General features: G+C 36.1%; 50 protein-coding genes, 2 tRNA genes and 3 pseudogenes (2 of these 55 running past the window's edge). 45 read left to right on the forward strand and 10 right to left on the reverse strand.

Going from position 1 to position 57671, the window contains the following annotated elements; translation table 11 throughout:
• From ACRYLU_RS02030 to glmM, 19 genes and pseudogenes are all read left to right on the forward strand, one after another.
• Positions 1-589 carry the 3' portion of a superoxide dismutase gene (locus ACRYLU_RS02030; RefSeq protein WP_003131560.1) on the forward strand. It extends 32 nt beyond the left edge of the window, so the window shows 589 of its 621 coding nt (coding positions 33-621); its start codon lies beyond the left edge, outside the window; the stop codon is at positions 587-589.
• Between the two features lie 248 nt (positions 590-837).
• Positions 838-3192: pseudogene (locus ACRYLU_RS02035) on the forward strand (carbon starvation CstA family protein).
• Positions 3193-3493: 301 nt separating this feature from the next.
• Positions 3494-4834 carry a DEAD/DEAH box helicase gene (locus ACRYLU_RS02040; protein WP_098393177.1) on the forward strand — a complete coding sequence of 447 codons (1341 nt, stop codon included), beginning with the start codon at positions 3494-3496 and terminating at the stop codon, positions 4832-4834.
• A 3-nt stretch (positions 4835-4837) separates the two neighbouring features.
• Positions 4838-5422 carry a YdcF family protein gene (locus tag ACRYLU_RS02045; RefSeq protein WP_445081127.1) on the forward strand — a complete coding sequence of 195 codons (585 nt, stop codon included), beginning with the start codon at positions 4838-4840 and terminating at the stop codon, positions 5420-5422.
• Between the two features lie 156 nt (positions 5423-5578).
• Entirely contained in the window at positions 5579-6325 is a 747-nt protein-coding gene (locus tag ACRYLU_RS02050) for a MurR/RpiR family transcriptional regulator (RefSeq protein WP_010905323.1), read from the forward strand.
• A 240-nt stretch (positions 6326-6565) separates the two neighbouring features.
• Entirely contained in the window at positions 6566-6892 is a 327-nt protein-coding gene (locus ACRYLU_RS02055; RefSeq protein ID WP_003131553.1) for a PTS sugar transporter subunit IIB, read from the forward strand.
• 84 nt (positions 6893-6976) lie between these two features.
• Positions 6977-7327, forward strand: coding sequence for a PTS lactose/cellobiose transporter subunit IIA (locus ACRYLU_RS02060; RefSeq protein WP_003131552.1), 351 nt, complete (start codon positions 6977-6979; stop codon positions 7325-7327).
• A gap of 90 nt (positions 7328-7417) precedes the next feature.
• Entirely contained in the window at positions 7418-8149 is a 732-nt protein-coding gene (locus ACRYLU_RS02065; protein ID WP_012897241.1) for a MurR/RpiR family transcriptional regulator, read from the forward strand.
• Positions 8150-8440: 291 nt separating this feature from the next.
• Positions 8441-9778 carry a PTS sugar transporter subunit IIC gene (locus ACRYLU_RS02070; RefSeq protein ID WP_038599234.1) on the forward strand — a complete coding sequence of 446 codons (1338 nt, stop codon included), beginning with the start codon at positions 8441-8443 and terminating at the stop codon, positions 9776-9778.
• 81 nt (positions 9779-9859) lie between these two features.
• Positions 9860-11296 carry a 6-phospho-beta-glucosidase gene (locus ACRYLU_RS02075; RefSeq protein WP_038599237.1) on the forward strand — a complete coding sequence of 479 codons (1437 nt, stop codon included), beginning with the start codon at positions 9860-9862 and terminating at the stop codon, positions 11294-11296.
• A 284-nt stretch (positions 11297-11580) separates the two neighbouring features.
• On the forward strand, positions 11581-11862 hold the full coding sequence (locus tag ACRYLU_RS02080) for a hypothetical protein (protein WP_038599240.1): 282 nt from the start codon (positions 11581-11583) through the stop codon (positions 11860-11862).
• Between the two features lie 158 nt (positions 11863-12020).
• A tRNA-Cys gene (locus ACRYLU_RS02085) sits at positions 12021-12091 on the forward strand.
• Positions 12092-12223: 132 nt separating this feature from the next.
• Complete coding sequence (gene ligA / locus ACRYLU_RS02090) at positions 12224-14188, forward strand: NAD-dependent DNA ligase LigA (protein WP_098393180.1); 1965 nt, start codon at positions 12224-12226, stop codon at positions 14186-14188.
• 152 nt (positions 14189-14340) lie between these two features.
• The gene (locus ACRYLU_RS02095) at positions 14341-15369 is read left to right on the forward strand and encodes a diacylglycerol kinase family lipid kinase (RefSeq protein ID WP_098393181.1); all 1029 of its coding nucleotides are present in this window, start codon (positions 14341-14343) and stop codon (positions 15367-15369) included.
• Between the two features lie 217 nt (positions 15370-15586).
• Positions 15587-16723, forward strand: a complete 1137-nt coding sequence (locus ACRYLU_RS02100; protein ID WP_021468525.1) for an ABC transporter ATP-binding protein — start codon at positions 15587-15589, stop codon at positions 16721-16723.
• Positions 16724-17030: 307 nt separating this feature from the next.
• A complete protein-coding gene (nifJ, locus tag ACRYLU_RS02105; RefSeq protein ID WP_445081128.1) occupies positions 17031-20702 on the forward strand; it encodes a pyruvate:ferredoxin (flavodoxin) oxidoreductase in 3672 nt (1223 codons plus the stop codon).
• 207 nt (positions 20703-20909) lie between these two features.
• A complete protein-coding gene (gene cdaA / locus ACRYLU_RS02110) occupies positions 20910-21788 on the forward strand; it encodes a diadenylate cyclase CdaA (protein WP_003131542.1) in 879 nt (292 codons plus the stop codon).
• Positions 21778-22737 carry a CdaR family protein gene (locus ACRYLU_RS02115; protein WP_038599257.1) on the forward strand — a complete coding sequence of 320 codons (960 nt, stop codon included), beginning with the start codon at positions 21778-21780 and terminating at the stop codon, positions 22735-22737. Before cdaA ends, ACRYLU_RS02115 begins: the two co-directional genes overlap by 11 nt.
• 45 nt (positions 22738-22782) lie before the next feature.
• The gene (gene glmM / locus ACRYLU_RS02120) at positions 22783-24141 is read left to right on the forward strand and encodes a phosphoglucosamine mutase (RefSeq protein ID WP_445081129.1); all 1359 of its coding nucleotides are present in this window, start codon (positions 22783-22785) and stop codon (positions 24139-24141) included.
• Positions 24142-24214: 73 nt separating this feature from the next.
• Here glmM and treR read toward each other — a convergent pair whose 3' ends face one another.
• Positions 24215-24931 carry a trehalose operon repressor gene (gene treR / locus ACRYLU_RS02125; RefSeq protein ID WP_058206012.1) on the reverse strand — a complete coding sequence of 239 codons (717 nt, stop codon included), beginning with the start codon at positions 24929-24931 and terminating at the stop codon, positions 24215-24217.
• Positions 24932-25041: 110 nt separating this feature from the next.
• On the opposite strand from treR, the gene ACRYLU_RS02130 reads away from it, so the two are divergent.
• The 4 genes from ACRYLU_RS02130 to pgmB all read left to right on the forward strand — a co-directional run bounded on the left by ACRYLU_RS02130 (position 25042) and on the right by pgmB (position 30417).
• The gene (locus ACRYLU_RS02130; RefSeq protein ID WP_015425865.1) at positions 25042-25527 is read left to right on the forward strand and encodes a PTS sugar transporter subunit IIA; all 486 of its coding nucleotides are present in this window, start codon (positions 25042-25044) and stop codon (positions 25525-25527) included.
• A gap of 136 nt (positions 25528-25663) precedes the next feature.
• On the forward strand, positions 25664-27229 hold the full coding sequence (locus ACRYLU_RS02135) for a PTS transporter subunit EIIC (protein WP_445081130.1): 1566 nt from the start codon (positions 25664-25666) through the stop codon (positions 27227-27229).
• 67 nt (positions 27230-27296) lie between these two features.
• Positions 27297-29606, forward strand: coding sequence for a glycoside hydrolase family 65 protein (locus ACRYLU_RS02140; protein WP_445081131.1), 2310 nt, complete (start codon positions 27297-27299; stop codon positions 29604-29606).
• 145 nt (positions 29607-29751) lie between these two features.
• Complete coding sequence (gene pgmB / locus ACRYLU_RS02145; protein WP_021469610.1) at positions 29752-30417, forward strand: beta-phosphoglucomutase; 666 nt, start codon at positions 29752-29754, stop codon at positions 30415-30417.
• A gap of 58 nt (positions 30418-30475) precedes the next feature.
• Here the strand turns inward: pgmB and ACRYLU_RS02150 are convergent, their stop codons facing one another.
• Positions 30476-31243: an alpha/beta hydrolase gene (locus ACRYLU_RS02150; protein ID WP_445081132.1), complete on the reverse strand. Its 768-nt coding sequence runs from the start codon at positions 31241-31243 to the stop codon at positions 30476-30478.
• A gap of 111 nt (positions 31244-31354) precedes the next feature.
• Here ACRYLU_RS02150 and ACRYLU_RS02155 point away from each other — a divergent pair, with 111 nt between their 5' ends.
• From ACRYLU_RS02155 to ACRYLU_RS02210, 12 genes are all read left to right on the forward strand, one after another.
• Positions 31355-32050, forward strand: a complete 696-nt coding sequence (locus ACRYLU_RS02155; protein ID WP_445081133.1) for an ATPase — start codon at positions 31355-31357, stop codon at positions 32048-32050.
• A gap of 207 nt (positions 32051-32257) precedes the next feature.
• A complete protein-coding gene (tsaE, locus tag ACRYLU_RS02160) occupies positions 32258-32704 on the forward strand; it encodes a tRNA (adenosine(37)-N6)-threonylcarbamoyltransferase complex ATPase subunit type 1 TsaE (RefSeq protein WP_017864146.1) in 447 nt (148 codons plus the stop codon).
• Entirely contained in the window at positions 32701-33219 is a 519-nt protein-coding gene (locus ACRYLU_RS02165) for a GNAT family N-acetyltransferase (protein ID WP_445081134.1), read from the forward strand. The genes tsaE and ACRYLU_RS02165 overlap by 4 nt, the downstream gene beginning before the upstream one ends.
• Positions 33220-33323: 104 nt before the next feature.
• Complete coding sequence (locus tag ACRYLU_RS02170; RefSeq protein WP_445081135.1) at positions 33324-34709, forward strand: LCP family protein; 1386 nt, start codon at positions 33324-33326, stop codon at positions 34707-34709.
• A gap of 78 nt (positions 34710-34787) precedes the next feature.
• A tRNA-Arg gene (locus tag ACRYLU_RS02175) sits at positions 34788-34861 on the forward strand.
• 149 nt (positions 34862-35010) lie between these two features.
• Entirely contained in the window at positions 35011-35772 is a 762-nt protein-coding gene (gene truA / locus ACRYLU_RS02180; protein WP_445081136.1) for a tRNA pseudouridine(38-40) synthase TruA, read from the forward strand.
• Between the two features lie 32 nt (positions 35773-35804).
• Positions 35805-36593, forward strand: a complete 789-nt coding sequence (locus ACRYLU_RS02185; protein WP_038599288.1) for a bifunctional hydroxymethylpyrimidine kinase/phosphomethylpyrimidine kinase — start codon at positions 35805-35807, stop codon at positions 36591-36593.
• Between the two features lie 39 nt (positions 36594-36632).
• On the forward strand, positions 36633-37133 hold the full coding sequence (locus tag ACRYLU_RS02190) for an ECF transporter S component (RefSeq protein WP_052053828.1): 501 nt from the start codon (positions 36633-36635) through the stop codon (positions 37131-37133).
• Positions 37114-37656, forward strand: a complete 543-nt coding sequence (locus ACRYLU_RS02195) for a TIGR01440 family protein (protein WP_445081137.1) — start codon at positions 37114-37116, stop codon at positions 37654-37656. Before ACRYLU_RS02190 ends, ACRYLU_RS02195 begins: the two co-directional genes overlap by 20 nt.
• Positions 37657-38793, forward strand: a complete 1137-nt coding sequence (locus tag ACRYLU_RS02200; RefSeq protein ID WP_445081138.1) for a pyridoxal-phosphate-dependent aminotransferase family protein — start codon at positions 37657-37659, stop codon at positions 38791-38793.
• Between the two features lie 235 nt (positions 38794-39028).
• A complete protein-coding gene (locus ACRYLU_RS02205) occupies positions 39029-40636 on the forward strand; it encodes a CTP synthase (protein WP_445081139.1) in 1608 nt (535 codons plus the stop codon).
• Between the two features lie 139 nt (positions 40637-40775).
• Positions 40776-41690 carry a lactate/malate family dehydrogenase gene (locus ACRYLU_RS02210; RefSeq protein WP_104143110.1) on the forward strand — a complete coding sequence of 305 codons (915 nt, stop codon included), beginning with the start codon at positions 40776-40778 and terminating at the stop codon, positions 41688-41690.
• A 31-nt stretch (positions 41691-41721) separates the two neighbouring features.
• Here the strand turns inward: ACRYLU_RS02210 and ACRYLU_RS02215 are convergent, their stop codons facing one another.
• The 5 genes from ACRYLU_RS02215 to ACRYLU_RS02235 form a co-directional block, all read right to left on the reverse strand.
• Positions 41722-42594: a DUF1003 domain-containing protein gene (locus ACRYLU_RS02215; RefSeq protein WP_058206022.1), complete on the reverse strand. Its 873-nt coding sequence runs from the start codon at positions 42592-42594 to the stop codon at positions 41722-41724.
• A gap of 347 nt (positions 42595-42941) precedes the next feature.
• The gene (locus tag ACRYLU_RS02220; protein ID WP_012897261.1) at positions 42942-43142 is read right to left on the reverse strand and encodes a YjzD family protein; all 201 of its coding nucleotides are present in this window, start codon (positions 43140-43142) and stop codon (positions 42942-42944) included.
• 97 nt (positions 43143-43239) lie between these two features.
• Positions 43240-43719 carry a nucleoside 2-deoxyribosyltransferase gene (locus ACRYLU_RS02225; RefSeq protein WP_038599308.1) on the reverse strand — a complete coding sequence of 160 codons (480 nt, stop codon included), beginning with the start codon at positions 43717-43719 and terminating at the stop codon, positions 43240-43242.
• Positions 43703-44257, reverse strand: coding sequence for an LOG family protein (locus tag ACRYLU_RS02230; RefSeq protein WP_098393194.1), 555 nt, complete (start codon positions 44255-44257; stop codon positions 43703-43705). The genes ACRYLU_RS02225 and ACRYLU_RS02230 overlap by 17 nt, the downstream gene beginning before the upstream one ends.
• Entirely contained in the window at positions 44257-44910 is a 654-nt protein-coding gene (locus ACRYLU_RS02235) for a deoxynucleoside kinase (protein WP_038599314.1), read from the reverse strand. The genes ACRYLU_RS02230 and ACRYLU_RS02235 overlap by 1 nt, the downstream gene beginning before the upstream one ends.
• 479 nt (positions 44911-45389) lie before the next feature.
• Between ACRYLU_RS02235 and ACRYLU_RS02240 the strand changes: the two genes are divergently transcribed.
• Complete coding sequence (locus ACRYLU_RS02240) at positions 45390-48572, forward strand: DNA polymerase III subunit alpha (RefSeq protein WP_445081140.1); 3183 nt, start codon at positions 45390-45392, stop codon at positions 48570-48572.
• Positions 48573-48601: 29 nt separating this feature from the next.
• Here the strand turns inward: ACRYLU_RS02240 and trhA are convergent, their stop codons facing one another.
• Entirely contained in the window at positions 48602-49255 is a 654-nt protein-coding gene (trhA, locus tag ACRYLU_RS02245) for a PAQR family membrane homeostasis protein TrhA (protein ID WP_021464201.1), read from the reverse strand.
• 201 nt (positions 49256-49456) lie between these two features.
• Between trhA and ACRYLU_RS02250 the strand changes: the two genes are divergently transcribed.
• From ACRYLU_RS02250 to ACRYLU_RS02270, 5 genes are all read left to right on the forward strand, one after another.
• Positions 49457-50293, forward strand: a complete 837-nt coding sequence (locus ACRYLU_RS02250) for a DegV family protein (RefSeq protein ID WP_445081365.1) — start codon at positions 49457-49459, stop codon at positions 50291-50293.
• A complete protein-coding gene (locus tag ACRYLU_RS02255; protein WP_080739827.1) occupies positions 50286-51146 on the forward strand; it encodes an SGNH/GDSL hydrolase family protein in 861 nt (286 codons plus the stop codon). Before ACRYLU_RS02250 ends, ACRYLU_RS02255 begins: the two co-directional genes overlap by 8 nt.
• Positions 51143-52354, forward strand: a complete 1212-nt coding sequence (locus ACRYLU_RS02260; RefSeq protein ID WP_445081141.1) for a glycoside hydrolase family 3 N-terminal domain-containing protein — start codon at positions 51143-51145, stop codon at positions 52352-52354. The genes ACRYLU_RS02255 and ACRYLU_RS02260 overlap by 4 nt, the downstream gene beginning before the upstream one ends.
• A gap of 9 nt (positions 52355-52363) precedes the next feature.
• Positions 52364-53020, forward strand: a complete 657-nt coding sequence (locus ACRYLU_RS02265; protein WP_146978404.1) for a YpmS family protein — start codon at positions 52364-52366, stop codon at positions 53018-53020.
• Between the two features lie 104 nt (positions 53021-53124).
• Positions 53125-53400, forward strand: coding sequence for an HU family DNA-binding protein (locus ACRYLU_RS02270; protein ID WP_010905402.1), 276 nt, complete (start codon positions 53125-53127; stop codon positions 53398-53400).
• Between the two features lie 109 nt (positions 53401-53509).
• On the opposite strand, the pseudogene ACRYLU_RS02275 reads toward ACRYLU_RS02270, so the two are convergent.
• Both ACRYLU_RS02275 and ACRYLU_RS02280 read right to left on the reverse strand, forming a co-directional pair.
• Positions 53510-53884: pseudogene (locus ACRYLU_RS02275) on the reverse strand (tyrosine-type recombinase/integrase); the annotation flags it as partial.
• Between the two features lie 22 nt (positions 53885-53906).
• Positions 53907-55064 (reverse strand): annotated as a pseudogene (locus ACRYLU_RS02280) (IS3 family transposase).
• A gap of 280 nt (positions 55065-55344) precedes the next feature.
• On the opposite strand from ACRYLU_RS02280, the gene ACRYLU_RS02285 reads away from it, so the two are divergent.
• From ACRYLU_RS02285 to ACRYLU_RS02300, 4 genes are all read left to right on the forward strand, one after another.
• Entirely contained in the window at positions 55345-55692 is a 348-nt protein-coding gene (locus tag ACRYLU_RS02285) for a VOC family protein (RefSeq protein ID WP_143459256.1), read from the forward strand.
• Between the two features lie 634 nt (positions 55693-56326).
• Positions 56327-56476, forward strand: a complete 150-nt coding sequence (locus ACRYLU_RS02290) for a hypothetical protein (protein WP_161935067.1) — start codon at positions 56327-56329, stop codon at positions 56474-56476.
• A 116-nt stretch (positions 56477-56592) separates the two neighbouring features.
• Positions 56593-57120, forward strand: coding sequence for a Panacea domain-containing protein (locus ACRYLU_RS02295; protein WP_445081142.1), 528 nt, complete (start codon positions 56593-56595; stop codon positions 57118-57120).
• Between the two features lie 3 nt (positions 57121-57123).
• Positions 57124-57671: the 5' portion of a hypothetical protein gene (locus ACRYLU_RS02300; protein ID WP_445081143.1), read on the forward strand. Its footprint extends 175 nt past the window's final position; 548 of the gene's 723 nt are visible here — the first part of the coding sequence; the start codon lies at positions 57124-57126; its stop codon lies off the right edge, out of view.

Below are 57671 nucleotides of genomic sequence, written 5' to 3' on the forward strand. Positions count from 1 at the left end.
GCCAAATGCGCTTGAACCTTTCTTTGATGAAGCAACAATGCGTTTGCATCATGGAAAACATCATCAAACTTATGTGAATAATCTTAATGCAGCAATTGAAAAACATAATGAACTTGATGACCTTAGCCTTGAAGAATTATTGACAGATTTGTCAGCAATTCCAGAAGACATTCGTACAGCTGTTCGTAACAATGGTGGTGGTCATTTGAACCATAGTCAATTCTGGCTTTGGCTTCGTCCAAACACTGACGGTTCTGAAAACCATGCTGACGGCGAAATTGGGGATGCAATTGCGAAAGAATTTGGTAGTTTTGAAACTTTCAAAACAGAATTTAAAGCTGCAGCCACAGGTCGTTTTGGTTCAGGATGGGCTTGGTTAGTTGTTGATGAAGCTGGAAAATTGAAAGTTGTATCAACTGCAAATCAAGATAATCCAATTTCTGAAGGGTTGACACCAGTTTTAGGACTTGATGTTTGGGAACATGCTTACTATCTTAAATATCACAATGTACGTCCTGATTACATTGAAGCATTCTTTAATCTTGTAAACTGGGATAAAGTTAACGAACTTTATGCTAAAGCAAAATAAAATGATGAATGAGGCGCTCCTTTAAGGAGAGCCTTTTTTTATTTTACAGAAACCTTTTTTAATGTTAGACTATTCTTTTGAAAATTTATCTTATTTTTACAAAAAGATGTTTTAAGGAGATTTTTTTAAACATAAATGTTTATATTTTTGATTAAATAGTGCTAAAATGTTATTGTAATCGGTTACATTTTTGTTTTAAAAAATATGGAAGGTCAAATGCATTGATATGTGCATAGGAATAGAGGATTATGAAAGATATTGGAAACTCTTCAAACTTTACCGAAGAAGAAGAGCTATTTTTGTTGCGGAATAAACAAGGAAAAATTGTCGGAATTAAAGATTTAAAGCAGGCAAATTTTCAAGAAACAATGAAAGACTGGAAAAAACATTTACCAAAACCCAGTATTCTATCAATTATCATTTGGGTGGCGGTCGCTTTACTAGGCGGTCTTGCTTGGTCGTTGATTGCTCTGGCTCAAGGAGAGACGATTAATGCGATTTGGTTTGTTATTGCAGCAGTATGTTCTTATTTGATTGGCTATCGTTTTTATGCTTTATATATTCAACGTAAGATTATGCGTCCAAATGATTTACGGGCAACCCCTTCGGAAAGCCATAATGACGGAAAAGAATTCGACCCAACCAATCGAGTTGTTTTATTCGGTCACCATTTTGCTTCAATTGCTGGAGCTGGGCCTTTGGTTGGACCAGTTTTAGCGGCACAAATGGGTTACTTACCAGGGACAATTTGGATTATTTTCGGAGTTATTTTTGCCGGAGGGGTACAAGATATGCTTGTTCTCTGATATTCTCATCGTCGTCGAGCAAAATCTATTGGGGCAATGGCTCATGATGAAGTTGGCAGATTTGCTGGTGGCTTGACTTCATTTATTGTCTTTATCATGACAATGATTGTGCTTGCTGTTTTGGCTTTGATTTGTGTGACGGCGATGGCAAATTCTGCTTGGGCAGTCTTTTCAATTGGGATGACCATTCCAATTGCCTTATTAATGGGAATTTATTTGAAATATATTCGCCCAGGGCACGTGAATGAAATTTCAGCGATTGGTTTTATTCTCCTTCTAGTTGCTATTTTTGGTGGCCGTTGGGTTTCAGAATCTTCATTTGCGCATATTTTCATGCTTTCGCCAACCGCTTTAGTTTGGTGGGTCATGGGCTATACTTTTATTGCAGCCATTATCCCCGCTTGGATTTTACTTACACCACGTGATTACTTATCCATGTTCATGAAAATTGGTACAATTGCTGTTTTAGCAATAGCTGTAGTTGGTGTGCGTCCAGATGTTACGATTCCAGCTCTGACTAATTTTGCACATAATACAGATGGCCCTGCTTTTGCCGGTTCCCTCTTTCCCTTCTTATTTGTTACGATTGCCTGTGGAGCCTTGTCTGGTTTCCATGTAATGATGTCTTCCGGAACAACGCCTCATTTGATTGCTAAAGAGTCACAAACGCGAATGATTGGTTATGGTGGGATGCTCTTTGAATCATTTGTTGCTATTATGGCTTTAGTCGCTGCGATTTCTCTTAATCCTGGAATTTATTATTCTATGAATACCCCTCAAGCTAGTATTCAAAAACTCGCAGCTTCAAGTTATCAAGCAGATAAAAGTGCTGAATATAATGCTGCTAAAGCAATTCCAAATGTAGCCATGATGCCTGACGGTTCAAAACTCAGTATTGACTGGGAAGGAACGACTGGTGAAAAAGCACTTGAGCAAGTGGCAAAAGATGTAGGTGAGCAATCAATCGTTTCACGGACTGGTGGTGCACCAACTTTAGCCGTTTCAATGTCAAATATTTTGCATAAGGTGCCACTTATTGGTGGGACAAATATGATGGGATTCTGGTATCATTTTGCGATTATGTTTGAGGCGCTCTTTATCCTGTCAGCTGTTTCAGCGGCGACAAAATCGACTCGTTATTTACTTAATGATGCTCTGCGTGGCTTCAAAAAATTAGGTCGCTTAGGTGATGATGATTGGTTACCTAGTAAAATTATAACGACAGCAGTGATTGTTGGAGTTTGGGGTGCTTTGCTTTTGATGGGCGTTTCTGATCCGAATGGTGGAATAAAAATCATGTATCCGCTCTTTGGGATTTCTAATCAATTAATTGCGGCGGTTGCTCTGGCTATTGTTTGTGTCATGGTTATCCGTAAAGGTTATCTTAAATGGGTTTGGATTCCAGCACTTCCTTTAGTTTGGGATGTTTGTGTAACTTTTGCCGCCAGTTGGCAAAAAATCTTTTCAAATGATGTCAATATTGGTTACTTTGCTTCTTATTCAGCGGCAAAAGCCCAAGTGGCTTCTGGTAAATTATCTGGTTTAGCATTAACGAATGCGCAAGCAACCATGCGTAATACAATGATTCAAGGAAGTCTGTCAGTCATTTTCTTACTTTGTGTGGCTATATTATTAGTCATTTCTGCCTTTAAAGTTGCTAAAATTTTAAGAACAAATGAAGTTGGTGATAAATTTAGCTCAGAAGAAGTTTTTGAAGAATCAAATCTTTTTGAAACTTCAAGTTTCTGGCCTAGTAAGCTTGAACATAAGGTTTTAAAAAGTAAAGTTAATGAATAATGGAAAATAAAAGTTACTGACAGGATTTCTGTCAGTAACTTTTTATTTATAATATAATCACTGACTTCAACGTTGAACAGCTGTCAGCAATTTTTTCTAATCTTAGCGCCATCAGTAAATTTTAAAAATAAAAATGCTGACAGATTTTAAAAATGAGTTTAAATAGTGGCAAGAACTGGTTTCTTAAATGTTTTTTTTCTGATATAATAGAAAAAAGTCCCTTCCATGGATAAATCAGCAAAAACAGAGATTCGTCATTTTTTAAATGAAACGAATAATCCTCAACAAATGAAAGAAAAAAATGAAATTTACAGACTTTAATTTTAAAGATTATATTAACCAAACGTTAGAGAATATCAAATTTGAAAAACCAACTGAAGTACAAGAAAAATTGATTCCAATTGTTCTCTCAGGCCGTGACCTGGTAGGGGAATCAAAAACTGGTTCAGGAAAAACACACACTTTTTTACTCCCAATTTTCCAAAAAATTGATACTGAGCTTGATGAAGTGCAAGCAGTCATTACGGCTCCTTCACGTGAATTAGCTACTCAAATTTACAAAGCAGCTCAAGAATTTACAAAAGTTAATGACAAGCTTCGTGTTTCAAACTTTGTTGGTGGGACTGATAAGGCCCGTCAAATCAAAAAATTGGAATCATCACAACCACATGTCGTAATTGGAACACCAGGTCGAATCCATGATTTAATCAAATCTAATGCTTTAATTGTGCATACTGCTAATACTTTTGTTGTCGATGAAGCGGATATGACGCTTGACATGGGATTTTTGGCAGATGTTGACCAAATTGCTTCAAGCTTTGGTAAACGCGTGCAAATGCTCGTTTTCTCAGCAACTATTCCTCAAAAACTTCAACCATTTTTGAAAAAATATTTGCATAATCCTGTCATGCAAAAAATTGCCAATAAGACAGTAATTTCAGATACAATTGAAAATTGGCTTGTTTCTACCAAAGGAAGTTCACATAACCAACTTTTGCTCCAATTGACAAAAGCAACAAATCCTTACATGGCAATGATTTTTGCCAATACCAAAGGGCGCGTTGATGACATTCATCATTTCTTGACAAGTAACGGACTTAAAGTTGCAAAAATTCATGGTGATGTCCCGCCACGTGAACGTAAACGGATCATGAATTCAATTAAAAATTTGGATTATCAATATGTTGTGGCAACCGATATTGCTGCGCGTGGAATTGATATTGAAGGTGTATCACACATTATCAATGATGAAATTCCAAAAGATTTAACTTTCTTTGTTCACCGAGTGGGTCGTTCTGGCCGTAATGGATTACAAGGAACAGCCATTACACTCTATAGTCCTTCTGATGATTCAAGTATTCGTGAGATTGAAAAAATGGGTGTTACATTCCAACCAAAAGCTATTAAAGATGGTGAAATTGTTGATTCTTATGACCGTGACCGTCGTGAAAAACGGACGAAAAAACAAGATGAAATTTCAACAAAAACCATTGGTGCCCTTAAAAAAGGTAAAAAACACGTTAAACCAGGTTACAAACGTGCAATTAAATGGCAAATTGAAGAAGATAACAAGAAAAAACGCCGTGCTGAACGTAATAAAAATGCCCGTAAAACACGTGATTCTCGTAAACAAAGTTTCTAATTAATGAAAAAAATTTTTAAGATTATAGGCGCTTTTGTCGGTCTAATTCTTTTGATTTCAGTAATTTGTCTTGCTTTGATTTTTAGTAAATCTACTGACAGAACTGCTGAAAATTCCACAGACATTAAAACAATTTTAGTCCTTGGCTCACGAATAAATCAAAATAAAAAACCAGCCAAGATTACTCAAGAGCGGCTAGATGCAGCACTCTTGCTTGCTAAGAATAATCCGCAAGCCAAAATTATTGTGTCTGGAGCAAAAGGAGCTGACGAGCCTGTTAGTGAAGCTTTTAGTATGAAAAATTATCTGATAAGTCATCATATTAGGGATGACAGAATTATTAGTGAAGATAAGGCGGGGGATACCGCGGAAAATATTTCTTATTCTAAAAAATATTTTGACGGAAAAACCGTGATTGTCACTAGCGATTTTCATCTTTACCGAGCCTTGTATCTAGCAAAACATGAAGGTGTAAAAGTAGAAGGTTTTGCTGCAAAGACAAAAGTCAATAATCTTCTTTATTATCCTAATTATTATGGTCATGAAATTCTTGGCTTAATCTATGCTTTCGTTTTTGGAAAAAGCTAAGAAAATTTCAATTATTATAAGGATAAAAGCTGTCAGTAATTTTTACTGACAGTTTTGCTAAAATTTGGCAAATCCTTTCAAGCAATGATTCTGTCAGTAAATTTTTTAAAGAATTTGTGGCGGAGCTAAATATTTCCAAATACGGAGAGTAAATAAATGATGTTTCTACCCGAACAAATCAGTAAACTTAACGAGCTTGAAACGCTAGTTTTTGATTTTATCATTAAATCACCTGAAGAAGTCCAACAAATGACGATTCGTGATTTAGCAAGTCAAGCCCATGTTTCAACTTCGACAATTGTCCGACTATGTACAAAACTTGGTTTTGAAGGTTGGTCTGATTTAAAATTTTACCTCAAAAATCAACTCAAAGAAAAAACACCAGAAGAGCAACATTATGATAATATGCTCGAATTCAACATGTTTTTACGTCGAATGAATACAGATAATTATCAGGCAAAACTCAATAATGCTGCACAAATGATTGCTAAAGCTGATTATACTGTGTTTTTAGGCTTAGGAACATCTGGTTCATTAAGTGAGTATGCTACTAAATATTTTGTAAACACTGGATTACGAAGCTTCGTTATCTCTGACCCGTTTCAAGCTGTTCAAGTTCAGGGGATGGGAAATGTTGTGGCAGTAATCATGTCTGTGTCAGGGGAAACAGAACAAGTTGTTAATAAAGAATTGGAGTTTAAAGCGGGCGGAGCAAAAATTATTTCGATTACAAATAATGAAGATTGCACCGTTGCTAAACTTGCTGATTACCAACTCTCGTACAATCTTGTTAACGAATGGTCCAAACAGTATCCTTTAGGAAATCTGACCACGCAACTCCCAGTACTAGCTATTTTAGAAATTTTAGCTCATAAATCAATTGATTATCATCTCAAAAAATAATAAATTTGTTCCAAAAAGAGAAACAAATATTTCAAAAAGCTACTATTTGATAGTAGCTTTTTTATTTTATGACAAAAAAGTCGGTTAAAGCTTGCTATAAAGCGAAAATAAACTAACTAACAAATTTTATAAAGCACTTTCAAAAAATAGATAACGCTTGCATTATGAAAATGAAAACGTTATAATTATTTTTATAAAGAACGTTAAATTATAAAACGTTAAGAATAAGGAGAAATAATTATGGCAGATAAAGTTATTGCACTTGCATGTGCAGCCGGTATGTCAACATCACTTTTGGTATCAAAAATGCAAAAAGCAGCAGCAGATAACGGGAAAGATTACGAAATTTTCGCAAAATCAACAGCGGACATTGATAACATGCTTGCCGGAACAGGCTCGCCAAAACCTGACGTTCTTCTTTTAGGCCCACAAGTTGCCTTCATGAAAGGTGAAGTTGCTAAAAAAGCTGAAATCGCTGGTGTTCCAATGGACGTTATCAAAATGCAAGATTATGGAATGATGCGCGGAGATAAAGTTCTTGCAGCAGCTGAAAACTTGATGAATTAAGGTTTGAAAATTTCAAACTTGTGAAAGAGCGAAAGCTCTTTTACTATGTAAAAATCTAAGCAAAAAGAAATGGGAAGATAAGAAATGACTGATAAATACGAGAATCCAACAAGTGATGACTACATGGGTGTTGTAATGGGCATTATCATGAGTGGAGGAAATGCCAAAGGTTTAGCCTTCCAAGCCATTCAACAAGCCAAAGCTGGTGAATTTGCCGAAGCTGAAAGTTCATTAAACGAAGCGAGCGAACAACTTCGTGAAGCACATGACGTTCAGACTGACCTTTTGACACGGTTAGCTCAAGGCGAAAAAATTGGTTGGAATCTCTACATGGTTCATGCTCAAGACCACTTAATGAATGCGATTACCTTTAAAGACCTTGCTGTAGAAGTTGTCGGTCAAGAACAACGCCTGCAAGCACTTGAAAACAAATAATATAGCTCCTAGCTTATTAGAAATGCAAGATTAAAAGTTGCGGAGACGCAACTTTTTTCTAACCAAAAAGTTTAAAGAAGAAAGGAGAGAATGATGAGTTTTTTTGGAAATGTTGACTTTCAAAAATTAACCTACACAGAAAGAACTTGTTATAGTTATTTACGAGATAATGTTGATAAAATTCCTTATATGCGAGTCCGTGACATTGCTCTGGAAGCACACGTTGGAACTTCTAGCGTTATGCGCCTCATTCATAAAATGGGTTATGATTCATATACAGATTTTAAAGAGTACATTATTGATAAAAAAGAATTGGAAAAAGGAAGCTCAAATACGGCAATTCCCTTTTCACTAGATATTTTCTCTAACGATATTGAACAACGTTTGGATAATCTGGCACATCGAGTCATTGAAAGTGACAATATCATTTTTACAGGAGTAGGTTCCAGCGGTTTAATTTGCGATTATGCAGCCAGAAGATTAGCGGGAGTTGGAATTAATACCTTCTCATTTAGTGATGTGACTTATCCAATTGCTTCAAAATTACAAAATACCACCAACACTTTAGTAATTGCTTTATCCATCTCTGGGGAAACAAATGAAATCATTGAAGTACTGACGAGTCTGCGCTCTAATAAAGATGTCTATATTTCATGTATCACACCAAAATTGAATTCAAGTATTGCTGAACTGAGCGATTTTGTCCTCACCTATCGAATTAATGAACACCGAATCAATACGCATTATGATTTGACGAGTCAATTACCAACAGTTTATTTGACTGAGCGTTTAACAGATTTGGTTTATCAATTATCAAATTAAAAAGCCAAATTGGCTTTTTTATCTGCTCAGCCGTTCCCAATCGTTTGATGGATAAAACAAAAAAAGTTAAATTGAGATAACAAATATAATTTGCAAGGCTAATTTTCGCAACCTTAAAGGAAACTTATATGACAATTTTGGCACATTAGTCTTCACGAGTGGTACAGAACCAAAGTTTTGGAAAAACAAGAAACCGCTTTCTTTCTTTTGCTCTTTAGTGTTATAATGAAAATGTAGAAAAGATGAACGTGAAACCAGTTCATCAAAAAAAGTAAAGGAGACTGTTCAACCATGAACAATTTTATTCAAAACAAAATCATGCCTCCAATGATGAAATTTTTGAATACCCGTGCAGTCACGGCAATCAAAAATGGTATGATTTATCCTATTCCATTTATCATTATTGGTTCAGTATTCTTGATTCTTGGTCAATTGCCATTCCAAGCAGGCCAAGACTTCATGAACAAAATCAAATTGGGCCCACTCTTTTTACAAATTAATAATGCTTCATTTGGTATTATGGCCTTGCTTGCCGTATTCGGTATTGCTTACGCGTGGGTTCGAGATGCAGGTTATGAAGGAGTTCCTGCTGGTTTAACTGGTATTATCGTTCACATCTTGTTGCAACCAGACACAATTCATCAAGTAACATCTGTTACTGACCCAACTAAAGTTTCAACTGCTTATCAAGTAGGAGGAGTGATTGACCGAGCTTGGTTAGGTGGGAAAGGGATGGTTCTTTCAATCATCGTCGGACTCTTAGTCGGTTGGATTTACACTGGCTTTATGCGTCGTAACATCACAATTAAAATGCCAGAACAAGTTCCAGAAAATGTTGCGGCATCATTCACTTCACTTGTTCCTGCAGGAGCAATCATTACCTTAGCTGGTGTTGTTCACGGAATTACAACAATCGGATTCAACACAACTTTCATTGAACTAGTTTATAAATGGATTCAAACTCCATTACAACACGTAACTGATGGTCCTGTCGGCGTCTTCGTTATTGCCTTTATGCCAGTATTTATCTGGTGGTTCGGTGTTCACGGAGCGACAATCATCGGTGGGATTATGGGACCATTGCTTCAAGCCAACTCTGCTGACAATGCTGCCCTCTATAAAGCAGGACATCTCAGTCTTTCAAACGGAGCCCACATCGTTACCCAATCATTCATGGACCAATACTTGACAGTTACTGGTTCTGGTTTGACCATTGGGTTGGTTATCTTCCTCTTAGTGAGTGCAAAATCAGTTCAAGGTAAAACTTTAGGACGTATGGAAATTGGACCTGCAGTGTTTAATATTAATGAACCAATTCTCTTTGGTCTTCCTATTGTCTTAAATCCTATTCTTGCAATTCCATTTATCTTAGCACCATTGATTTCAGGAATCTTGACTTACTTAGTGATTTATCTAGGAATCATTCCACCATTTAACGGCGCTTATGTTCCATGGACAACACCTGCAGTCCTTTCAGGATACCTTGTAGGTGGCTGGCAAGGTATGGTTTGGCAAGTTATTATCCTTGCATTGACATCACTTCTCTACTGGCCATTTGCCAAAGCTTATGACAATATTCTTCTTAAAGAAGAAGCTGAAACAGAAGCTGAAATTAATGCTGCTGAATAATAGCAAATTTTAGATGAGCTCAAGAATTCTTGAGCTTATCTTATTAAAAATGATAATTCTAAAAATTTAAAAGGAGAAATTATGACTTTAAAAAAAGACTTCCTCTGGGGAGGAGCGGTTGCTGCACATCAACTTGAAGGAGGATGGAATGCCGGCGGAAAGGGAGTTTCTGTTGCTGATGTCATGACAGCAGGGAGCAATGGAGTAGAGAGAAAAATCACAGATGGGGTAATTGAGGGAGAAAATTATCCGAATCATGAAGCTATTGATTTTTATCATCGCTACAAAGAAGATATTGCACTCTTTGATGAACTGGGATTAAATTGTTTTAGAACTTCCATTGCATGGACTCGTATTTTTCCAAATGGAGACGAAGCAGAACCTAATGAAGAAGGATTGCAATTCTATGATGATTTATTTGATGAGTGTTTAAAACATGGGATTGAACCTGTAATTACCCTTTCTCACTTTGAACTTCCTTATCACTTAGTGACAGAATATGGAGGCTTTCGTAATCGTAAGCTCATTGATTTCTTTGTCCACTTTTCAGAAGTCGTCATGAATCGCTATAAAGATAAAGTGAAATATTGGATGACTTTCAATGAAATTAACAACCAAGCAAACTATTTGCGTGATTTTGCACCATTTACTAATTCTGGTTTAAAATTCCCAGAAGGAGCAAGCGAAAAAGAACGTGAGGAAATTATGTATCAAGCGGCTCATTATGAGTTAGTTGCTTCTGCGAAAGTTGTCGCTCTGGGACATAAAATCAATCCAGATTTCCAAATTGGATGCATGATTGCTATGTGTCCGATTTATCCTGCAACTTGTAAACCAGAAGATATGATGGCTTCAACCGTTGCTATGCAACGTCGTTATTGGTTTGCAGATGTTCATGTTCGCGGACATTACCCAAGCTATTTAAAAGCCTATTTTGACCGTAAGGGATTTAAACTTGATATTCTCGATGATGATTTAAAAGCATTGGAACAAGGAAAAGTAGATTATATTGGTTTTTCTTACTACATGAGTTTTGCAATTAAAGACCATGGTAAAGCTCCTACTTTTGATTACAATGAAGATAGAGATTTAGTCAAAAATGAATATGTTAAAGCTTCTGAATGGGGCTGGCAAATTGATCCTTTAGGATTACGTTATGCAATGAATTGGTTCTATGAACGGTATGAAAAACCACTCTTCATTGTTGAAAATGGTTTTGGAGCTGTAGATGAAGTTGAAGCTGACGGAAGTATTCACGACCCTTATCGAGTAGATTATTTAAAAGCTCATATAGAAGCAATGAAAGATGCTGTAGATTATGATGGAGTTGACTTAATGGGTTATACTCCATGGGGCTTTATTGACCTTGTTTCTGCTGGGACAGGTGAGATGAAAAAACGCTATGGCGTCATATATGTAGATAAGGATAACGAAGGAAATGGGACATTAGAACGTTCGAAAAAAGATTCCTTTACTTGGTATCAAAAAGTTATCGCAACAAATGGTGAAGAACTTTAAAAATAAAAGACACGAAAGTGTCTTTTTATTTTTATTGGAATGTAAAGAAAACACTTCAAAAGCGAAAAAAGTAGTATAAAGGGTACATGAATGTATTTTAGTAATTTTTCAAAGGACTTAGTAGCCTTATATAGTAAAAATATCAGATTATAAGATATTTTATTGTAAAAAACGTTTCCGATATGAAAAGAACAAGGGTTAAATTTCCAACTAAATTTTGACAAATTTGTTCATTTTGCTAAAATATCTTTACTGAGAGTTCATGTGTAACAGAAAGGGGTTTTATGCAAGCAAAATATCGGGGACAGCTTGTAGAAGTCTGGAAAATTTCGCATCGACCAATTCGTGAAATATGGGTTAGACACGCTTTTGAACAAGAACGTCTTTCTTGGAATGAATGGAATAAAAACGTTTTAAATTTTGAGTCAATTTCAGGAGATTTGGCTTTAGTTGGCGATTTTTTGATTCAAAAAGATGGAAGAAGATTTCATGTTGTCAGCAGAGAAAATGTTCAGCGGGATTTGGTTTTTATCAATACTGAAGCGAATTATAAAATTGGAAATTAAAGGGGATGAGATTGCTTAGCTTAAGTTGCCTTTTATTGATTTAATATCAGTAAATGATTATTAAAGCCTATCAGTCTTGATTCAAATGATTTAACAGGAAGTGGAGTGAGCTCATGCTTGCCATAAATTTATTTTTCCGCTATAATAGTTAATGTTGTGGCGGCGTAGTGAAGTGGTAACACATGGCTCTGCAAAAGCTTAATCGTCGGTTCAAATCCGACCGTCGCCTTAATGAAAAAGATACTTGCTTGGAAAAGCAAGTTTTTTTGTTTTAAATTAACTCATTTTTTTAATAGAAATTTGCTTTTTTGATGTGCTTCGGTAATCATACTGATTGCTCTTTTGTGTTAAAATAGGAGCTATGAATATCGAGTCAAAAATTAAAGAGCTTACGGAAAAATTAAATCAGTATGCTTATGAATATTATACTTTAGATGAGCCTTCGGTAGAAGACAGTGAGTACGATCGACTCTATCAAGAATTGGTAAAATTGGAGGCTGAAAATCCACAACTAACTAGAGCGGATTCTCCAACGCACCGAACAGGTGGGGTTATTTTAGATGGCTTTGTTAAATTCAGACATCCTTATAATCTTTATAGTTTAGGAGACGTTTTTTCGCGCGAAGAATTGGCGGTTTGGGAAGAACGAGTCCGCAAGGAAATTGCTAATCCAGAGTATATTTGTGAATTAAAAATTGATGGTCTTTCCTTGTCTCTTTATTATGAGAATGGGTTCCTTGTGACTGCAGCAACTCGAGGCGATGGAACAACGGGTGAAAACATCACAGAAAATGTGAAACGAATTAAAGATGTTCCTTTAAAACTCAAAGATGCTATCGATATTGTGGTACGTGGTGAAGCTTATCTTCCGCGTAAGAATTTTGCTAAACTTAATAAAGAGCGTGAACTTGAAGGAGCAGCTCCTTTTGCTAATCCAAGAAATGCGGCAGCTGGGACTTTACGTCAACTTGATACAAAAATAGTTGCTAAACGTGGTCTTGCAACTTTCCTTTATCAAGAAGCAAGTCCAGCTACCAACGATACTCAAGAAGAAGTCTTAGAATATTTTGAAGAACTTGGTTTTCAAGTCAATCCTGAACGTAAATTTGCTCGAAATATGGATGAAATTTGGGAATTTATTGAAGAGGCTACACGTCTGCGTGACGAACTCCCCTATGATATTGATGGAGTTGTTGTGAAAGTTAATAATCTTGCAGAGCAAGAAGAATTAGGTTTTACAGTTAAGGCACCGCGCTGGGCGATTGCTTATAAATTTCCAGCTGAACAAGCAGAAACAGAAATTTTGTCTGTTGACTGGACTGTCGGTCGGACAGGAGTTGTCACCCCAACGGCAAATATGATCCCGGTTCTTTTAGCACAGACGACGGTTGCTCGAGCAACTTTGCACAATGTGGATTATATTGAAGAAAAGGATATCCGTATTGGCGATCATGTCTTGATTTATAAGGCGGGTGATATTATTCCGAAGGTTGGGAAAGTGCTTTTGGACAAACGGCCAGAAGGTCTTGAAGCTTTAGAAATTCCTACAAATTGTCCTGAATGTGGTTCGGAGTTAATTCATTTTGAAGATGAAGTGGCTTTACGCTGTGTTAACCCCTTATGTCCGGCGCAAATTCGGGAAAAACTAATTCATTTTGCTAGTCGTGATGCTATGAATATTGTGGGCTTAGGTCCGTCAGTCATTTCACAACTTTTTGATAAAAAATTGGTGGCTGATGTTGCTGATTTATATCAATTGACGATTGAAGATTTACTGACATTAGATAAGGTCAAAGAAACATTGGCTCAAAAAATTGTGTCAGCAATTGCGCAGAGTCGCGAAAATTCAGCAGAAAAATTATTATTTGGTTTAGGAATTCGTCATGTTGGTGGTAAAGCGGCTAAATTACTTATGGAGCGTTTTGCTAATCTTCGAGCGCTTTCTAAAGCCACAGAAGAAGAAATTTCTGAAATTCCTTCTTTAGGTGGAGTCATTGCTACGGCTGTTGTTTCTTATTTTGAAACTGACGGAGCAAAAATTTTACTGGATGAACTTGAAAATGCTGGTGTAAATTTTGATTATTTAGGTGCTGTTAATGTTGAAGGAATATTATCAGGTAAGACAGTTGTCTTAACAGGTAAATTGACGACTTTGAAGCGCTCAGAAGCAAAAGAAAAATTGGAAGCATTGGGTGCAAATGTTTCTGGTTCTGTTTCTAAGAAAACGGATTTGGTAGTCGCCGGAGAAGAAGCAGGTAGCAAACTGACAAAAGCTCAAGACTTAGGAATTGAAATCTGGTCAGAGCAAGATTTGCTTGATTTATAGACCAATTTGTATTGAATATTACTGACAGACTTTAGTGAGAGCGTAAATTTACTGACATCAATTGAACCTTGGTTCAATTGATGGGGTCACTCTTTTGGGAGTTTGTCAGTAAATTATTTTTTAAGAATGGATGAGAGAAGGTTTCGGAGAAAATGATGAAGGCGAGATTGATTTACAATCCGACATCGGGTCAAGAAATTATAAAAAAACATATTGCAGATATTTTGGATAAATTAGAGCAATATGGTTATGAGGCCAGTGCTTATCAAACCACAGCAGAACAAGATTCCGCAAAAAAAGAGGCGGCACGGGCAACAGAGGCTGGCTTTAATTTAATCATTGCGGCGGGTGGTGATGGTACTATTAATGAAGTTGTAGCTGGAATTTCTCCTTTTGAGAAACGTCCTCAATTAGCTATTGTTCCAACGGGTACGACAAACGACTTCGCTAGGGCTTTAAAAATTCCAAGAGGAAAACCACTTGAAGCGATTGAAATTATTGGTAAAAATCAGATTCTAAATATTGATGTCGGCCATGCCGTAATTAAAGAAACACAAGATGAACAGTATTTTATTAATATCGCTGCTGGGGGCGGATTGACAGAACTCACTTACAGTGTTCCCAGCCATTTAAAAACGGCTTTTGGTTATTTGGCCTATTTAGCAAAGGGCGCAGAACTTTTACCTCGTGTGCGTAAAGCACCGGTTCGTGTTGTTCATGATGAAGGTGTATTTGAGGGGGATATTTCAATGTTCTTTGCCGCACTTACTAATTCAGTTGGTGGCTTTGAAAAGATTGCACCTGATGCTAAATTAGATGATGGACTTTTCACACTTATTTTGGTGAAAACAGATAATCTATTTGAACTCATTGCTTTACTTGCGATTGTAGCTAATGGAAAACATTTGGATGATGTTAATTTGGAATACATTAAAACAAGTAAAATAGAAATTGAAGCCTTAGGCGGTCAAAAAATTCTTCTTAATTTAGATGGAGAATACGGTGGAGATGCTCCGGTTCAATTTGATAATCTCAAAGGTCATTTGGATATGTATGTAAATCTTGATGAAATCAACGATGACCATTACCTTGGAGATGAAGAAACTTTGGCATTGGAAGCGGTTGCACAAAAATTTGCCGAAGAAGCTAATAAAATTAAAGACGAAGATGAAGAAGATTAAAAAAGTTACTGACAGATTTGTCAGTAACTTTTTCTGTCAGTGAAATGGGACGAATAGGAGCATTTTAGTTGTGTCTGAGAGAATTGTCATCTACATTAATAATTCTGTCAGTAAAATGTGCAACTTGTACAATTAATTTAGGCAAATCACTGATTGAAAACGGAAAACGTTTACAGTAGAATAATATTAAAGAACAAATGTTATTAGAGGAGAAAAAATGACAACACTCAGTTTAGACAAAATCTACAAAAAATATCCCAATGCGACGCAATACGCAGTTGAAGATTTCAATATTGATATCAAAGATAAAGAATTCATTGTATTCGTTGGTCCTTCAGGTTGTGGTAAATCAACAACATTGCGAATGGTCGCTGGTCTTGAAGATATTACCGAAGGTGAATTTAAAATTGACGGTAAAATCATGAATGATGTCGCACCAAAAGATCGTGATATTGCCATGGTTTTCCAAAACTATGCGCTTTATCCACATATGACCGTTTTTGATAACATGGCCTTTGGTTTGAAACTTCGTAAGTTCAAAAAAGATGAAATTAAACGTCGTGTTGAAGAAGCTGGAACAATTCTTGGTCTTTCTGATTTACTTGACCGTAAACCTGCTGACTTATCAGGTGGGCAACGTCAACGGGTAGCAATGGGACGTGCGATTGTTCGTGACGCCAAGGTTTTCCTCATGGATGAACCTTTGTCAAACTTGGATGCTAAACTTCGTGTTTCAATGCGTACAGAAATTGCAAAAATTCACCGTCGAATTGGAGCGACAACAATCTATGTAACCCATGACCAAACTGAAGCGATGACTCTTGCTGACCGTATTGTTATTATGTCATCATCACCAAACTCTGATAAAACAGGGACAGTTGGCCGTGTTGAACAAATCGGAACACCACAAGAGCTTTATAATGAACCTGCTAATAAATTTGTTGCTGGTTTTATCGGTAGTCCTGCCATGAACTTCTTTAATGTTAAAGTTGCTGCTGGAAAATTGACGAATAATGAAGGTTTGAATATGGACCTTCCAGAAGGAAAAGCAAAATTGCTTAAAGAACAAGGTTATGAAGGAAAAGAAGTGATTCTTGGAATTCGTCCAGAAGACATTCAAGCAAGCAATTTGGCACAACAAGCTTATCCCAATCAAACAATTGAAGCTGAAGTTGTCGTTTCTGAACTTCTTGGAGCAGAAACTATGCTTTATCTTAGAGCTGGTTCAACTGAATTTGTTTCTCGTGTTGAAGCGCGTGATTTCCGCAATCCAGGAGAAAAAATTACAGTGGCTTTGAACCTAAACAAATCCCATTTCTTTGATGCTCAAACTGAACATCGCATCATTGATTAAAATTTACGCCCTCTTATCTCTAAAGATTCTGTCATTAATTGATAGAATCTTTTTTAGTTTGTAAGTGAAAAAATTACTGATAGGTCTTGTAAATAAAGGCTTTTCAACGATAATGTCAAAGATAATTGACACTAAGCAGCTTCAACTTTTCAGGCTTAAAATGCTAAAATTAACTTAGTCAAAATAATATTATTAGGAAAGCTCTCGTCTTTTTCGATTTAGTACTAAATCACATAAAGAACACCGACACCGCTCTTTATGCCGTAAAAATGTCGAATAAATGCTCTCCTGAGAAGGTTTGAAAAAAATGAAAAAAACAATGGACGGAAACATGGCGGCAGCACATATTGCTTACGCCTTTTCAGAAATTGCCGTAATTTATCCAATTACCCCAAGTTCACCAATGGCAGATTATACTGACGCTTGGTCAGTTGCTGGTCGTAAAAATATCTGGGGCTCAACAGTAAAAATTACAGAACTACAATCAGAAGCTGGTGCAGCAGGTGCCATGCACGGTGTTCTTAAAGCAGGAGGGCTTGCGACAACTTATACCGCTTCGCAAGGGCTCCTTTTAATGCTTCCAAATATGTATAAAATGGCTGGTGAACTTTTGCCAGCAGTTATTCATGTCGCAGCTCGTGCCGTAGCGGCTGGGGCGCTTAATATTTTTGGAGACCAGTCTGATGTGATGTCAGCCAGAACAACTGGGTTTGCCATGTTAGCAGAGTCATCTGTTCAAGAAGTGATGGACTTGTCAGCAGTTGCCCACTTAGCAACACTTGAAGGTTCAGTTCCTTTCTTGAATTTCTTTGACGGTTTTAGAACTTCTCATGAAATTCAAAAAATTGATGTTATTGATTATCAAGATTTATTACCAATGGTTAATCAAGAAAAATTAGCTGATTTTCGTGACCGTGCAATGAACCCTGATCATCCTACAGTTTCAGGGACAAATCAAAATGCAGATATCTATTTCCAACAAAGGGAAACGGTCAATTCTTACTATGAAGCTCTTCCTGAAATCGTTCAAAAGTACATGGGAAAAATCAATAAACTTCGTGGGACAGATTATGATTTAGTCAATTATTATGGCGCACCTGATGCGACAGAAGTCATTATTTCTATGGGTTCTGTTGCTGGGACAATTGAACAAACAGTTGATTATTTAAATGGACAAGGCCGAAAAGTTGGTTTTATCAATGTTCACTTATATCGTCCATTTCCATTGGAAAACTTTCTTGAAAAATTACCAAAGACAGTCAAAACAGTAGCGGTCTTAGACCGTACAAAAGAATCTGGTTCAAATGGAGAACCTCTTTTCCTTGACGTTCAATCAGCGCTTTTCAATTCTAATGTTAAACAAGTGATTGGTGGCCGCTATGGCATTGGTGGAAAAGATACTCGTCCAGAACACATCGTCAGTGTTTTTGATGAATTAGTCAAAGCACAACCAAAACGTATGTTTACAATCGGAATTAATGATGATGTTACAAACTTGTCTCTGACAAATTCAAGAGTCCTTGATTTAACACCAGCAGATACATTTCAAGCAAAATTCTGGGGCTTTGGTTCAGATGGAACAGTTGGTGCCAATAAAGCAGCAATTAAAATTATTGGTGACCATACTGATAAATATGTTCAAGCCGCTTTTGAATATGATTCAAAAAAATCAGGTGGTTTAACCATTTCACATTTACGTTTTGGTGATTCGCCAATTACTTCTGAATATATGACAGCTACACTTGATTTTGTTGCTTGTCACAACATGACTTATGTACGTAAATATAACTTGACCAAAGGTTTGAAAGCTGGAGGCCTATTTCTATTAAATACAAGCTGGAATCTAGAACAACTTTCAAAAAATCTTCCGAGTGAAATGAAGAAATTCATTGCCGAAAATCAAATTCGATTTTATACGATTGATGCCATGAAAATTGCTCATGAAACCGGAATGGAACGCAGAATTAATACGATTATGCAGGTTGCCTTTTTCAAATTGGCTCATGTTATGCCTTTTGATGAAGCTTATGAGATTCTGAAAAAAGATGCTCAAAAATATGCAAAGAAATCACCAACCATTGTTGAACAAAATTTGAATGCAATGGCACTTGCTTTGAACGGCTTGCATGAAGTAAAGATTCCAGAAAGCTGGGCTGAAACTCAAGAGGAAAGAACGAAAGTTCTTACGACAGAAAGTTCTCGTAAAAAATATGTTTTTGAAATTGTAAATAAAACCAATGCCTTTGAGGGTGATGAACTTTCGGTACAAACCTTAGTCGATAACAAAATGACTTTTGGTGATGAACCATTGGGAACAAGTGCTTCTGAAAAAAGAGGAATTGCCTTAGAAATTCCCGAATGGAATGCCCAAGCCTGTATTCAATGTAATGAATGTTCATTTGTTTGTCCTCATGCTGCCATCAGGCCATTTTTAGTCGACGAAGACGAATGGAATCAAGCGCCAGAAGGTTTCCATGTTATGGATTATAAAGGAGCTGATGGCTTAAAATATCGGATTCAGGTTTCTGTTGAAGACTGTACAGGTTGTGGCTTATGTGTTGAAGCCTGTCCTAAAAAGGGTCAAGCTTTAAAAATGATTCCTTATGAAGGCCAAGAAAAAGAATCTGTCAATTGGGCTTTTGCACAAACCCTTAAAACAAAAGAAAATCCAGCTCGTCCAGGTACAATTGTTGCTAGCCAATTTGAAAAACCACTTTTTGAATTTTCAGGAGCATGCTCAGGCTGTGGTGAAACACCATATATTAAATTATTGACACAAATGTTTGGCGACCGAATGATGATTTCCAATGCAACTGGCTGTTCAGCCATTTATGGTGGAACACAAGCAACGCCATATACAACAAATGAGTTTGAACAAGGCCCTGCATGGTCAAACTCACTCTTTGAGGATAATGCGGAATACGGATATGGAATGTGGTTAGCTTCTCAAACCAGACGTCAAAAATTAGCAGCCCAAGTCCTTGAAGCCTTGCCAGAAATGTCAGATGATTTGCAAAAATTGGCGAAAGACTGGGTAGAACACTTAGAAGATTCAGAAGGAACACGAGCAAGAGCCGAAAAAATGAAGGGAATGCTTGCTTCTGAACACTTCAACTCAGCTAAGTTGGATGAAATATATAAACAAAAAGATCAATTTGTAAAACCAACCCAATGGATATTTGGTGGAGATGGTTGGGCTTATGATATTGGTTTTGGCGGTTTAGATCATATTGTAGCTTCAGGTGCTGATGTTAATATCTTGATTATGGACAACGAAGTCTATGCCAATACTGGGGGACAAGTTTCTAAAGCAACTCCAGCTTCAGCAATTGCACAATTTGCTGCTGGCGGTAAATCTAATACGAAAAAAGATTTAGGAGCGATGCTAATGACCTACGGAGATGTTTATGTGGCTCAGATTGCTTCTGGAGCAAACATGATGCAAACAATCCGTGCCTTTGATGAAGCTGAAAAATTTAAAGGTCCATCAGTCATTATTGCTTATACTCCATGTATTTCACATGGTTTATATGGAGGAATACATTTAGCACTTGATGAAGCAAAAGAAGCCGTGAATTCTGGTTACTGGCAACTTTATCGCTATAATCCTCTTCTTGAAGATTTCGGTAAAAATCCGATGATTCTTGATTTCAAAAAGCCTGATTTTAGTAAAGTTAGAGATTTCTTATTGACACAATCTCGTTTTGGTAATCTATTAAAAGTTGATGCTGAACATGCAGAAAGTTTGTATGCTAAAGCTGCCAAAGATTCTCGTAAACGATTTATGCGTTATGCTAGAACATCAGGAGATTTAGATAAGTTTTTAGAACGTGAAGCAAAAGCACTGGCGAAAAAGAATCCTGAATCAGAGGGGGCTATAGAAGCTACTCTGCCAAAAGAACGTAAGAAACGTCCAGTTGATCCTGAGCGTGAAGCAAGACGAGCCGCTCGTAAAGCAGAACGTGAGGCTAAAAAATAATATATTCTTAATAATTAAAAGTTACTGACAGAATTTTTGTCAGTAATTTTTTTATCCTCGTCAGCTAAAAACTACGGTTTTGCTAATGTAAAAATTACAGACAGATTAAGGGAATAAGAGCAAGATGATAAATCTTTATTTGGGAATAAAGCAGTTCACTTAAAATTTTGGTATAATTAGACTAACAATATAAAAGGAGGGGGACTTTTGACCGACTTCAATCAATTTTTTAACCTTGAGTTTTGGCAAAAGATTTTTGAATTGAATGAATCACCTCTGCGAATTGCTATTGCAATATTAGACATTGCAATTATCAGTTTTTTCCTTTATCAAGCGATTAGGTTTGTACAAGGAACAAAATTAATGACGCTTGTTCGTGGTGTGATTATTTTCATTTTTATCAGAATTATTGCCGGACTTATTGGACTTACAACAGTTGAGTGGTTACTCAACCAAGTTATTACCTATGGGGTTATCGCCGGAGTTATCATTTTTCAGCCTGAAATTAGGCGAGCGCTTGAAAGCTTAGGAAGAACAACCACATTATTTACACCAACGAGAAAAAGTAGCCCTGATGGGCATATTTCAGCTTACGAGAAATCTTTTGCTTACATGTCTGAGCGAAAAATTGGCGCTTTGATTGCGATTGAGCAAGGGCAAAATTTAAATGAATTTGTAAGTACAGGGATTCGTTTAGATGCGGATATTACTAGTGAATTACTTATTAATATTTTCATTCCAAATACACCTTTGCACGATGGCGCGGTCATTGTTCAGGGAAACAAAATCGCTGTAACCTCTGCCTATCTTCCTTTGACCGAAAAATCGGGGATTTCAAAACAATTTGGGACTAGACACCGTGCTGCAATTGGACTTTCTGAAGTCTCAGATGCTTTGATTTTAGTGGTTTCCGAAGAAACTGGTGGAATTTCAATTGCTCACAATGGAGAATTTTTCGCGGATATTTCCAAAGAAAAATTTCATGATATTCTAGTGGCCATTTTAGTTCCTAAAGTTGAAAAAAATGAAAAAGGAACAGGAAAAAATAGAAAAAATAAAGCAGGAGGAAAGAAAAATGGCAAATAAATTTTTTAATTCCAAAACATTTTATATCCTTGCCTCTGTTTTCTTTGCGATTGTCCTTTTCTTTAATGCTAATGCAACATCCATCCGTAATCAAGGAACTAATCAGTCTGGAGAAGTTTACACAGCCACAATTAATAACGTTCCAGTAGAATTAAAATATAATTCTAATAAATATTTCGTTAGTGGTTATAATAGCACTGCGACGGTTCATCTTTCTGGATATAATCGCTTGTCTATCACTAATGAAGAAAATTCGGACACAAGAAATTTCTTTTTAAGTGTTGATTTGACCAAACTAAAAACAGGAAAATTTGATGTACCAATTCGGATTGAACAACTGCCTGGCGGAGTAACGGCAACGATTGAACCTAAAACAATGAATATCACTTTAGAAGACAAAGTGAAGAAAGAGTTTGAAGTAACACCAAAAGCTGATTCAACTCAATTGCCAGAAGGTTTTACAATTGATTCACTTTCAGTGAGTGATGAAAAGGTAAAAGTGACTGCCGGAGAAGAGAGCATCAAAAAAATTCAAGCAATTGAAGCTGCTTTACCAAATGATGTTAATTTAAATGAAAATTATTCAGGCACAGTCACTCTTCATGCCGTAGACAGCACAGGTAAAATTCTTCCAGCACAAATTGAACCTTCAACGACTCATTTAAAAGTTGTAGTAAATAAATTAACTAAAGATGTGCCGGTTAAAGTGACACAAAAAGGAACGCTTGATAAGACTTTATCATCTATTAAGACAAAAGTATCTGATAAAACAGTTACTCTTTCAGGAGAAAAAAGTGCTTTAGAAGCAATCAAAGAGGTTGAAGCATCAGTGGATATTTCTGGAGTTGTAAAAGAAACAAAAGTAACTGTTCCTATACGTGCAACAGGAGTAAGTGCTGATCCACAAGAAGTTGAAGTAACATTAACACCTGTAAAAATAAGTGGATAAATTTTCAGAGTCAAAAAAAAATAATAAAAATGGAGACAAGAAAAAATGGGTAAATATTTCGGAACAGACGGTGTTCGCGGGGAAGCAAATGTTGAATTAACGCCGGAGATGGCTTTTAAACTTGGTCGTTTTGGTGGCTATGTCCTTAGTCAACATGAATTAGGTACACCAAAAGTTTATGTTGGTCGCGATACACGAATTTCTGGACAAATGCTTGCGAGCAGTTTGATTTCAGGACTTTTGTCTGTTGGGATTGAAGTTTATGATTTAGGAGTCATTGCAACACCAGGTGTAGCATATTTAGTTAAAAAAGATGGGGCCTCAGCTGGGGTCATGATTTCAGCCAGCCATAATCCAGCACTTGATAATGGAATTAAATTCTTTGGTGGTGATGGTTATAAATTAGAGGATGAAAAAGAACTTGAAATTGAAGTATTGATTGACGCTGAAGAAGACACATTGCCACGTCCGTCTGCTCAAGGCTTAGGAGTGCTTCATGACTATATCGAAGGGGTTCGTAAATATCAAGCATTCTTAAAAACAACAGCAGAAGGTAATTTTGAAGGTTATAAGGTTGTTCTTGATACCGCTAATGGTGCAGCTTATACTTCTGCTCGTGCCGTTTTTGCTGATTTAGAAGCGAATTTGACAGTTATTGGTGAAAATCCTGATGGACTCAATATCAATGTGAAAGTAGGCTCAACTCATCCTGAAGCAATGGCTAAAAAAGTTGTCGAAACAGGAAGTGACCTCGGACTAGCCTTTGATGGTGATGCTGACCGTCTGATTGCCGTTGATGAAAATGGAGAAATTGTTGATGGTGATAAGATTATGTTTATCGTTGGGAAATATCTTCTTGGACAACGAAGATTGGCTCATGATACGCTAGTAACAACTGTGATGTCTAATCTTGGGTTCCATTTAGCGCTTGAAGAAACAGGAATTAATTCAGTGATTACAGCGGTTGGTGACCGTTATGTTGTTGAAGAAATGAAGAAAAATAATTACAACTTCGGTGGTGAACAATCGGGTCATATGATTTTCCTTGATTACAACACAACAGGAGATGGGCAACTTTCAGCCATTCAATTGTTGAAAGTAATGCGTGAAACTGGCAAGTCTTTATCTGAATTAGCAAGTGAAGTTACAATTTATCCACAAAAATTAGTTAATGTTCGGGTAAAAGATAACGCAGCTAAAAAATCAGCAATGGATGTGCCAGCGATTCAAAAAGTAATTTCAGAAATGGAAACTTCAATGAATGGGAAAGGCCGTATTTTAGTTCGTCCTTCAGGAACTGAACCACTCTTGCGTGTCATGGCTGAAGCGCCAACTCATGAAGAAGTCGATCATGTTGTAGATACTATTGTCGAAGTTGTTGAAGCAGAAATTGGTGTAAAATAAAGAAAAAAAGCAAGAACTGATTTGTTCTTGCTTTTTATTATCAAGTAAAACCTCTCCTTATTGGGAGGTTTTTTTATCTTTTTTGTCGTCTAGCAAATTCTGTGAAACGAAAGCGGTCGACTTGATGTCGAGATTCAGTATATTGAAAAAGAGTATTATCAGCAAGATAAACATGAGATTTGACAGACACGACATGATGGTCTTTGGGATTTAAGTCAAGGTATTTAAAGTCATCTTCGCAGGCAAAATCAATTGTGACTTCCTTTTGGGCATAGGCAATGTCAAGCCCTAGAGTATCTTCTAAGTAGTCATAGGTTGAAATTTTAGCATGTTCTGGAGCTAAACCTTCGGAATATTTTTCTAAAAATAAATCCCAATCTAAAATTGAAAATTTGCCATCTACTTTGCGCCTTCTGAGAATACTTATGGCATGTTCCCCAACGGCAAAACCAGTTGTTTCTGAAAGTTTAGGGTTAATTTCAAGTCTTTCAAAGCGAATGACTTCAGTTTCACTATGGAAACCCATAGAGGTTTGTAGTTCTTTGTATGAAGTTAAGCCAGAGATAGGGAAAAGGAGCCTATCGTGAGCGAGGACAATGCTACCATAGCCATGTCGTCTTTGAATAAGCCCTTTCTCTTCTAAAATTTTTAAAGCCTGTCTGACTGTTGAACGACTGCTCTCGTAATTAACAGAGAGCTCATTTTCACTCGGAAGAATATCGTTCGTTTTATAGATATCGTTAAAAATCTTTTTTTCTAAATCTTGCAAAATCACTTCATATTTCTTCATACTTTATATTTTATCACAAAAATAATTGTTACCGCTTGCTGAAAACGTTTTTATGTGATACAATGATTTTGTTAACTTGTACGTACAACTTCAAAAGATAGGAGATTCTTATGTTTGGAATAGGAAAAAAGAAAGAATTGAAAGACGATAAAGGGCTATATAATCCAGTTTCTGGAGAAGTTATTGAACTTTCAAAAGTAAACGATCCGGTATTTTCAAAGAAAATAATGGGTGATGGTTTTGCAGTTGAGCCCAAAGAAAATAAAATTTTTGCTCCAGTTTCTGCAAAAGTAACTTTGGTTCAGGGACATGCAATTGGTTTTAAACGTGCTGATGGCTTAGATATTCTTTTACATCTCGGTATTGATACAGTAGCTCTTAAAGGAGCACCATTTAAAATTAAAGTTAAAGTGGATGATATTGTTAATGGTGGTGATGAGCTGGGTACTGTTGATTGGGGGCAGATTGAAGCTGCTGGTTTGGATAAAACAACAATGGTTATTTTTACAAATACTAAAGATGTCTTATCTGGCTTTGAGGTTAAATATGGTTCAGCCAATGCACGTGATGAATTAGGTCAGGCAAGTGTTAAGTAAATAAAAATATCAACCAATAAATTTATAGCGCAAAGATGACGGGAACTTTGGATATAGATTTTGTGACTATTAAACTCGTCAATTATTATTTTATATTATGAAATGCTTCATAGATAATGAAGCTAAAGGAGAATTTATGGCAAATTATTCACAACTTGCGACTGATATTATCGCAAATGTAGGTGGCGCTGAAAATGTCACAAAAGTTATTCATTGTATCACTCGTCTTCGTTTCACTTTAAAGGACAAAGATAAAGCTGATACAGCGGCAATTGAAGCCTTGCCTGGTGTGGCAGGCGCCATTTATAATTCAAACTTGAATCAATATCAAGTGGTTATTGGACAAGCGGTTGAGGATGTTTATGATGAAGTTGTTGAACAACTTGGTGATTCGGTTGTTGATGATGACGCAACGGCACAAGCAGTCGCTGCAACAGCACCAGCTAATGGTAAAAAACAAAATCCGATTGTTCATGCTTTCCAAGTGGTCATTGGAACAATTACTGGGTCAATGATTCCTATTATTGGTTTACTTGCAGCAGGTGGGATGATTAATGGTTTACTTAGTATCTTTGTTAAGGGAAATCGCTTAATCGAAGTGATCGATCCTGCAAGTTCAACTTATGTTATTATCTCAACACTGGCAATGACGCCCTTTTACTTCTTGCCTGTTTTGGTTGGTTTCTCAGCAGCCAAACAATTGGCACCTAAAGATACCGTCTTGCAATTCATTGGTGCTGCAGTCGGTGGCTTTATGATTAATCCAGGAATTACTAACTTGGTAAATGCGCATGTTGGAACAAATGCGGCAGGTAAAAATGTTGTTGTCGAAGCAGCTGCTCCTGTTGCAAATTTCCTTGGAGTAACTTTTAATACAAGTTATTTTGGAATCCCCGTTGCTTTGCCAAGCTATGCTTATACCATTTTCCCAATCATTGTAGCTGTGGCAATTGCTAAACCACTGAATGCTTGGTTGAAAAAAGTTTTACCACTTGCCTTGCGTCCAATTTTCCAACCAATGATTACTTTCTTTATTACCGCATCAATTGTTTTACTTTTGGTAGGTCCAGTTATTTCTACAATTTCTTCTGGATTGTCATTTGTGATTGATCATATCTTGTCATTGAATTTAGGAATTGCAAGTATCATCGTTGGTGGTTTGTATCAATGTTTGGTTATCTTTGGGTTGCACTGGTTGGTTGTTCCACTTATTTCACAAGAATTGGCGGCTACTGGAGCAAGTTCACTCAATATGATTGTTTCTTTCACAATGCTCGCTCAAGGGGTTGGCGCCTTGACTGTCTTCTTTAAATCTAAAAAAGCAGACCTTAAAGGACTTTCTGCTCCAGCAGCAATTTCAGCCTTTTGTGGGGTAACTGAACCGGCAATGTATGGGATTAATTTGAAATATGTGCGTGTCTTTATCATGTCTTCAATTGGTGCCGCGATTGGTGCAGGTGTTGCTGGATTTGGCGGATTACAAATGTTTGGGTTCTCAGGTTCTTTGATTGGTTTCCCTAACTTCATTTCTAATCCTTTGACACATCACGCTCCTGCGGGTAACTTGATGCTCTTCTGGATCGCGACTGCGGTATGTGCGGTTGCAACTTTCCTATTGGTTTGGTTCTTTGGGTATAAAGATACAGATGTAATGGGAGAAGGCGTTGAACAAAAAAATGCATTTAAAGATGCAGTTAAATAATTAATAAACTCAGTTGGAGGCAGTGCTGATAAATTCTGCTTCCTTTAGTTTTATATGAGGGGGAAAAATGACTGAAAAAGATTGGATAATCCAATATGATAAAAAAGAAGTAGGGAAACGTTCTTATGGTCAAGAATCTTTAATGTCATTGGGAAATGGTTATTTAGGGCTTCGAGGTGCGCCTTTATGGTCAACTTGTTCTGACAATCATTATCCTGGTTTGTACGTAGCTGGTGTCTTCAACCGGACGAGTACAGAAGTCGCAGGACATGATGTCATTAATGAAGATATGGTAAATTGGCCAAATCCTCAATTAATAAAAGTATATATTGATGGTGAATTGGTTGATTTTGAAGCGGCAATTGAAAAGCAAGCTACAATTGATTTTAAAAATGCTTTGCAAATTGAACGTTATCAGGTGAAATTGGCCAAAGGAAATTTGACTTTAGTAACGACAAAGTTTGTAGATCCGATTAATTTTCATGATTTTGGTTTTGTTGGTGAAATTGTTGCTGACTTCTCTTGTAAATTAAGACTTGAAACTTTTACTGATGGCTCAGTTTTAAATCAAAATGTTGAACGTTATCGGGCTTTTGATAGTAAAGAATTTGAAGTAACAAAAATTTCCAAAGGACTTTTGATTGCTAAAACAAGAACAAGCGAAATTGAACTTGCAATTGCTTCTAAATCATTTTTGAATGGATTGGCCTTCCAAAAAATAGATTCTGAGAATGATGAGATTTTAGCAGAAGCAATCGAAATTGAATTACAAAAAAATCAAGAAGTACAGTTTGATAAAACGATTGTCATTGCGAGTTCTTATGAAAGTAAAAATCCCGTTGAGTTTGTACTGACAGAGCTGTCAGCAACTTCTGTCAGTAAAATTCAAGAAAATAATGCGAATTATTGGGAAAAAGTTTGGTCAGATGCCGATATTGTTATCGAATCAGACCATGAAGATTTACAAAGAATGGTCAGGATGAACATTTTCCATATTCGTCAAGCGGCACAGCATGGTGCTAATCAGTTTTTAGATGCATCAGTAGGTTCACGTGGCTTGACTGGTGAAGGTTATCGGGGCCATATCTTCTGGGATGAGATTTTTGTTCTTCCTTACTATGCGGCTAACGAGCCAGAAACAGCGCGTGATTTGCTGTTGTACCGAATCAATCGATTGACCGCAGCGCAGGAAAATGCGAAGGTTGATGGAGAAAAAGGAGCTATGTTTCCTTGGCAGTCAGGCTTAATTGGTGATGAACAATCGCAATTTGTTCATTTGAATACAGTAAATAATGAATGGGAACCAGATAATAGCCGGCGTCAAAGGCATGTTAGTTTAGCCATTGTATATAATTTATGGATTTACTCACAACTGACAGAAGATGAAAGCATTTTGACTGACGGTGGTTTAGATTTAATCATTGAAACGACAAAGTTTTGGTTAAATAAAGCAGAATTAGGAAATGACGGCCGTTATCATATTGATGGGGTCATGGGACCTGATGAATATCATGAGGCCTATCCTGGGCAAGAAGGGGGAATCTGTGATAATGCCTACACTAATTTAATGCTCACTTGGCAATTAAATTGGTTGACAGAATTATCAGAAAAAGGATTTGAAATTCCAAAGGAATTACTTGAAAAAGCTCAAAAAGTTCGGAAAAAAATGTATCTAGATATTGATGAAAATGGTGTGATTGCGCAATATGCTAAATATTTTGAGCTTAAGGAAGTAGACTTTGCAGCTTATGAAGCAAAATATGGGGATATTCATCGCATTGACCGTTTGATGAAGGCCGAAGGCATTTCGCCTGACGAATATCAAGTGGCTAAACAGGCTGATACACTGATGTTAATCTACAATTTGGGTCAGGAGCATGTGACTAAGTTGGTCAAACAATTGGCTTATGAGTTGCCCGAAAATTGGTTGAAAGTCAACCGTGATTATTATCTTGCTAGGACTGTTCACGGATCAACGACTTCACGTCCGGTTTTTGCTGGGATTGATGTGAAATTAGGGGATTTTGATGAAGCGTTGGATTTCTTGATTACAGCAATTGGCAGTGATTACTATGATATTCAAGGGGGAACAACGGCTGAAGGGGTTCATATTGGGGTCATGGGCGAAACGCTCGAGGTGATTCAAAATGAATTTGCTGGTCTGAGTCTGCGAGATGGCCAATTTGCAATTGCTCCTTATTTACCAAAAAGCTGGACAAAATTGAAATTTAATCAAATTTTCAGAGGAACTAAAGTTGAAATTTTGATTGAAAATGGACAATTATTACTGACAGCGTCGGCGGATTTACTGACCAAAGTTTATGATGATGAGGTTCAATTAAAAGCCGGAGTGCAGACTAAATTTGATTTAAAATAAATGGTTTTACTCTTAATAAAGTTTTGATACAAGGATTTACAATTATTTTTTAATAAAAAAGTTACTGACAGAAATTCTGTCAGTAACTTTGGAAAGTCATTACTTAAAAATATATTTTTAAAATGACGAGAAAGAAGGTAAAAAGATGTTTAAAGCAGTATTGTTTGATTTAGATGGTGTAATTACAGATACCGCAGAGTATCATTTTAGAGCTTGGAAAGCTTTGGCTGAAGAAATTGGCATTAATGGTGTTGACCGCCAATTTAATGAGCAATTAAAAGGGGTCTCACGAGAAGACTCGCTTCAGAAAATTCTAGATTTAGCTGACAAAAAAGTATCAGCTGAGGAATTTAAAGAACTTGCTAAGAGAAAAAATGATAACTATGTGAAAATGATTCAGGATGTGTCGCCAGCCGATGTCTATCCTGGAATCTTACAATTACTCAAAGATTTACGTTCAAATAAAATAAAAATTGCTTTAGCGTCAGCTTCTAAAAATGGTCCATTTTTATTAGAGAGAATGAATTTAACTGAATATTTTGATGCAATTGCTGATCCGGCTGAGGTTGCGGCATCAAAACCAGCACCAGATATTTTTATTGCAGCAGCACATGCAGTGGGTGTTGCACCCTCTGAATCAATTGGGTTGGAGGATTCTCAAGCTGGAATCCAAGCCATCAAAGATTCAGGGGCTTTACCAATTGGTGTAGGGCGCCCAGAAGATTTGGGAGATGATATCGTCATTGTGCCTGATACTTCACACTATACTTTAGAATTTTTGAAAGAAGTTTGGCTTCAAAAGCAAAAATAATTCGTAATTAATAAATTACATAAAAGCAATAAAAAAATACCACTTTTGAGTGGTATTTTTAATTTTTGATTTGTCTCCCCAACCAATCAGAAGCCCAAGAAACCCAGCGATGTACTGACGGAAGACAATAGGCATCAGAAGGAGCAGTTGTTCGATTAGCTAAAGAAACCCCATGAGGTCCAGATTCAAAAAAGTGAGCTTCAAAAGGAACTTGATGTTTTGAGAGTCGATCACAATATTTAAGGCTGTTATAGATAGGAACACCTTCATCATCAGCCGTATGCCAGATAAAGGTTGGAGGAGTTGAGGAAGTGACTTTTTCCGAAATATTATATTCTGAGATATTTTCAATTTCAAAATTAAAATGTGACAAATCACTAGGCCAACCGAAAGTGAAGGAAGTCACTGGATAGCAGAGAATAACTCCTTTTGGTCGATGGATTTGTTCAGAATTACCATACCAAGCGGCTAGATGCCCTCCGGCAGAGCAACCAAGTAAGAAAACTTGGTCAGGATTGATTTGCCATTCTTTATGATTTTGATGAATCAGAGAAAAAACAGCTTGAACTTCTTCAAGATTTTGTGATAAAAAGTTATAGTTTGTTCCTTTGTTCATCACGGTGTAATTAAGGAGAAGCACTTGATAACCTTGGGCGAGAAAAGCTAGGGCAAGAGGGTCAGATTCTCTTTGTGAAATATGTTGATAACCACCACCAGGGCAGATAATAATAGCAGGAAAAGTATAATTTTCGTTTTGACGAGGATTTTGGAGCTGATAAAAATCAACCCATGCAGTATCATTTAAAGAAAACGTTGATTTATTCATAAGTTTATTGTACCAAAAAAGGGTTGAAAGAAATATCAAAATACCTCGTTGTTTATTTATTACATTAATAAATTTTAAGTTCGTTTAAGAAAACTATCATAGAATTTGATTATGAAGAAAATTATTTATAGTATAGGTCTGATATCCTTGCTTAATTTTGGAACGATTGCTTATGGAGAAACGGCAACGGGGACTTCAGCAAGTTCAGGAGATGCAACAGCTCAAAGCTCAACAGGGACTTCAAGTACCTCAAATTCAGCAAGTTCAGCTAGTAGTAGTTCGCAAAATATAAGTTCCTCTGAAGGAACGAATTCGACAAGTCAAAATCAAACACAAACAAGTACAACGGCTCAAAATCAGACAGATAATGTTGGGCAAAATCAAACGCCTCCAGTAGCAGAAATTCGAGACAGTTCAACAGATAAAAATTCTGGCAGTCAAAAAGAAACTAAAAATTCAACCACAATTATTAATGAAACCGTCAATAATAATGCAAAAGGGAACAATATTCTTTTGATGACATTGACCAGTTTGTCAGCATCAGTTACAATTATTGGGGGAATTATTGCCTTTGTACGTCATTTGCGTGGCCGTGGCAAGAAGAAAAATCCTGTCAGTAAGGCACGAGTTTCTAAAAATGGGAAAACTCCTTCAAATTCAATGACAGCTGAGCCATCAGTAAGTTCTAAAAAAGCACCAAATGAGGAAAAAGTACTGACAGAAACTCAGCAAATTAATAGGCAGGCAGATGAATTGCTCAAAAATCATAAAAAACAACAAAAAGAATATCGGCGCAGAAGAAGATAAAAAGCCATTTAAGGTTTTTTATTTTGCCCAAATTTTTGAAAAACTGTCAGTTAAATTTACTGACAGCTTTTATTTTAAAGACTGTGATAATGAAGGAGATAAACTTTTTGAAGTGGCAATACTGAAATTTTCTAAAGTTTGATTGTTTTTAGACTCATCAGTTGCAAACGTTAGATAGTGTCTTAGGGGATGTGTTATAATAAAATCATGAAATTTAACGAAGAAGAAATGTTACAATTTGCACAAAAATTGGGAAGAAAATTAGAAGCTCAAGATGTTATTGTTTTAACTGGCGAGCTTGGGGCTGGAAAAACAACTTTTACCAAAGGCTTGGCTTTGGGCTTAGATATTCATCAAATGGTTAAAAGTCCGACTTATACAATTGTCAGAAGTCTGGAAGGACGTTTGCCGCTCCATCATATGGATGTTTATCGCATTGGTGATGACCCAGATAGTTTTGATTTAGATGATTATTTATTCGGTGATGGGGTTTCGGTCATTGAATGGGGCGAAATGTTAGGCGATGATTTGCCAGAAAATTATCTGGAAGTCATTTTTGATAAGTATTCTAAAGACTTGGTCAACGATCAAGAGCGTGAAATTATTTTGAAACCACATGGAAAAAGATATGAGGAGCTCGTTAATAACCTATGACTACAGAGCTAATTGTTAGAGAAGCAAATGGCGCCGACAGTTCTAGAGTCATTGAATTTCTCAATAAGGTTGGAACAGAAAGTAATTTTTTGACCATTGATGAAGTAGGAATTTTAATCTCTGAAGCAGAAATGACGGACTTTTTAAATCAACAAGCTGAGAAAGATAATAATGCTTATTTTCTTGCATTTCTTGGTGATGAAATTGCTGGTATTTTGCATTTGACGGCGGATTATCATTATCGAGTACGTCATATTGCGGAATTTTTTGTCGCTGTGTCAGAAGATTATCAAGGCTATGGCATTGGGACGATTCTACTAGAAGATGCACTTGAGTGGGTAGAAGAAGTCGGAACAATCAAACGTTTGGAATTAACTGTCCAAGCACGTAATAAAAAAGCACGTCATCTTTATGAAAAGTTTGATTTTGAATTAGAAAATGTCAAAAAATGGGGCGCCCGAGATGAAAATGGTCAATTAATTGATGTTTGCGAATATGTTTTATTTTTTGACTAATAGTTGACCCTTTTGTCAGTAAAATTAAATATAATTAAAGAAAAATTAAAATCTAATTTTTCTTTTTTTGTTGTGAAAAATCAGAATTTTGATATAATGCTAATATGAAGCTTTGGATAAAAACACTTCTCATGCTTGGAAGTATTATTTTAGTAACGGCAATTGCTGCAGGCGGATATACATTAACCGTTCTGAACAGTACAACAAAAGCCTTTAAAATGACTTACACGAACGCTGGGAACGAAAAGACAAAACAAGTCATTCAGGCGACTGAACCTCTAACAATCCTACTTATGGGTGTTGACACAGGTGGTGAAGGTCGTGGGACATCCGATTCATGGAATGGGAATTCTGACTCACAGATTCTGATGACACTTAATCCTAAAACGCACACGACAACAATGGTTTCAATTGAACGTGATACGATGACTAACATTTTAGATGCTGACGGAAACATTGTTTCTAAGCAAAAGATGAATGCAGCTTATCCCTTAGGTTATAACTCAGGGTCGTCTTCTGACGGTTTAAAAAATGCTGTAAGTTATGCTATGAAAACAATTGGCGCTCAGACTGGTATTAATATTGATAGTTTTGCGACAGTCAATTTTGATGGGCTAGTCAATATGGTTGATAATGTTGGTGGGATTGATATTAACAATACCACAGGCCAAACCCTCTATATTTCAGATACAGAGCCGCAATATACTGCGAAAGTTCCACCTGGAAAACAACACATTAATGGTGACCAAGCCTTAGTTTATACCCGTGACCGACATCATTTACCAAATGGTGACTATGGTCGGGCAGCTCACCAACGTGAAGTCATTGCAGCACTCATGAAGAAAATTCTAGCTTTAGATAATATCACACGCTATGAACAATTTTTGAATGAAGCCTCAAAAGATTTTAGAACTAATATTCCAATTAATGCCTCAACAATTACTTCATTACTAGGTTATAAAGATTGCTTTAACAAAGTAGTTTCCGTTCAATATGAAGGCGTTGGTGAAATGGTCGATGGTGCTTCTTATCAATTTATGCCAACAGATATTTATTTAGCGATGCAAAATATCATGAAGAAATCGCTTGATGAATCAACTGTGACCACTTTGCCAAGCAGTTTGATTACTTACGAATCAGTTTTTGGCTCAGGAACAGCACCTTTTTACTATCTTCCTTCAGCCACTGTGACTGAAAAAGGAAAAGCTACAGTGACTTATGGTGTTGATACGCAAGGAAATCTTGTTTCTTTGAATTCTAAAAATTCAGGGAATTATGTTTCAACAAGTGGTGGCTCAGTTCAATCAGATTCAAGTTCTGGCTCCTCTAGCTCAGCAAGTGACTCCACGGCAACCTCAAGTTCTGATTCTACTTATCAACAAGATAGTACCTACAATGATGGCTATAATAATAGTAATGACAGTACAACATCTAGCTATGGAACAGATGATACAAACACAAGTAACTATGGCTACGGTACAAGTCAATAATTGAAAAAAATAAGAGAATATGATAAACTTGTTTCTGTCAGTAATTTTAGCTTAAAAATTTACTGACAGAAACAATTTGGTCCGATAGCTCAGCTGGATAGAGCATTCGCCTTCTAAGCGAACGGTCGAGGGTTCGAATCCCCCTCGGATCATGGTGCCAAACCTCGCCCCACCTTCGTAGTGGGGCATTTTTTTATACTTTTTTACGAAAAGCAACTTAAAAAAATACATATTAAAAAAGGATAAACCATTATAAAAAAAGAAAATAAAGTCCTAATAAAAATTGTGCTATAATAGAAAAATGACAAGATACAAAGCCACAATAGCCTATGATGGCACAGATTTTGCAGGTTTTCAAAGCCAAACAAATCAAAGAACAGTTCAAAAAGAAATTGAAAAAATACTGACGAAGTTAAATTCTTTTGAGCCAGTTATTTTACAAGGCTCAGGCCGGACGGATTCTGGAGTTCATGCTTTTGGTCAAGTCATTCATTTTGATTTAAAGGGCAAAGTTCGTGATTTGGAACGTTTGCGATTTGGTTTAGATACTCAAACCCCAGCAGATATTGCAGTAAAAAAAGTGGAACTTGTCCCAGATGATTGGCATGCAAGATTTCAAAAGCATGAAAAAACTTATGAGTATTATCTAGAAAATTCAATTACACGAAGTCCATTTCAAAGACATTCTAAAGCCTATTTTCGCTATCCACTTAATTATGAGCGAATGCAAGAAGCAATGTCAAAGTTGGTTGGAGAACATGATTTTACAGGTTTTACAGCATCGGGTTCATCAGTTGATGACAAAGTAAGAACGATTTATCAGGCAGAAATTATTCGTCTTGACGAAGAAAATTTCAAATTTATTTTTCGTGGCAATGGCTTTTTGTATAAACAAGTGCGAAACATGGTTGGAACAGTCATTAAAATTGGTAATGACCGAATGCCTGTCAGCCAAATAGATAAAATTTTGACCTCTAAAAATAGAGATTTTGCAGGACCAACAGCAGCACCTGAAGGTTTATATTTGAAAGAAGTCAAATATGAGGAAAATACTGACATCTAAAAGCTACTGTCAGTAAAATTAATGGAGAGAAGATGTCAAAGAATTTAAATGAGAACAAAAAAATTCTAACAATTGCAGGTTCAGATATCCTATCCGGAGGCGGAATGCAAGCTGATTTAGCGACTTTTGCAGCCAATGAACTTTATGGCTTTTGCGCCTTAACAAGTATTGTAACTGTCAAAGAAGATAAATTTTTTGTTCATCCAGTAGAAAAAGAACTCTTTCAAGAAGAGTTGGAAAGTTTAAGCGATGTGGACTTTTCAGCCATAAAAATAGGACTATTACCCAATAAAGAAATACTTGAACTGACCAAAAACTGGCTGACAGCTCTGTCAGTGAAATCTGATACTCCAATTATATTAGACCCAGTCATTGTTTTTAAAGAAAATGCTGACTATTCGGTCAATGAAATGCGTGACCTTTTCATCAGCCAACTCTTTTCTTTGGCGACTGTAATCACCCCAAATCTCAAAGAAGCAGAAATACTGACAGGGCTGTCAGTAAAAAGTAAATCAGAGATGAAAGAAGCAGCCAAACTTTTGCATGATTTTGGAGCAAAAAATGTCGTCATCAAAGGAGGAAATCGCTTTGACCAAAAACAAGCCATTGACCTTGCTTATGATGGAAAAGCTTTTTATGAATTATCAAGCCCGATTATAGAAAATAATAACAACGGAGCAGGTTGTACCTTTGCTTCATCAATTGCGGCCAATATGGCTTATAATCACCCCTTTAAAGATTCAGTCAAGAATGCAAAAGACTTCGTTTATCAAGCCATTCAAAATGCAAATGAATATGGTGTTTTTCAAAATAAAAAATAAATTTCCAAAAGTAAACCAAACTTCTAGGAAAAGTAGGAGATGAAACTCATGGACAACAGAAATATCAAAAAATTAACTTTACTTGCGATTTGGACAGCAGTCACTTTTGTTCTGGGTCGCCTATTTACCTTCCCTATTCCAGGTTCAGCCGGTAATATATTAACCCTTTTGGATGTCGGAATTTATACAGCAGTCTTTCTGTTTGGTAAACGAGAGGCGGCAATAATTGGGGGCTCTGCAGCCTTTCTACTTGATTTGACTGCAGGCTACAGTAACTACATGTTTTTCAGCTTAATTATTCATGGCGGGCAAGGCTATCTCGCAGGATTGACAAGATACAAATGGCTTAACTTTTTGGTCAGTCTTGTCTTTATGGTTGGAGGATATTTTATTGTTGGTGGATTAATGTACGGCTGGGGTTCAGCCATTGCGGGACTTTGGGTAAATATTATCCAAGTTGTGGTTGGCTTTGCTTTAGCAAAAGTCTTAAGCCCGCTCATTGAAAGGACAGGTATTTTAAATGGATTTAGAAAAGCTTAAAAAAGACACACAAGTCATTATCGATGATGTCATAAAACAAACAGAAATTAAAGCTGGTCAAGTCTTTGTTCTTGGTTTATCTTCATCAGAAGTAAATGGTGGTTTAATTGGCCATGCCAGTTCTAGAGAAATCGGTCAGGTCATTGTTTCTGTCGTACACAAGACCTTGTCAGACAAAGGAATTTATCTGGCAGTCCAAGCATGTGAACATCTTAATCGTGCCTTACTCATTGAAGAAGAATTATCCGAAAAAAAAGACTGGGAAATCGTTTCTGTGATTCCGCAACTCCATGCTGGTGGAAGTGGTCAAGTTGCCGCCTACCAACTCTTTAAATCTCCAGTTGAGGTAGAACATATTGTTGCCCAAGCCGGTTTAGATATTGGTGATACTAGTATTGGAATGCACGTAAAACACGTCCAAATTCCCGTCCGTCCAATTTTAAGAGAACTTGGTGGCGCTCATGTAACAGCTCTTAAATCACGTCCTAAACTCATTGGTGGAGAACGTGCGAGGTACAAATAAATGAAAGAGATGTTAATCATGACCGCAGGTCCGACTGAGGTGGCTGAAAATGTTCGATTAGCAAGAGCAAAGGTAACAACGAATCCGGATATTGATTTAGAATTTTATGACTTTTACAAAAAGACTTGTAGTAAACTTGCCCAATTTTTAAAAACCAAAAACGATGTCAGAGTCTTAGCGGGTGAGGGAATTTTAGGATTGGAAGCGGCTTGTGCTTCTTTAACCGAAAAAGGTGACCGCGTACTTGTGCTTGATAATGGTATTTTTGGTCATGGCTTTAGTGATTTCATTGAGCTTTACGGAGGTGAAGCAATTCTACTGGAGAGTTCAGAAAAAGAAGCATTTTCCTTAGAAATTCTAGAAAAATTTTTAGAAAAAGACCATGACTTTAAATATGCAACAGTCGTTCATTGTGATACACCCTCAGGCGTCTTAAATGACCTCTCAAGCATTTGTCCTCTCTTAAAAAAATATGGAGTTCTAACCGTTGTTGATTCGGTTGCAGCGATGGGTGGTGAAGATTTACAAGTTGATAAGTGGCAAATTGACATCGCTCTTGGTGGCTCTCAAAAAGTGATTTCAGCTCCACCAGGCTTAACAATTGCATCTATTTCAACAGAAGCTTATCAAGCGATGACAGAGAGAAAAAGCCCTATCGCAAGTTTTTATTGTAATCTCCTTACTTTTAAAGATTATTATGAAAAAAAATGGTTTCCATATACCATGCCAATTTCTGATATCTATGGATTAGACCAAGCGATAGATAATCTTCTTGCCGACCAAGAAATTTTGAAACGTCATGCGATGATTGGTCATGCGACAAGACAAGCAATTGAAAATTCTCCTTTGGAACTTTATTTGCAAAATGGCTATTCAAACACCGTTTCTGTTATTAAAGTGCCAGAAGGTCTGAATGATCAAGAAATCTTAAGAAAAATGCGAGAGAACTATCGAGTGATGATCACAGGATCATTCGATTATTTGGCTGGTAAAGTTTTAAGAATTGGGCACATGGGAGAGAATGCAAGACCAAATAAAGTGGCTTACAGTCTATATGCGCTTCAAAAAGTATTAGAAGATTTTGGTATTGCATTTAAAAATAATTTACAAGAAGATTTTTTAGAAGCTCTGAATTGAAAAAGAAGTGAAGCTTATAGCTTCTAATACAAATAAAAAGAAAAAATCTGATATTACAATGGTTCATGAAAAATTAAAAAACAGACTTTTGACAAAAAAGGAAAAATCAGATATAATTATTTTCGGGCACTGGTTTTTTATTATAAAAAATCAGTAACGGTAGGCTCCCCTCTGGGGAGCTGTTTTTGTTTTTCCCAGTTATTTCTGTTTTGTAAAAAGATTAGAGGAGATTTAGATGTCAACTAAGTATATTTTCGTCACTGGTGGTGGTACTTCGTCAATGGGTAAAGGGATCGTAGCGGCATCGCTCGGTCGTTTGCTTAAAAATCGTGGACTTAAAGTCACTGTCCAAAAATTTGACCCATACCTTAACATCGACCCAGGGACAATGAGCCCTTATCAACATGGTGAAGTCTTTGTTACTGATGATGGTGCTGAAACTGACCTTGACCTTGGTCACTATGAACGTTTCATTGACATCAATTTAAATAAATATTCAAATGTCACTTCCGGTAAAGTTTACAGTGAGATTCTTCGTAAAGAACGTAAGGGAGAGTATCTCGGAGCAACTGTCCAAATGGTACCGCATGTGACTAACATGTTGAAAGAAAAAATTAAACGTGCAGCAACAACAACTGATGCAGATATCATTATCACAGAAGTTGGTGGAACAGTTGGCGATATGGAAAGCTTGCCATTTATTGAAGCTTTACGCCAAATGAAAGCCGAAGTTGGTGCCGACAACGTCATGTACATTCATACTGTTCCAATTCTTCACTTGCGTGCTGCTGGAGAATTGAAAACTAAAATCGCCCAAAATGCGACTAAGACACTTCGTGAATATGGTATCCAAGCTAACATGCTCGTATTACGTAGTGAAGTTCCAATCACGACAGAAATGCGTGATAAAATTGCGATGTTCTGTGACGTAGCGCCTGAAGCAGTCATTCAATCGCTTGATGTTGAGCACTTATACCAAATTCCATTGAATCTTCAAGCACAAAATATGGACCAAATCGTTTGTGACCATTTAAAACTTGAAGCACCAAAAGCAGATATGACAGAATGGTCAGTAATGGTTGACCATGTCATGAACCTCAAGAAAAAAGTAAAAATTGCATTGGTTGGTAAATATGTAGAATTACCAGATGCTTATATTTCAGTGACTGAAGCGCTTAAACATGCAGGTTATTCATCTGATGCTGAAGTTGATATTAACTGGGTTAATGCTAATGATGTAACTGATGAAAATGTTGCTGATCTTGTTGGTGATGCTGCAGGGATTATTGTTCCTGGAGGATTTGGTCATCGTGGAACAGAAGGTAAGATTGCAGCCATTAAGTATGCGCGTGAAAATGACGTTCCAATGCTTGGAATCTGTCTTGGAATGCAATTAACAGCAGTTGAATTCGCTCGTAATGTTCTTGGACTTGAAGGAGCTCATTCATTTGAATTAGACCCTGAAACAAAATATCCAGTCATTGACATTATGCGTGACCAAGTTGATGTTGAAGACATGGGTGGAACACTACGTCTTGGACTTTACCCAGCTAAATTGAAAAATGGCTCACGCGCTAAAGCAGCCTACAATGATGCTGAAGTGGTTCAACGTCGCCACCGTCACCGTTATGAATTCAATAACAAATTCCGCGAAGACTTTGAAAAAGCTGGTTTCGTATTCTCAGGCGTTTCACCAGATAACCGTTTGGTTGAAATCGTTGAACTTTCTGATAAAAAATTCTTCGTGGCATGTCAATATCACCCAGAATTGCAATCACGTCCAAACCGTCCAGAAGAACTCTACACAGAATTTATTCGTGTAGCAGTGGAAAATAGTAAATAATATAGGCTAAAAAACCTCCGAGATTAGGAGGTTTTTTATTTGTTTTAAATAATCAGAATATTTAAAACATCCCTTGTTTTCCCATACTTTTTGTATTATAATAGATTCAATTTAAATCTGAAGAAAAAGGGGTGAAAAGATGCGTAAAGTAGGTCTAATTGGTTGTGGTCATGTTGGAGCAACGGTGGCTCTTGATATTGTTCAAGGAGGTCTTGTAGATGAATTGGTCATTGTTGACAAAAAAAGAGAAAAAGCTGAAGCAGAGGTTCTAGACCTGCTAGATGCCCTTTCTCTTTTGCCGTTCTATGTCAAAATTTATGTTGGAGAATATACTGATTTAGTAAATGCCGATATCATTTTATCGACCTTAGGCCATATTGAACTAATTAAACCTGGCGGAGACCGTTTTACAGAATTAAAAGCAAATATTCCAGAAATTAAAGAAGTTTCTGAGCAATTAAATAGGATTAATTTCAAAGGAATTCTGATTGCAACAACTAATCCAAATGATGTGATTGTCAATCTCTATTCTCAATTACTGAACCTCCCTCAAAGTCATATTATTGGAACGGGAACCTATTTAGATACTGCAAGAATGAAAGCACAACTAAGTAAAGCATTAAAGATTGATGGGCGGGCTATTGAAGGATATGTCCTTGGAGAACATGGAAACTCACAATTTACCGCTTGGTCAACGGTCAGAGTTGGGGGACAATCTTTTTTAGAGATTGCTAAAGAAAAAAATCTAGATTTAGAAGACCTAGAAGAAAAAGCGCGTCAAGGAGGCTTTGCTGTCTTTAATACGAAAGGTTATACTAATGTTGCCATAGCTGCAGCAACAGTATCTCTGATGAATCTGGTGCTTTCTGATGCTAAGAGTATTGCTATCTGTTCACATTATGATGAAAAGTTTAAATCCTATATTTCTACCCCTGCTTTGATTGGTAAAGAAGGAGTAGAGGCCCTTGTAAAACTTCCCTTAACTTTTGAAGAAGAAGTAAAGCTCAAACAATCAGTCTGTGAAATTCAGGAAAAAATAGATTATTTTAGTTAAAAAAAGAGCCTGTTCATTTGAACAGACTTTTTTAATCAGCATTAGCCATGCCTTCTTCTTCCTCATCGTCAGTATTTTCTTCAATACTGTCAAGAGTTTCTTCAAAACTATCAAAGGTTTCTTCAAAATCATCAAGTTGATCTTCGACATCATCCAAACGCTCACGAATATCTTGGTTTTGTTGATAAACTTCGTTAAGAAGAATTTGAATATCTCCAAGCATTTCGGTTTGAATTTTTTGAATTTGCATATTTGAAGCTTGATCATCCATCATCAAATGGTCAAGTTTTTCATGGAGGGCAGCTACCCCTTTTTCTGATTTAACATTGACTTGGAAGTCATTTTTAGCAGACAAGCGGTCATGGTGTGCAGCACGATTTTGACTCATCATAATCAAAGGGGCTTGCATTGCGGCCGTAATCGATAGAAAAAGGTTGAGGAGAATGAATGGATATTTATCCCACTCGACTCCGAAAATACCAGTGACATTAACAAACATCCAAACGACTAAAATTCCAAGATAAGTTAGAATAAAAGCCCACGAACCGACAAATTCAGTAACTTTATCAGCCACACGTTCACCGATAGTTTCTTGGGTTTGAAGTTGTTCTTCCACGTCATGAATCTCAAAGTTTGCCTTAGTTAATTCTTCATTAAGTAAATCATTAACGGTAAAGTTTTTTTGCAGGTCAAGATGAAAAAGGGTATCTAAGACCTCCAAACGGAATTTAACCTGATGTTCATTACAGATGAAATCATGACTGGTTGCTTCTGGGTAATCTCGCATGATAACGGTTTGAAGGCTAGGGTCGAGATTCTCAAGGAAATCTCCTCCTGACCGGCGATGAACACGACCGTTAACAAGACAGACGACTTTATTTTTATTAATTGGAGTTGGAGCCATTTTATAGCATGGTTCAAGCTTGTAAAATCTAATTTCTTATTTTGTGAAATGGGTCAAGTTTTTTGAATTAAAATCAAAAAGTTGGCACAAGAAGAGCGCCAATCTACTCTTGGTCAATTTGACAGAATAAGTAATCATAATAATTGCGGGTTTGGGTCGACCTTTCAAAGCTTGAGCGCTCTCCTTTCATTTAGGTTTTTAAAGGACAGTTTAAATATGTCCATATTAAATTATAAGGTATTTTAAGAAATTTGCAAGCCTCACGACCAAAATAAAAACTCCTGCAGAGCAAGAGTTTTTATTTTCAAACGCTTTTTAGCGAAAGAACCTGATAAAATATCAGTAATTTAGTTTGCTTTAGCCTCTTTTTCCACAGCTACAGCTTGGAAAAGATATACAAAAAGACCAAAGATAAGCGAGATAATCGTTGTCCAAAGTTCAGGGTCTGGAACGCCAGCAAGAGCAGTTGCAACATAACCTACAACTTGTCCAAGAGCAAGCGACCAAAAAAGTGTGACAATAAGTTTCATATTTACGCTTCTTTCCATTATTTTCTATCCGCCTATAGTATAGTACAAATTATGACAAATTTCAAATTTTATATATAAAGGAGCAGATAAAAATAAGCAGGTACTCATCTCTTTACTACTGGTATTTTCCACTATATGGGATTGGTTTAGCCTCTAAAAAATCATATTCTTCAACTTGTTCAATCTGGGTGAAGAAAGCTCTATTTCGCTCAGTGAGCATTATATTTGCTGGAATAGTATCTTCAAAACGAATAAGATAGGTTGGTTTTTCTAAAGCAATGGCGTAGCCAAGCTCCCAAGCTGTTCCAGAATCGGTATCTTGATGATCGAAATCAACAATTGCAACGATGATATCTGCTTTATTTACCTCATTTACATCATTTTCCATTGTCGCTTTGGCCCATTCAGGGGTAAAAGCTTCAACTTCTTGTGGTAAAGATTCAGGATGTTGACATCTCATTGGGCTAAAAAAGTTCGCTACTGTTTTATTTTTTGAAAGTGCATTTTCTAAAAGCTCAACTTTTTTTATTTGACTTTCGCTAAAAAATGGTGCGGCAAGGTAAACGTTAACCGCTTGATTAAACAACTTGTTCAAGGTTCAAATCTCCTAATAATTCTATAGTTTCTTCGGCGGTATCAACAAGAGAAATGGCATCTATGACTTCTTTAGAAATCATCCCTTCCTTAAGTTGCAAGCGCAGTAGGTCAAAAAGAGGTTGATAAAATTTTCGACCAACAAAAATGACTGGGCGGATAGCGGTTTGGTTGATAGACATCTCAGTTAAAAGTTGAAAACTTTCTTCCATTGTCCCAAATCCACCAGCTAAAATGACAAAAGCTTCTCCTAAATCAATGAGTTTACGTTTGCGCTCATCCATTCCACTTGTTAAATAAAGTTGACTGGCATTTTGACGAGGTGGTTCTAAAGGGAGAATTCCATCAGGATAAACGGCAATAACTTTACCTTGATGATGAATGACTGCATCTGAGACCATTCCCATACATCCTTCTTCGGAACCACCATAGACGAGGGTATGGCCTGATTTAGCAAGTAATATTCCTAATTTTTCGCTTGTATCTTTATAGATTGGATTTTTTCCATCTCTTGAAGAAAGAAAGACGGTGACATTCATTAATTATTTTCTCCTTCAATTTCTTTTAATTTTTCTTTGATTTGTTGCAAAACATGAATTTTTGATTGTTCATCCTCCACAAAATCATATTTATCGCCATCAATTTGGATTTTGGGACAAATATCAAAGGCTTCAAACCAAGTATCATATCTGCTATTTAATTCTTTATAGTAGTCATATAAACTTGGATCGTATTCCAATTGTTCAAATTGACGCCCTCTTTTTTTGATTCTTTCTAGCATTTTCTCAAAAGAAACTTTGACATGAATGAGTAAATCAGGTCTTTTTTTGAAAGATAAACTATCAATTTCTTCCAACATATTGTTAAGTAAGTCATCATAAACCTCGACTTCCGTTTCATCTGCTCGTCCTAAATCGGCGTTCAAATGAAAAAGCAGACTATCTTCATAAATCGAGCGGTCTAATACATTATTATTATCAGACAAGGCTCTTTTGATTGAATCAAATCGCTTATTTAAAAAGTATATTTGTAATAAGAAGGCATATTTTTGAGGGTTCTCATAGAATAATGGCAAAACTTTATTATCGTCAACACTCTCATAAAAAGCCTGTGTTTTCAATTCCTCCGCCAACATCTCAGTTAAAGAGCTTTTTCCTGCTCCGATTGTTCCAGCTAATACTAGCACTGTCATTACACCTTTCCCATTCTATTTTTAGTTTTAGTGATTGTTTAATTAAAAATTAGTAATAAATAAACAAGGCTTGCTCATTATAGTGCAAAAAAAAGTTCTCGTCAAATTGCTAATATATATGCTGTAAATGCTGTTGTTAAAGGAGTCTTTTAGTTTTTATAATTTTTTTATTACGATTAATAAATAGATGAAACATCTTAGCTTTTTGTAATAAAAACGAATTAAAAATAAGAATGAAAGCAGTTTTTAAAATTAAAAAATGTCAAAAATGTTGGACGTTTTCAGTTGTTAGGTTGTTTTTTGATATCATTTTAGTTAAATTGAATTACTTTTGTTTGTGTTTAATAACCGAAAATTGACGCTTTTTTTGTTCTTAGTTTGTCTAAACTTATCCCAAGTTCAAGCTAAAATATAGTATAATAAAATTAATATCTTTTAATTAAGAAATACCAGTCGTTTTAGCAAGAAAGGAGGAAAATATGTTTGCACCCTTGAATACAAAAACTGAATATAGTTTTTTAGATAGTGTCGTCAAAGTTGATGACTATTTGGAAACGGCGCACCGTTTAGGTTATCAAACGGTTGGAATTTGCGATGTAGGGAATCTTCATGCAGCTTTTCGTTTTGTCAGAAAAGCTCAAAAATTTAATTTGCAATCCATTATTAGTATTGAGCTAAATTTTGAATGGCGGGGTTTACCAATTGCTTTTTCTTTTATTGCTAAAGGTACTGAAGGTTATAAAAACTTACTTCGGATTTCGACGCTTCATAACTATGGACGCCGTCAATTTTCTGATATTCAAAATCATTTATCAGGAATCGCCTTGATTATTCCTGAAACTTACGGAAGTTTGAGCGAGCTGACAGAACTTTCGTCAGTAGCTGATGAAGCTTTTATTGGGATTGATCAACTGACAGATAAAGGGGCTAAATTTAATTTACCAACACTTCCTTTTCCTGCTATTCGCTATTTGAATTTTGCTGATAATGAAATTTTAGCAATTTTGCATGCGGTGCGTGATGGAGTTTCTTTTGATGAAAGTCTAACAATCAGTTCTAATGAACTTCTTCAAAGACCAGAAGCTTATGAGACTTACTTCCTGAAATATTTTCCACAGGCTTTGAAAAATCTGTCAGCATTAACAGCAAAGATTGCTTATCAGTTCGATGAAAAATTGGAGCTTCCTAGATTCGATAAGAAGAGACAGGCAGTTGAACATTTACGAGAAGAAGCGACTTTAGGTTTGTCAGCTCGACTTGAAGAAAAAAAATTACTGACAGAAGTCTCGTCAGCAAATTTGCAAGATTTGTCAGTTTATCAAGAACGTTTAGAAAAAGAGTTGTCAGTCATTCATCAAATGGGATTTGATGATTATTTCTTGATTGTCGCGGATTTGTTGCGTTATGCTCGTGAACAGGAAATTTATTGTGGAATGGGGCGTGGTTCAGCGGCCGGTTCTTTAGTTGCCTATGTTTTAGGAATTACACAAGTTGACCCTGTTCAACATAATCTCTTCTTCGAACGTTTTTTGAATCCAGAACGTGTGGCCATGCCCGATATTGACATTGACATGCCAGATGACCGCCGTGCTGAATTATTGGCCTATATGAAAAACAGATATGGTTCAGACCATGTCGCACAAATTGTTACTTTTTCAACCTTGGGTAAAAGACAGGCGCTTAGAGATGTTGGTAAAGCTTTTGGAATGACTGAAGCTGAATTATCCAATTTGACTCGGATGCTTGTGCGTCGTTTTGGAACTTTGGCTGATGAGTATGAAAATAATCAACGTTTTAAAGCTGAAGTGTTAAAAAATGGAAAATTGAAAAGAATTTATGAAGTTGCAAGACGAATTGAGGGAATGCCCCGTCAGACTTCAACACACGCTTCAGGTGTCGTTCTTTCTGAAGAATCTTTGGTGAATTATGTATCACTAAAACCGTCAGAAGATTTGGCTTTGACGCAATATGAGGCGCCAGATGTTGAAGCAATTGGACTTTTGAAAATTGACTTTTTGGGATTACGTAATTTAACAATAATTTCTAGATTACGTGATTTAGTGAAAAGACGTCAAAAAATTGATGTTGATCCACTAAAAATAAATTTGGAAGATGAAGACACATTGGCCCTTTTTCGGGCTGGAAATACCATGGGAATTTTTCAGTTTGAAAATCCACAAATGCGACGTTTTTTAAGAAACCTTGCCCCAAGTAAATTTGATGATATTGTTGATGCAACTTCAATTTTCCGTCCTGGTCCATCACAGTTTATTCCACAATTTGTTGCTCGACGACATGGGAAAGAAATTGTGCCTACAGTGGATGATTCTATTAGTGAAATCTTAAAGCCAACATACGGAATTATGATTTATCAGGAGCAAATTATGCAGGTGGCTCAAGCTTTTGCTGGCTTTTCTCTTGGGAAAGCTGACCTTCTTAGACGAGCAATTTCTAAGAAAAAAGGGTCTGAGTTAGAAAAGTTGCGTGAAGATTTCTTAGATTCAGCAAGCCATAATGGCCATTCTAAAGAAAAAGCAGAAGAAATCTATGACTTAATTGAACGTTTTGCTAATTATGGTTTTAACCGTTCACACGGTTTTGCTTATGGGGGACTTGCTTTTCAAATTGCTTATTTTAAGGCACATTTTCCTGATGAATTTTATGAAATTCAATTACGTGATCGCAAACGTGAAGTAATGATTTTAGATGCGTTAGAAAATGGGTTTGAAATAGAAAAACCAAGCATTAATCTGATGAAAATTGGCGATTTTGTAAAAAATAAAAAGATTCGTTTAGGATTGGCTCACGTTCAAGGAATTTCTCGTGATTTAGCAAAATGGATTGTTGAAAATCAACCCTATAAAGATTTAGCAGACTTTGTCGAAAAATTACCTAATAATTTTCATAAAAAAGAAAACATTCTTCCTTTGATTCAGATTGGAGCCTTTGATTATGCAGATTCAAATCGAGGGAAATTAGCTTATAATTTGGCTGACCATGCTAATTTATTAAACTATTATAGTGATGATATTTTTATGGCAAGTTCTGGTGGGGGCTTTGCCTATCATGAGGCAGAAGATTATTCAGAAACTGAAAAATACGATTTTGAAAAAAATTTATTAGGAATTGGGGTAACACCACATCCTTTGCAAAATCTAGCTCGCAGATTTGAAGATAATTTTACACCTCTTGCTCAACTTGTGAAAAATAGGCGAATGACTATCTTGGTTGAAATCAATTACATTAGAACGCATCGGGCTAAGACAGGGCAAACAATGGCCTTCTTAACAGTCTCTGATAGTCGTGAAAATTTTGATGTGACCCTTTTTCCAGAGATTTATCGTCAATTTTCAAGTGAGCTTGAACAAGGGAAATTTTATCTCATCAGTGGAAAAGTAACAGAACGTAATGATGAATTACAGCTGGTTGCTGACCGAATAAGCCCAGCTTTGGAAACGGATAGAAAACTTTGGCTAAATTTAAAAGATGAGAAGTATAATCAAAAAATTTCACAAATTTTGCGTGAATTTCCGGGCTCTCATCAAGTGATTCTTCACTATTCAAATTTGAAAAAAACAATCCAAACAAAAATTTATGTGGAAGAGTCGGAGATTTTACAAAAAAGGCTGGAAGGGTATGTTATAGCTGGTATTTATAAATAAAAAAACCGTTCATCCGAACGGTTTTTATCTTATCCCACATAAAGGTAAACAGAGAAGAACATGAGCATTGCAGCCAGTAAAACAAAGAGGTGCCAAACCACATGGGCAAAAGGAAATTTAAAGTGATAGATGAGTGCTCCAACAGAATAAACAACGCCACCAGCGACTAAAAGCCAAAAACCTACGGGATGCAGGGCATTCCATAAAGGATAAATGACGATTAAAATCATCCAACCGAGAACGACATATAAAACGGTCGATAATTTAGGCGTTTTACCCCATTTTGGTAAGTAGATTGATGTTAAAACAATCCCTAAAATAGAACATATCCAAATAACTGCTAGGACAATCCAACCTAACCAATTGTTTAAAGCAACTAAACAGTAAGGGGTATAAGTTCCAGCAATCAAAAAGAAAATTCCGTTGTGGTCAAAAACTCGAAAGACTTTGACTGCTTTAGTAAAATGTAAACTGTGCGCTAAAGTTGAACATAGAAAAAGAATGACTAACGAAGCTCCATAGATTGTAAAAGCAACCACTTCAAGTGCAGAACCAGATGCGGCACCTTTAATGACAAGGAGAACTAATGCTGCAATTGCTAGACCAGTTCCTGCTCCATGAGTAACTGCATTGAAAATCTCATTGAGAATCTGATAGGTTTTTGAACCTTGTGTTTCTTCCATTTGGTCTCTCCAATTTATTGATTTATTCAGCTTTTGAGCAATTTTTAATCTGTTTTTGGAATCAAAAAAATAATATTATCAACCTTTTTTGCTCTTTCCAACTGAAAATTTGTTATAATATATGATAGCACAAATTGTATAGAAAAGGAATTGGACTGCCGACTTTCTCTTATGAGAAAAATGGGAGTTCAGATAGTAAATATGCCAATAAAAATTGTGACAGATTCATCCATTACGATTGAGCCAGGAATTGCTCGTGAACTTGACATTACTATTGTTCCGTTGTCAGTAACGATCGATGGAACAATGTATTCAGACGACGACTTGAAGTTTGAAGATTTCATGGTCAAGATGGCTGCATCAAAAAACTTGCCTAAAACAAGTCAGCCACCAGTTGGTGTTTTTGCCGAAGTTTATGAAAAAATTGCTGCTGAGGATGATGAGATTATTTCCATTCATTTAACAGAAGCATTGTCAGGAACAGTAGAGGCAGCACGCCAAGGGGGAATGCTTTCAGGTCGTAACGTAACGGTCATTGATAGTGACTTTACTGACCAAGCACAAAAATTCCAAGTGGTTGAAGCAGCGCGCCTAGCAAAAGCAGGAGCATCTAAAGAAGAAATTATAGAAAAAATTAAATATATTCGAGAAAATACAGAGCTTTTTATCGGATTTTCAACATTAGAAAATTTGGTTAAAGGTGGTCGTGTCAGTCGAATGACAGGACTATTTGGAAGTCTTTTACAAGTTCGCGTCATTGGAACTTTGAAAGACCGCGAATTGAATACTCTTTTACGTGGACGTGGAAGTAAAACTTTTTATAAATGGCTTGAAGAACTTTCAGATTCTATTAGTAGTTCTGGACGTAAAATCCGTGAAATTGGAATTTCTCATGCTCAAGGTTTAGAATTTTCACAAAAAGCGAAAGAAGTTTTGCAAAAATTTGTTGAAAAACCTATTTCAATTTTAGATACCAACACGACAATTGCCACTCATACAGGTCCTGGAGCTTGGGCAATTATGATTGATTATGAATGATAAATCTAAAAATATGATGAAAAATTTTATACGTACATTTGCCGGCTTGTTGCTGGCAATTTTGCTAATTTTGGGCTTCTTTTTGCTCGTTTTTCCAAAGGCAGGGGACCGATTTTCAGCTGACAAAAAAGTTTCAACTCTGTCAGCAAAAAATCTGACTTATGCAGCTTTAGGAGATTCACTGACAGAAGGAGTTGGAGATGCCACAGGACAAGGTGGTTTTGTCCCTTTATTTGCCAAAGATATTGAGAATAAGACAGATAGCTCTGTCAGTAGTCAAAATTTTGGAAAAGCTGGAGATACAAGTACTCAAATCTATAATCGTATGATGAAAAGTAAAAAAATTACTGACGGCTTAAAAAAGGCTGATATCATTACGATTACCATCGGAGGAAATGACGTCTTAAAAGTCATTCGTGATAATGTCAGTAAACTCTCATCAATGACAGAAAAAGATTTTACTAAGCCAGAGGAACTTTATCAAGCACGAGTGAAAAAATTATTAGATAAAATTCGCGAAGACAATCCCAAAGCGCAGATTTATGTTCTCGGAATTTACAATCCTTTTTATCTTAATTTTCCTGAGCTTACAGTCATGCAGAATGTGATTGATAGCTGGAATACAGCGACTGCCGGCGTTGTAAGTCAAGAAAAGAACACTTATTTTATTCCAATCAATGACTTACTTTATAAGGGTTCAGGAGATAAACAAGCGGTTGAATCTGGCAGTACATCCGATGCAGTTTCCAATAACTTACTTTATACAGAAGACCATTTCCACCCAAATAACGTAGGTTATCAAATTATGGCTGACGCAGTATTTGCAAGTTATAAGGAGGTCAACCAAAAATGACTAAGCGCTTAAAGAAAAAAGCAAAACCAGTTGTTTTTCTAGGTCTTGTTCTTGGTTGTGCATTAATTTTGTCAGGAGTTCTTGGTTTGGCGGGACATTTAAACGAACAAGAATCGTCTAAAACAAAAAAGAAAAGTCAATTGTCAGAAACGAAAAGGAGTTCAACTTCTTCAAAAAATATGGATAAAAATATTGAGCAGATGACTTTGGAACAAAAAGTTGGACAGTTATTTATGACAGGAATGCCAGCAAGTAACTATAATCAGGCAACTTTTGATGCGATTGAAAAGTATCAAGTAGGTAGTATTATTTTGACTGGTCGCTCTAATCTCAGTGTCCCAGAAATGAAAGCTATTACTGACAAACTACAAGGCTTAGCACCGGCTAATCGCAAACTCTTGATATCCTGTGACCAAGAGGGAGGAAATGTTCAAGTTCTCCAAGGTCAGGGTTTTTCACAGATTCCTGATGGATTAACTCAAGGAAGTTGGACAGCTGATAAATTACAAAAGGAATCACAAACTTGGGGAAGTGAACTTTACGCAGCTGGAGTTAATTTTGACTTAGCACCAGTTGCTGACCAAGTTTTATCTGCCGACTTTGCTCCACAAAATGCTCCAATTGGCTATTGGAGTCGCCAATATGCTTATGATAAAGCAAGTATCATAAGCCATGCTCATGCATTTACGGAAGGCATGAAAGCAGCCAAGGTTTTGACAACTGCTAAACATTTTCCAGGGCTTGGAGCGGTGACAGGCAATACAGATATCAGTGCAGGTGTTAGAGATGACCAAACGAATTCCAATAGCGAATCTGTTCAAATTTTCAAAGATTTAATCTCTTCAGGAACACCTTCGATTATGACCGCAACCGCTATTTATGATAAAATTGACCCTAATCTTCCCGGTGCTTTTTCATCCAAAATGGTTGATGGTTTACTACGGAAACAATTAGGTTTTGATGGTTTGGTTATTACAGACGATTTATCAAATGCTGTCCAAGTACAGTCATGGACGCCTGGTCAAAGGGCAGTTTTAGCATTGTCAGCAGGAAATGACCTTGTTTTAGCAAATGAGCCTACACAAATTCCAGAAATGATCTCAGAAGTTTTGCAAAAGGCAAAAGCAGACCCAGACTTTGCTAAAAAAATCAGTCAATCAGCCACAAGAGTGATTAAAGTAAAAGAAGAAATGAAACTTGTAGAATAGAGAAGCAAAATGGAAAATAACGAAAATCAAACAAGAAAATCAAAAACAAAAAATTCCACTAAGCCAAAAACTGAAAAAGAAGAAGGTCTTAAAAAACGTCCTATTTGGAAATGGCTCTTTATTATTCTTTTGGCTCTGAATATAGCTGGAGTTGTGTTTATTGCCATTCGCATAACTAGCCCAAGAGACCAAACGGTTCTCAATCAAAAATCAACTAATCATTCAGACCAAAAGGTTGCTCAAATTACGAGCACGACTTCGCAGCTTAATGAATTGATAAATAGTTATTTAGAAACCTATCAAACTAAAGAAATGACTTATAAGTTTTATATTTCTAATCAACAAGCAGTTCTTGAAGCATCTTATAAACTTTTTGGAACTAAAATTCCACTTTATATTTATTTTGAACCTCTGGCGCTCTCAGATGGTTCAATTAGTCTATCTGTCCAAAATATTTCTGCTGGAAGTTTGAGTTTACCAACTTCGGAAGTTCTACAAATCGTTAAGTCATACGACTTGCCAGACTTTGTTCAAGTTGAAAGTAAGAAAAATCAAGTGGTCATTAATTTGTCCAAAATAAATGTATCAGGTAATCTTTATATTAAAGCAAATCAAATTGATTTAGGTAAAGGGAATTTTGTCTTTGATTTCATGAAAAAAGCCTGAAAAACGCATTAAAATGGCATTTTGACTTGCAAACTGAGCTAAGATTTGCTAAAATGAAAATTGCCTATGTTTAAGGTAAAAAACAAATGGAGGACATTTCTAAAATGGCTAACAAACAAGATCTTATCGCTGAAGTTGCAGCAAAAACAGGATTGACTAAAAAAGATTCAGAAAAAGCAGTTAATGCTTTTGGTGAAGTTGTAACTGAATTCCTTGCAAAAGGTGAAAAAGTTCAATTGATCGGTTTTGGTACTTTCGAAACTCGCGAACGCGCAGCTCGTGAAGGACGTAACCCACAAACTGGTGAAGCAATCAAAATCGCTGCTACAGTTGTTCCTGCATTCAAAGCTGGTAAAGCATTGAAAGACGCAGTTAAATAATTATAGCTATAAAACATCAAGTATCACGCTAGTTCGTGGTACTTTTTGTTTTTTTCTAAAATGAAAAAGGGGCACAAAAGGGGCACAAAATAAAAAAACTGGCAAAGGCTCAGTTCTTTTTATTTAGTATATCTATTATCGAAGACTTCATATTTTCGGTAACGTGAGTGTATATAGCAGTTGTTGTTTTACCACCATCCTTATGCCCTACTCTATCGACAATTGCTTTGAGGGGAACATTGTTTTCTGCCAGATAGCTTATTAATGTATGACGGAAGATATGGCTTGATAGATTCTTGTTTATTGGCGATTTAAGGCGAGAATTTGCTCTTTTAATTGCAAGGTTAAAGGAGTTTGTCTGCAACGGAATACCACGCTTAGAAACGAAAATATAGCCCATTTCGTTATAATCGTTTCTTACAGATTTGGACAAATTATTTTGTTCAATTATTTCGTCTAATATCTCTATTTCTCGGTCACTCAAATCTTGGACTAATGTCAAATATTTAGACACAAAATGAGCTATATTTTCTTAAAATAATTTTCTTCTTTCTGATTTGGAGTTAAACCATTGTTGGCGGAATGAGGATTATAATTGTTATAAAATTGTTCGATGTATTCAAAGCAAGAGAGTTGAACTTCTTGAATGGAGTGATAAGTTCTGCGATTAATTTCTCGTTGTTTAAGATACTTGAAAAAGACCTCGGTGACGGCATTATCATAAGGATATCCAGGCTTGGAGTAAGAAGCAAGCAATTGATGCTCATCTAATAACTTTCTAAAGGAAGCTGATTTAAATTGGCTTCCTTGATCCGAATGAAAGATAATTGGTTCCTTAGGCTTCCTCTTATTTATAGCTGTTTCTAAGGTGTCACAGGCGAGTTTGGCATCAATCCTATCACTTACTTTCCACGCGATACATTTCCTTGAGTAGAGGTCAAGGATAGCACAGAGATAAACATGTCGCTTAGGTCCTATAGAGATATAAGTGAAATCAGTTGTCCAAACTTGATTCGGGGAGTTCGGGTTAAATTCTTGTTTAAGCAGATTACCAGAAGAAAATACAGGAGATTTATTTGATTTAAAACGAGGTTTGATGGTTGACATTTTAGGGAGTGTCATAGACTTGAGAAGTCTTAAGATACGGCCTTCAGAAATATTAACGCCATAATCACGCAGAAGAATGATTTTAAAAGCTCTCGTTCCAATTCTTTTCTTGGCTTTCATATAAATTTCAAGGAGTAATTTTCTCAAGCGTTGATTTTCTACTTCACGCTTCGAAGGCCTCTTGTTTATGAAGTTATAGTAGGTGGAACGATTGACATGTAAAACACGACAGAGCATAACTGTCGTGTGTTCAAATCGGAGTCGATAGACGGCTTTTAATCTCATTTGGAGTTTTGCATGAATATGGCACTCGCTTTTTTTAAGATCAGATTTTCTTCCTCTAGTTGGGCATTCCTTTTTTGTAATTCTTGAATCTGTTTAGCAGTCAACACCGTATTATCTTCAAGACGCACTTGAGAGTACTGCTTAATCCATTTTGCAAGTGCAGAAGAAGATACCCCATAATCTTTACAGAGTTCAGTTTGTGTTTTACCAGTTTGATAGAGATTAACGAGCGATTGTTTGAAATCCTCGTCGTAACGTTTAAAACCTGACATAAAAGTCCTTTCATTTTTGTGTCTTAATAGACAGATTATAACACACAATTTTCTGTCCACTTTTATAGTATAGCTCCAAGAAACTAAATATAGAGCATGGCTTCGTAAAGAATATGGAGAATAGACGAAAGAAAAATGATATAATAGGAGTGTACTTTTTAAATAAAAAAACCGCTGAGACAACTCTTGGCGGTTTTACTATTTCTAATCTCTCAAGTGGAGTCGAGTGGGTTATGATATAATGACTTTACTATTTTTATGAATGTTAGGAGAGATCGTTATGCTAGATCATATTGATATTACAGTAAAAGATTTGAATCGATCAAAGGAATTCTACAGACCGCTTTTATCAGCATTAGGAATTAATGGTTTTAGTAGTGATGTTAACGGTGTGAAATTCTATGATAAAAAAGATTATATTTGGATTGGCCAAGGCATTCCGAAAAGATTTCATTTTGCTTTTTCAGCTCAAGATAAAAAACAAGTTGATGATTTCTATCAATTAGCTCTAAACATTGGTGGTAAAAGTATCGGAGAATCTAAGGGTCAGAATGATAACTATTATTCTTGTTACATCTTAGATTTAGACGGCTATTTATTAGAGGCAGTTTATAGAAATAAAGATTAAAAATAATTCTCAGTGACTTAAACTCATTTAGAATATAGTCTGCACTTCCAAATACTCCCTCATGGATGATATGAACTTTCCTAGATTTCTGATAGTTGAGGATAATACAAAAGTGTATCTTCCTAATTAGGAGAGCGCAAAAGTGCGCTGACCTAAAACAAAAGGCTTTGACCCATTTGTTTTAGTTATGGCCCAAACCCATAACAAATTTAATCGGTTGATTGACTAGAGTCGTAAAATGCGACCTCAGGTAGTTTTACTGAAAAAAGAGTAAAAGATATTATTGGTTTCAGAAAAAAGTGATGGCAATAACTAGCAAAGTTTAGACAATGGGTAAGCCTAATTATCCCAAACTTTAGGGGTGTAACATATTTTTACTACCTCAATAACAACAACGAAAATTTTCATTTCTGCCACTTGTGGCATAAAGCTATACCGATATCACGTAGGTTGTGAACAATATCCAAAATTTACATGTTGTGATTCTTAGAAATTAAGAAAATAATCTCTGACTTCGGTCAGGGCTTTTATTATGTCTATTTCAAAAATCATACTTTAGTACGATTTTATAATTGCCCTAACTGTTATATAATATATTCGAGATTATTATCATACACGGAATAGGATGAGATTTATGAAAAATTTGAAAAAGAAGGCAGTAATAGGTGTTATTTTAGGGCTATTTATAGGATTATCATACGGCTATATCATTCATAATATGGCGCTTGGTATTTGTATCGGATTGAGCTTCAGTGCAATGAGTTACTTTAGGTATAGAAAATAAATAAACCCCGCTTCGGCGGGTGTTTTTTTGTTTACGTTTGACAATTAGAGTGAAAAATAGTAAAATAATACAGTTTACAATTGAAAATGATAAAATAGAATAGAGGAGGTAGTGAAATGACAACTATAGAGTCACAAAGTCCAATGGCAGTTGCTAATTATGTTATCGAACATGCACATAAACACAATCAAGTTATTACTAACCTTCATTTACAAAAAATATTATACTTTTTACAAGCTGCAACTTTAGTGGAATTTGAGTCCCCAATTATAAAAGGTGACTTCTCAAAATGGAATTATGGGCCAGTCATGAGAGAAGTATACTCAGCTTATAAAGATTATGGTTCAGCCCCAATAGATGATTTTGCCCCTAATATTGACATTAATGATGGGGACTGGACAATTAATGAACCGCAAAAAATAGATACAAAAATCTTTGCAGACGAAAATATTAAATCTTTTATAGATAATACTATTTCTAAGTTACTGTCAATGAACGCATGGAAACTTGTTGATCTCACTCATGAGCAGGATTTATGGAAAAATGAAGAAGCTAAGATTGTGTATCATAGTGCTAATGATTATTCAAACTCTGAAATAAAACAATATTTTGAGAAAAATTCAAAATACCAAATATGGAAATAAAAAATGGCTAATCTTAACGAAAAATTCTTGGTTGTACTTCTGAATACAATCGCAAATGAACCAGGTAAAGAAAATCTTGCAAATATAATGGCGACGATTTCTCAACGTGCTTCCAGTATCATGACACGATATGATGTGATTTCTAGATGTATTTATGAATATGACGATGAAGCAATTGAAAAAGTTAAAAGATTTTTTAAGGATGATGTGCCGCTTTCTGAACCAAGTTTTCAAAGAATTCAGAAGGAACTTGAGGACAATGGTAATAGTTACAATATAGAGGTATTCGGTAAGTTTCAAAAACATGTTAATTTAGCTTGTATTCAAAGAGAATTTATAAGTAATAATATGATTGAAGCTAGAGAAATGGCTTCAGAAGCAAGCAAAGTTGCTTCTGAAGCTTCAGGTATTAAAACAAAAATTTATTCAGAGTTCATAGCCATACTTGGAATATTTACTGCAATATCTTTTGCAATGATGGGTTCTCTTCAATTATTAGGAACTATTTTTAACGATGTAAGTAATCCTAGTGATAAGAAATTAGGGTATAT

It is taken from the genome of Lactococcus sp. KTH0-1S (assembly GCF_052544945.1).

What these genes read in the sequence shown, in the direction of transcription:
- ACRYLU_RS02040 (WP_098393177.1), top strand. Translation starts at nt 3,494, where the DNA reads ATGAAATTTACAGACTTTAATTTTAAAGATTATATTAACCAAACGTTA.
- ACRYLU_RS02070 (WP_038599234.1), top strand. Translation starts at nt 8,441, where the DNA reads ATGAACAATTTTATTCAAAACAAAATCATGCCTCCAATGATGAAATTT.
- ACRYLU_RS02060 (WP_003131552.1), top strand. Translation starts at nt 6,977, where the DNA reads ATGACTGATAAATACGAGAATCCAACAAGTGATGACTACATGGGTGTT.
- ACRYLU_RS02205 (WP_445081139.1), top strand. Translation starts at nt 39,029, where the DNA reads ATGTCAACTAAGTATATTTTCGTCACTGGTGGTGGTACTTCGTCAATG.
- ACRYLU_RS02220 (WP_012897261.1), bottom strand. Translation starts at nt 43,142, where the DNA reads ATGGAAAGAAGCGTAAATATGAAACTTATTGTCACACTTTTTTGGTCG.
- ACRYLU_RS02210 (WP_104143110.1), top strand. Translation starts at nt 40,776, where the DNA reads ATGCGTAAAGTAGGTCTAATTGGTTGTGGTCATGTTGGAGCAACGGTG.
- tsaE (WP_017864146.1), top strand. Translation starts at nt 32,258, where the DNA reads ATGAAATTTAACGAAGAAGAAATGTTACAATTTGCACAAAAATTGGGA.
- treR (WP_058206012.1), bottom strand. Translation starts at nt 24,931, where the DNA reads ATGAAGAAATATGAAGTGATTTTGCAAGATTTAGAAAAAAAGATTTTT.
- ACRYLU_RS02065 (WP_012897241.1), top strand. Translation starts at nt 7,418, where the DNA reads ATGATGAGTTTTTTTGGAAATGTTGACTTTCAAAAATTAACCTACACA.
- ACRYLU_RS02095 (WP_098393181.1), top strand. Translation starts at nt 14,341, where the DNA reads ATGATGAAGGCGAGATTGATTTACAATCCGACATCGGGTCAAGAAATT.
- ACRYLU_RS02115 (WP_038599257.1), top strand. Translation starts at nt 21,778, where the DNA reads ATGGCAAATAAATTTTTTAATTCCAAAACATTTTATATCCTTGCCTCT.
- ACRYLU_RS02150 (WP_445081132.1), bottom strand. Translation starts at nt 31,243, where the DNA reads ATGAATAAATCAACGTTTTCTTTAAATGATACTGCATGGGTTGATTTT.
- pgmB (WP_021469610.1), top strand. Translation starts at nt 29,752, where the DNA reads ATGTTTAAAGCAGTATTGTTTGATTTAGATGGTGTAATTACAGATACC.
- ACRYLU_RS02215 (WP_058206022.1), bottom strand. Translation starts at nt 42,594, where the DNA reads ATGGCTCCAACTCCAATTAATAAAAATAAAGTCGTCTGTCTTGTTAAC.
- ACRYLU_RS02140 (WP_445081131.1), top strand. Translation starts at nt 27,297, where the DNA reads ATGACTGAAAAAGATTGGATAATCCAATATGATAAAAAAGAAGTAGGG.
- ACRYLU_RS02080 (WP_038599240.1), top strand. Translation starts at nt 11,581, where the DNA reads ATGCAAGCAAAATATCGGGGACAGCTTGTAGAAGTCTGGAAAATTTCG.
- ACRYLU_RS02050 (WP_010905323.1), top strand. Translation starts at nt 5,579, where the DNA reads ATGATGTTTCTACCCGAACAAATCAGTAAACTTAACGAGCTTGAAACG.
- ACRYLU_RS02250 (WP_445081365.1), top strand. Translation starts at nt 49,457, where the DNA reads ATGCCAATAAAAATTGTGACAGATTCATCCATTACGATTGAGCCAGGA.
- glmM (WP_445081129.1), top strand. Translation starts at nt 22,783, where the DNA reads ATGGGTAAATATTTCGGAACAGACGGTGTTCGCGGGGAAGCAAATGTT.
- ACRYLU_RS02190 (WP_052053828.1), top strand. Translation starts at nt 36,633, where the DNA reads ATGAAACTCATGGACAACAGAAATATCAAAAAATTAACTTTACTTGCG.
- ACRYLU_RS02165 (WP_445081134.1), top strand. Translation starts at nt 32,701, where the DNA reads ATGACTACAGAGCTAATTGTTAGAGAAGCAAATGGCGCCGACAGTTCT.
- ACRYLU_RS02285 (WP_143459256.1), top strand. Translation starts at nt 55,345, where the DNA reads ATGCTAGATCATATTGATATTACAGTAAAAGATTTGAATCGATCAAAG.
- ACRYLU_RS02235 (WP_038599314.1), bottom strand. Translation starts at nt 44,910, where the DNA reads ATGACAGTGCTAGTATTAGCTGGAACAATCGGAGCAGGAAAAAGCTCT.
- truA (WP_445081136.1), top strand. Translation starts at nt 35,011, where the DNA reads ATGACAAGATACAAAGCCACAATAGCCTATGATGGCACAGATTTTGCA.
- ACRYLU_RS02075 (WP_038599237.1), top strand. Translation starts at nt 9,860, where the DNA reads ATGACTTTAAAAAAAGACTTCCTCTGGGGAGGAGCGGTTGCTGCACAT.
- ACRYLU_RS02200 (WP_445081138.1), top strand. Translation starts at nt 37,657, where the DNA reads ATGAAAGAGATGTTAATCATGACCGCAGGTCCGACTGAGGTGGCTGAA.
- ACRYLU_RS02195 (WP_445081137.1), top strand. Translation starts at nt 37,114, where the DNA reads ATGGATTTAGAAAAGCTTAAAAAAGACACACAAGTCATTATCGATGAT.
- ACRYLU_RS02265 (WP_146978404.1), top strand. Translation starts at nt 52,364, where the DNA reads ATGGAAAATAACGAAAATCAAACAAGAAAATCAAAAACAAAAAATTCC.
- ACRYLU_RS02255 (WP_080739827.1), top strand. Translation starts at nt 50,286, where the DNA reads ATGAATGATAAATCTAAAAATATGATGAAAAATTTTATACGTACATTT.
- ligA (WP_098393180.1), top strand. Translation starts at nt 12,224, where the DNA reads ATGAATATCGAGTCAAAAATTAAAGAGCTTACGGAAAAATTAAATCAG.
- ACRYLU_RS02290 (WP_161935067.1), top strand. Translation starts at nt 56,327, where the DNA reads ATGAAAAATTTGAAAAAGAAGGCAGTAATAGGTGTTATTTTAGGGCTA.
- ACRYLU_RS02045 (WP_445081127.1), top strand. Translation starts at nt 4,838, where the DNA reads ATGAAAAAAATTTTTAAGATTATAGGCGCTTTTGTCGGTCTAATTCTT.
- ACRYLU_RS02230 (WP_098393194.1), bottom strand. Translation starts at nt 44,257, where the DNA reads ATGAATGTCACCGTCTTTCTTTCTTCAAGAGATGGAAAAAATCCAATC.
- ACRYLU_RS02295 (WP_445081142.1), top strand. Translation starts at nt 56,593, where the DNA reads ATGACAACTATAGAGTCACAAAGTCCAATGGCAGTTGCTAATTATGTT.
- ACRYLU_RS02155 (WP_445081133.1), top strand. Translation starts at nt 31,355, where the DNA reads ATGAAGAAAATTATTTATAGTATAGGTCTGATATCCTTGCTTAATTTT.
- ACRYLU_RS02055 (WP_003131553.1), top strand. Translation starts at nt 6,566, where the DNA reads ATGGCAGATAAAGTTATTGCACTTGCATGTGCAGCCGGTATGTCAACA.
- ACRYLU_RS02130 (WP_015425865.1), top strand. Translation starts at nt 25,042, where the DNA reads ATGTTTGGAATAGGAAAAAAGAAAGAATTGAAAGACGATAAAGGGCTA.
- nifJ (WP_445081128.1), top strand. Translation starts at nt 17,031, where the DNA reads ATGAAAAAAACAATGGACGGAAACATGGCGGCAGCACATATTGCTTAC.
- ACRYLU_RS02185 (WP_038599288.1), top strand. Translation starts at nt 35,805, where the DNA reads ATGTCAAAGAATTTAAATGAGAACAAAAAAATTCTAACAATTGCAGGT.
- ACRYLU_RS02100 (WP_021468525.1), top strand. Translation starts at nt 15,587, where the DNA reads ATGACAACACTCAGTTTAGACAAAATCTACAAAAAATATCCCAATGCG.
- ACRYLU_RS02240 (WP_445081140.1), top strand. Translation starts at nt 45,390, where the DNA reads ATGTTTGCACCCTTGAATACAAAAACTGAATATAGTTTTTTAGATAGT.
- ACRYLU_RS02170 (WP_445081135.1), top strand. Translation starts at nt 33,324, where the DNA reads ATGAAGCTTTGGATAAAAACACTTCTCATGCTTGGAAGTATTATTTTA.
- ACRYLU_RS02270 (WP_010905402.1), top strand. Translation starts at nt 53,125, where the DNA reads ATGGCTAACAAACAAGATCTTATCGCTGAAGTTGCAGCAAAAACAGGA.
- ACRYLU_RS02135 (WP_445081130.1), top strand. Translation starts at nt 25,664, where the DNA reads ATGGCAAATTATTCACAACTTGCGACTGATATTATCGCAAATGTAGGT.
- ACRYLU_RS02260 (WP_445081141.1), top strand. Translation starts at nt 51,143, where the DNA reads ATGACTAAGCGCTTAAAGAAAAAAGCAAAACCAGTTGTTTTTCTAGGT.
- trhA (WP_021464201.1), bottom strand. Translation starts at nt 49,255, where the DNA reads ATGGAAGAAACACAAGGTTCAAAAACCTATCAGATTCTCAATGAGATT.